The sequence below is a fragment of the Streptomyces sp. JLYT201 genome (assembly GCF_059448825.1).
Map to the genome: position 1 here is coordinate 1,361,883 of NZ_CM182551.1, position 55,767 is coordinate 1,417,649.

At 74.1% G+C, this 55,767-nt stretch carries 52 protein-coding genes and 1 pseudogene (1 of these 53 cut by a window edge); 23 read left to right on the forward strand and 30 right to left on the reverse strand.

What is annotated here, in order from left to right; translation table 11 throughout:
- Positions 1 to 38: 38 nt before the first annotated feature.
- Positions 39 to 302 carry a GlsB/YeaQ/YmgE family stress response membrane protein gene (locus AC5WAM_RS05760; RefSeq protein WP_495521825.1) on the reverse strand — a complete coding sequence of 88 codons (264 nt, stop codon included), beginning with the start codon at positions 300 to 302 and terminating at the stop codon, positions 39 to 41.
- A 365-nt stretch (positions 303 to 667) separates the two neighbouring features.
- Here AC5WAM_RS05760 and AC5WAM_RS05765 point away from each other — a divergent pair, with 365 nt between their 5' ends.
- The 4 genes from AC5WAM_RS05765 to AC5WAM_RS05780 all read left to right on the forward strand — a co-directional run bounded on the left by AC5WAM_RS05765 (position 668) and on the right by AC5WAM_RS05780 (position 3,333).
- On the forward strand, positions 668 to 1,042 hold the full coding sequence (locus tag AC5WAM_RS05765) for a VOC family protein (protein WP_495521826.1): 375 nt from the start codon (positions 668 to 670) through the stop codon (positions 1,040 to 1,042).
- A gap of 42 nt (positions 1,043 to 1,084) precedes the next feature.
- Positions 1,085 to 1,480: a DUF6479 family protein gene (locus AC5WAM_RS05770; protein ID WP_495521827.1), complete on the forward strand. Its 396-nt coding sequence runs from the start codon at positions 1,085 to 1,087 to the stop codon at positions 1,478 to 1,480.
- A 159-nt stretch (positions 1,481 to 1,639) separates the two neighbouring features.
- Positions 1,640 to 1,996, forward strand: coding sequence for a DUF779 domain-containing protein (locus AC5WAM_RS05775; protein ID WP_366789423.1), 357 nt, complete (start codon positions 1,640 to 1,642; stop codon positions 1,994 to 1,996).
- A 116-nt stretch (positions 1,997 to 2,112) separates the two neighbouring features.
- Complete coding sequence (locus AC5WAM_RS05780) at positions 2,113 to 3,333, forward strand: phosphodiester glycosidase family protein (RefSeq protein WP_495523508.1); 1,221 nt, start codon at positions 2,113 to 2,115, stop codon at positions 3,331 to 3,333.
- 24 nt (positions 3,334 to 3,357) lie between these two features.
- Here AC5WAM_RS05780 and AC5WAM_RS05785 read toward each other — a convergent pair whose 3' ends face one another.
- The 3 genes from AC5WAM_RS05785 to AC5WAM_RS05795 all read right to left on the reverse strand — a co-directional run bounded on the left by AC5WAM_RS05785 (position 3,358) and on the right by AC5WAM_RS05795 (position 6,262).
- The gene (locus AC5WAM_RS05785; protein WP_495521828.1) at positions 3,358 to 4,953 is read right to left on the reverse strand and encodes a hypothetical protein; all 1,596 of its coding nucleotides are present in this window, start codon (positions 4,951 to 4,953) and stop codon (positions 3,358 to 3,360) included.
- A gap of 96 nt (positions 4,954 to 5,049) precedes the next feature.
- Entirely contained in the window at positions 5,050 to 5,244 is a 195-nt protein-coding gene (locus tag AC5WAM_RS05790; RefSeq protein WP_366789419.1) for a hypothetical protein, read from the reverse strand.
- 127 nt (positions 5,245 to 5,371) lie between these two features.
- The gene (locus tag AC5WAM_RS05795; RefSeq protein ID WP_495521829.1) at positions 5,372 to 6,262 is read right to left on the reverse strand and encodes a phosphatidylinositol-specific phospholipase C/glycerophosphodiester phosphodiesterase family protein; all 891 of its coding nucleotides are present in this window, start codon (positions 6,260 to 6,262) and stop codon (positions 5,372 to 5,374) included.
- Between the two features lie 395 nt (positions 6,263 to 6,657).
- Here AC5WAM_RS05795 and AC5WAM_RS05800 point away from each other — a divergent pair.
- The 3 genes and pseudogenes from AC5WAM_RS05800 to AC5WAM_RS05810 all read left to right on the forward strand — a co-directional run.
- Positions 6,658 to 6,882, forward strand: a pseudogene (locus AC5WAM_RS05800) (MerR family DNA-binding transcriptional regulator); the annotation flags it as partial.
- A gap of 115 nt (positions 6,883 to 6,997) precedes the next feature.
- Entirely contained in the window at positions 6,998 to 7,798 is an 801-nt protein-coding gene (gene modA, locus AC5WAM_RS05805) for a molybdate ABC transporter substrate-binding protein (RefSeq protein ID WP_495521830.1), read from the forward strand.
- 28 nt (positions 7,799 to 7,826) lie between these two features.
- The gene (locus AC5WAM_RS05810; protein ID WP_495521831.1) at positions 7,827 to 9,767 is read left to right on the forward strand and encodes an ABC transporter permease; all 1,941 of its coding nucleotides are present in this window, start codon (positions 7,827 to 7,829) and stop codon (positions 9,765 to 9,767) included.
- A 154-nt stretch (positions 9,768 to 9,921) separates the two neighbouring features.
- On the opposite strand, the gene AC5WAM_RS05815 is transcribed toward AC5WAM_RS05810, so the two are convergent.
- From AC5WAM_RS05815 to AC5WAM_RS05875, 13 genes are all read right to left on the reverse strand, one after another.
- Positions 9,922 to 10,191, reverse strand: a complete 270-nt coding sequence (locus AC5WAM_RS05815; protein ID WP_366789572.1) for a DUF1905 domain-containing protein — start codon at positions 10,189 to 10,191, stop codon at positions 9,922 to 9,924.
- A 16-nt stretch (positions 10,192 to 10,207) separates the two neighbouring features.
- The gene (locus tag AC5WAM_RS05820) at positions 10,208 to 10,573 is read right to left on the reverse strand and encodes a VOC family protein (RefSeq protein WP_495521832.1); all 366 of its coding nucleotides are present in this window, start codon (positions 10,571 to 10,573) and stop codon (positions 10,208 to 10,210) included.
- A 123-nt stretch (positions 10,574 to 10,696) separates the two neighbouring features.
- Positions 10,697 to 11,365 (reverse strand): ABC transporter ATP-binding protein, encoded by a 669-nt coding sequence (locus AC5WAM_RS05825; RefSeq protein ID WP_495521833.1) that lies wholly within the window; start codon positions 11,363 to 11,365, stop codon positions 10,697 to 10,699.
- Positions 11,358 to 12,269, reverse strand: a complete 912-nt coding sequence (locus tag AC5WAM_RS05830; RefSeq protein WP_495523509.1) for an ABC transporter ATP-binding protein — start codon at positions 12,267 to 12,269, stop codon at positions 11,358 to 11,360. The genes AC5WAM_RS05825 and AC5WAM_RS05830 overlap by 8 nt, the downstream gene beginning before the upstream one ends.
- A gap of 89 nt (positions 12,270 to 12,358) precedes the next feature.
- Positions 12,359 to 13,240 carry an ABC transporter permease gene (locus AC5WAM_RS05835; RefSeq protein ID WP_366789412.1) on the reverse strand — a complete coding sequence of 294 codons (882 nt, stop codon included), beginning with the start codon at positions 13,238 to 13,240 and terminating at the stop codon, positions 12,359 to 12,361.
- Positions 13,233 to 14,198, reverse strand: a complete 966-nt coding sequence (locus AC5WAM_RS05840) for an ABC transporter permease (RefSeq protein ID WP_366789411.1) — start codon at positions 14,196 to 14,198, stop codon at positions 13,233 to 13,235. The genes AC5WAM_RS05835 and AC5WAM_RS05840 overlap by 8 nt, the downstream gene beginning before the upstream one ends.
- A gap of 62 nt (positions 14,199 to 14,260) precedes the next feature.
- Positions 14,261 to 15,856, reverse strand: a complete 1,596-nt coding sequence (locus AC5WAM_RS05845; RefSeq protein ID WP_495521834.1) for an ABC transporter substrate-binding protein — start codon at positions 15,854 to 15,856, stop codon at positions 14,261 to 14,263.
- A gap of 111 nt (positions 15,857 to 15,967) precedes the next feature.
- Positions 15,968 to 17,065, reverse strand: a complete 1,098-nt coding sequence (locus AC5WAM_RS05850; RefSeq protein WP_495521835.1) for an acyl-CoA dehydrogenase family protein — start codon at positions 17,063 to 17,065, stop codon at positions 15,968 to 15,970.
- Entirely contained in the window at positions 17,062 to 18,243 is a 1,182-nt protein-coding gene (locus tag AC5WAM_RS05855; protein WP_495523510.1) for an acyl-CoA dehydrogenase family protein, read from the reverse strand. The genes AC5WAM_RS05850 and AC5WAM_RS05855 overlap by 4 nt, the downstream gene beginning before the upstream one ends.
- A 14-nt stretch (positions 18,244 to 18,257) precedes the next feature.
- Positions 18,258 to 19,235, reverse strand: coding sequence for an NADPH:quinone oxidoreductase family protein (locus tag AC5WAM_RS05860; RefSeq protein WP_495521836.1), 978 nt, complete (start codon positions 19,233 to 19,235; stop codon positions 18,258 to 18,260).
- 75 nt (positions 19,236 to 19,310) lie between these two features.
- Positions 19,311 to 19,937 carry a helix-turn-helix domain-containing protein gene (locus tag AC5WAM_RS05865; protein WP_495521837.1) on the reverse strand — a complete coding sequence of 209 codons (627 nt, stop codon included), beginning with the start codon at positions 19,935 to 19,937 and terminating at the stop codon, positions 19,311 to 19,313.
- Positions 19,938 to 20,013: 76 nt separating this feature from the next.
- On the reverse strand, positions 20,014 to 20,775 hold the full coding sequence (locus AC5WAM_RS05870; protein WP_495521838.1) for a PIG-L deacetylase family protein: 762 nt from the start codon (positions 20,773 to 20,775) through the stop codon (positions 20,014 to 20,016).
- A gap of 77 nt (positions 20,776 to 20,852) precedes the next feature.
- Positions 20,853 to 22,154: an alpha/beta fold hydrolase gene (locus tag AC5WAM_RS05875; protein ID WP_366789405.1), complete on the reverse strand. Its 1,302-nt coding sequence runs from the start codon at positions 22,152 to 22,154 to the stop codon at positions 20,853 to 20,855.
- 127 nt (positions 22,155 to 22,281) lie between these two features.
- On the opposite strand from AC5WAM_RS05875, the gene AC5WAM_RS05880 reads away from it, so the two are divergent.
- The 4 genes from AC5WAM_RS05880 to AC5WAM_RS05895 are packed head-to-tail and all read left to right on the forward strand — an operon-like array spanning position 22,282 to position 26,351.
- On the forward strand, positions 22,282 to 23,037 hold the full coding sequence (locus AC5WAM_RS05880; protein WP_495521839.1) for a (Fe-S)-binding protein: 756 nt from the start codon (positions 22,282 to 22,284) through the stop codon (positions 23,035 to 23,037).
- The gene (locus tag AC5WAM_RS05885) at positions 23,034 to 24,509 is read left to right on the forward strand and encodes a lactate utilization protein B (protein WP_366789403.1); all 1,476 of its coding nucleotides are present in this window, start codon (positions 23,034 to 23,036) and stop codon (positions 24,507 to 24,509) included. The genes AC5WAM_RS05880 and AC5WAM_RS05885 overlap by 4 nt, the downstream gene beginning before the upstream one ends.
- Positions 24,506 to 25,165, forward strand: a complete 660-nt coding sequence (locus tag AC5WAM_RS05890) for a LutC/YkgG family protein (RefSeq protein WP_495521840.1) — start codon at positions 24,506 to 24,508, stop codon at positions 25,163 to 25,165. The genes AC5WAM_RS05885 and AC5WAM_RS05890 overlap by 4 nt, the downstream gene beginning before the upstream one ends.
- A gap of 22 nt (positions 25,166 to 25,187) precedes the next feature.
- Complete coding sequence (locus AC5WAM_RS05895; RefSeq protein WP_495521841.1) at positions 25,188 to 26,351, forward strand: ABC transporter ATP-binding protein; 1,164 nt, start codon at positions 25,188 to 25,190, stop codon at positions 26,349 to 26,351.
- Between the two features lie 126 nt (positions 26,352 to 26,477).
- Here the strand turns inward: AC5WAM_RS05895 and AC5WAM_RS05900 are convergent, their stop codons facing one another.
- Genes AC5WAM_RS05900 through AC5WAM_RS05915 form a run of 4 tightly spaced genes read right to left on the reverse strand, consistent with a single transcriptional unit; the run spans position 26,478 to position 29,514 of the window.
- The gene (locus tag AC5WAM_RS05900) at positions 26,478 to 27,119 is read right to left on the reverse strand and encodes a class I SAM-dependent DNA methyltransferase (RefSeq protein ID WP_366789400.1); all 642 of its coding nucleotides are present in this window, start codon (positions 27,117 to 27,119) and stop codon (positions 26,478 to 26,480) included.
- A gap of 33 nt (positions 27,120 to 27,152) precedes the next feature.
- Positions 27,153 to 28,157, reverse strand: a complete 1,005-nt coding sequence (locus AC5WAM_RS05905; protein ID WP_495521842.1) for an ABC transporter substrate-binding protein — start codon at positions 28,155 to 28,157, stop codon at positions 27,153 to 27,155.
- Entirely contained in the window at positions 28,154 to 28,840 is a 687-nt protein-coding gene (locus AC5WAM_RS05910; RefSeq protein WP_366789399.1) for an ABC transporter permease, read from the reverse strand. The genes AC5WAM_RS05905 and AC5WAM_RS05910 overlap by 4 nt, the downstream gene beginning before the upstream one ends.
- Complete coding sequence (locus tag AC5WAM_RS05915) at positions 28,837 to 29,514, reverse strand: ABC transporter permease (protein WP_495521843.1); 678 nt, start codon at positions 29,512 to 29,514, stop codon at positions 28,837 to 28,839. Before AC5WAM_RS05915 ends, AC5WAM_RS05910 begins: the two co-directional genes overlap by 4 nt.
- Before the next feature lie 123 nt (positions 29,515 to 29,637).
- Between AC5WAM_RS05915 and AC5WAM_RS05920 the strand changes: the two genes are divergently transcribed.
- From AC5WAM_RS05920 to AC5WAM_RS05955, 8 genes are all read left to right on the forward strand, one after another.
- Positions 29,638 to 30,654, forward strand: coding sequence for a peptidyl-alpha-hydroxyglycine alpha-amidating lyase family protein (locus tag AC5WAM_RS05920; RefSeq protein WP_495521844.1), 1,017 nt, complete (start codon positions 29,638 to 29,640; stop codon positions 30,652 to 30,654).
- A 261-nt stretch (positions 30,655 to 30,915) separates the two neighbouring features.
- Positions 30,916 to 32,424 carry a glycoside hydrolase family 3 protein gene (locus tag AC5WAM_RS05925; protein WP_366789396.1) on the forward strand — a complete coding sequence of 503 codons (1,509 nt, stop codon included), beginning with the start codon at positions 30,916 to 30,918 and terminating at the stop codon, positions 32,422 to 32,424.
- Between the two features lie 498 nt (positions 32,425 to 32,922).
- Positions 32,923 to 33,954, forward strand: a complete 1,032-nt coding sequence (locus tag AC5WAM_RS05930; RefSeq protein ID WP_495521845.1) for a phytanoyl-CoA dioxygenase family protein — start codon at positions 32,923 to 32,925, stop codon at positions 33,952 to 33,954.
- A 14-nt stretch (positions 33,955 to 33,968) separates the two neighbouring features.
- On the forward strand, positions 33,969 to 35,300 hold the full coding sequence (locus AC5WAM_RS05935) for a DUF6271 family protein (RefSeq protein WP_495521846.1): 1,332 nt from the start codon (positions 33,969 to 33,971) through the stop codon (positions 35,298 to 35,300).
- 19 nt (positions 35,301 to 35,319) lie between these two features.
- The gene (locus tag AC5WAM_RS05940; RefSeq protein ID WP_495521847.1) at positions 35,320 to 36,537 is read left to right on the forward strand and encodes a type III PLP-dependent enzyme; all 1,218 of its coding nucleotides are present in this window, start codon (positions 35,320 to 35,322) and stop codon (positions 36,535 to 36,537) included.
- On the forward strand, positions 36,538 to 37,104 hold the full coding sequence (locus tag AC5WAM_RS05945) for a GNAT family N-acetyltransferase (protein WP_495521848.1): 567 nt from the start codon (positions 36,538 to 36,540) through the stop codon (positions 37,102 to 37,104).
- Between the two features lie 5 nt (positions 37,105 to 37,109).
- Positions 37,110 to 38,363 (forward strand): MFS transporter, encoded by a 1,254-nt coding sequence (locus tag AC5WAM_RS05950; RefSeq protein ID WP_495521849.1) that lies wholly within the window; start codon positions 37,110 to 37,112, stop codon positions 38,361 to 38,363.
- A gap of 195 nt (positions 38,364 to 38,558) precedes the next feature.
- Positions 38,559 to 41,336 carry an alpha/beta hydrolase gene (locus AC5WAM_RS05955; protein ID WP_495521850.1) on the forward strand — a complete coding sequence of 926 codons (2,778 nt, stop codon included), beginning with the start codon at positions 38,559 to 38,561 and terminating at the stop codon, positions 41,334 to 41,336.
- A gap of 75 nt (positions 41,337 to 41,411) precedes the next feature.
- Here AC5WAM_RS05955 and AC5WAM_RS05960 read toward each other — a convergent pair whose 3' ends face one another.
- A complete protein-coding gene (locus AC5WAM_RS05960; RefSeq protein WP_495521851.1) occupies positions 41,412 to 41,954 on the reverse strand; it encodes a hypothetical protein in 543 nt (180 codons plus the stop codon).
- 315 nt (positions 41,955 to 42,269) lie between these two features.
- Here AC5WAM_RS05960 and AC5WAM_RS05965 point away from each other — a divergent pair, with 315 nt between their 5' ends.
- On the forward strand, positions 42,270 to 42,881 hold the full coding sequence (locus AC5WAM_RS05965; RefSeq protein WP_495521852.1) for a nucleotide triphosphate diphosphatase NUDT15: 612 nt from the start codon (positions 42,270 to 42,272) through the stop codon (positions 42,879 to 42,881).
- Between the two features lie 126 nt (positions 42,882 to 43,007).
- Here the strand turns inward: AC5WAM_RS05965 and AC5WAM_RS05970 are convergent, their stop codons facing one another.
- The 6 genes from AC5WAM_RS05970 to AC5WAM_RS05995 form a co-directional block, all read right to left on the reverse strand.
- Positions 43,008 to 44,453 carry a glyceraldehyde-3-phosphate dehydrogenase gene (locus AC5WAM_RS05970; RefSeq protein ID WP_366789387.1) on the reverse strand — a complete coding sequence of 482 codons (1,446 nt, stop codon included), beginning with the start codon at positions 44,451 to 44,453 and terminating at the stop codon, positions 43,008 to 43,010.
- Positions 44,454 to 44,608: 155 nt separating this feature from the next.
- Positions 44,609 to 45,184, reverse strand: coding sequence for a Pycsar system effector family protein (locus AC5WAM_RS05975; protein ID WP_495521853.1), 576 nt, complete (start codon positions 45,182 to 45,184; stop codon positions 44,609 to 44,611).
- On the reverse strand, positions 45,181 to 46,329 hold the full coding sequence (locus AC5WAM_RS05980; RefSeq protein ID WP_495521854.1) for a hypothetical protein: 1,149 nt from the start codon (positions 46,327 to 46,329) through the stop codon (positions 45,181 to 45,183). Before AC5WAM_RS05980 ends, AC5WAM_RS05975 begins: the two co-directional genes overlap by 4 nt.
- A 1-nt stretch (position 46,330) precedes the next feature.
- Positions 46,331 to 48,733, reverse strand: a complete 2,403-nt coding sequence (locus AC5WAM_RS05985) for a hypothetical protein (protein ID WP_495521855.1) — start codon at positions 48,731 to 48,733, stop codon at positions 46,331 to 46,333.
- Positions 48,730 to 49,524, reverse strand: a complete 795-nt coding sequence (locus AC5WAM_RS05990) for a hypothetical protein (protein WP_495521856.1) — start codon at positions 49,522 to 49,524, stop codon at positions 48,730 to 48,732. The genes AC5WAM_RS05985 and AC5WAM_RS05990 overlap by 4 nt, the downstream gene beginning before the upstream one ends.
- A gap of 68 nt (positions 49,525 to 49,592) precedes the next feature.
- Positions 49,593 to 50,300, reverse strand: coding sequence for a Crp/Fnr family transcriptional regulator (locus AC5WAM_RS05995; RefSeq protein ID WP_366789382.1), 708 nt, complete (start codon positions 50,298 to 50,300; stop codon positions 49,593 to 49,595).
- 362 nt (positions 50,301 to 50,662) lie between these two features.
- On the opposite strand from AC5WAM_RS05995, the gene AC5WAM_RS06000 reads away from it, so the two are divergent.
- Positions 50,663 to 52,543, forward strand: coding sequence for a reprolysin-like metallopeptidase (locus tag AC5WAM_RS06000; RefSeq protein WP_495521857.1), 1,881 nt, complete (start codon positions 50,663 to 50,665; stop codon positions 52,541 to 52,543).
- 56 nt (positions 52,544 to 52,599) lie between these two features.
- On the opposite strand, the gene AC5WAM_RS06005 is transcribed toward AC5WAM_RS06000, so the two are convergent.
- Positions 52,600 to 52,995, reverse strand: coding sequence for a VOC family protein (locus tag AC5WAM_RS06005; RefSeq protein WP_366789380.1), 396 nt, complete (start codon positions 52,993 to 52,995; stop codon positions 52,600 to 52,602).
- Between the two features lie 111 nt (positions 52,996 to 53,106).
- Positions 53,107 to 54,096: an EamA family transporter gene (locus tag AC5WAM_RS06010; RefSeq protein WP_495521858.1), complete on the reverse strand. Its 990-nt coding sequence runs from the start codon at positions 54,094 to 54,096 to the stop codon at positions 53,107 to 53,109.
- A gap of 69 nt (positions 54,097 to 54,165) precedes the next feature.
- On the opposite strand from AC5WAM_RS06010, the gene AC5WAM_RS06015 reads away from it, so the two are divergent.
- Together AC5WAM_RS06015 and AC5WAM_RS06020 are read left to right on the forward strand one after the other, a co-directional pair.
- Positions 54,166 to 55,074, forward strand: a complete 909-nt coding sequence (locus AC5WAM_RS06015; protein ID WP_495521859.1) for a LysR family transcriptional regulator — start codon at positions 54,166 to 54,168, stop codon at positions 55,072 to 55,074.
- Between the two features lie 171 nt (positions 55,075 to 55,245).
- Positions 55,246 to 55,767, forward strand: the 5' portion of a protein-coding gene (locus AC5WAM_RS06020; protein ID WP_495521860.1) for an NADP-dependent oxidoreductase. 450 nt of this gene lie beyond the right edge of the window; 522 of the gene's 972 nt are visible here — the first part of the coding sequence; its start codon is at positions 55,246 to 55,248; the stop codon falls past the right edge of the window.

Genomic DNA, 55,767 nt, shown 5'->3' on the forward strand with positions numbered 1-55,767 from the left:
GGCCCGGCCGCACAGGGGCCGCGGGCGTGCCGGGCCGGTCAGCGCCGCAGCTTGACCCGCGAGAGCGCCGCCACGCCGAGCGCGGCGAGGCCGATCTGGATGAGCCACTCCGTCCAGTCGACGCCCTTGGTGTCGGCGACGTCCAGGCCCGAGGCGATGGCGGTGCCGATGAGCGCCGCGATGATGCCGACGACGATGGTCCACAAAACGCCGATGCGCTGCCGCCCGGGGACGACGAGCCGCCCCAGGATCCCGATGACGGCGCCGATCACGATCGCACTGATGAGCCCTGAGATCTCCATAGCTCCGCTTTCCTTCGGCTGAAGTCCGTTCCGCGTCTCCGGGTTCCCTGGAACGGGCCCGGCAGTCGTGGCGGCGTTCGGCGGCCGGGCGCCGCCGTGGACGTTTCCGCCCCGGCCGTCAGGGCACCCGCGACCCTGCGGGTCCGGCTGTTCGCGGAGTGGGGCAGTGGTGCGGGCCGTGCGGCGGACGGCCTCCCGGCGGAAGCCCGCCGGGGCCTCGGGAGCCTTGGGCGGGGGCCCGTACCCCGCGCCCAAGGTTCCTCACTCCCCGTGGCTTCCCAGCCGGGGCTGCGAGTCCCCCGGCGGGCCACCGGCAAACCCGGATCCGCCGCCCACCGACCATCCACCGCGAAACGAGGGGCACCATGGCCACAGTGGAAACGGCGATCCTTGTGCTCGACAGCGGCGAACCGGAGCAACTGGCCGAGTTCTACGCCGGTCTCCTGGGCGAGGACGTGACGTACAACCCCCAGGCCGACCGGTTCGAGACCACCGGGGCGTCCGGTACGCGCATGGGCTTCCGGCGCGACACCGGCTTCACGCCGCCGAGCTGGCCTCGGCCGGACGACGCCCACCAGACCCATCTGGAACTGCTCGTCGCCGAGGGCGAGATGGACGCGGCCGAGCGCGCGGCCATCACGGGCGGCGCCCGGCCGGTGGACACCCAGCGCGACGGCGCGCGCGAGGTGCGGCTCTACTCCGACCCGGCCGGGCACACGTTCGCGCTGCGCACCCGCTGACGCGTTCCGGGTACGCGGCGCGTTCCCGGGTACCCGGCGCGCATGACGACGCAGAACGCACCGATCGCACTGGCCGCTCCGGGCGGCTCCCCGCTCGCGGCCTCGCCCTCCGCGAGCGCCTTCCTGGCCTTCGGGCTCGGCCTGCTCATCGTCGCCGCGCTGACGTGGGCGGTCTGGCTCGGCATCCGGGTGCGCAGGAGGGAGCCGGACCGGCCGCGCCCCGAGGAGCAGCCCCGCCTTCCGGACGACGGTCCGGTCCGCGAGGTCCGGGAGCGCCGCGAACCCGACGAGGTCCCGCAGGACGGCGGGAGCCTGACGCCCCACCAGCTCAAGGGCGGGGGCACGGTCGGCAGCAAGCCGAGCGACGACCAGGAACCCAGGCGCTGGACCCCCGGCTCCAGCGGCGCCTTCGGCAGCGGCGGCCCCGGCCGGACGTAGGGCCGGTGGGGCGGGCAGTGGAGCAGGGGGCGGGGCGGGGCCCCGGCTGCAACGGGCGGGGCCCCGGCTGCAACCTCCTCGCAACCTCCGGCGGTGTTGACTGGCCCGGCCGGGCCGCCGCGGCCCGGTGACCCGCGACCCGGAGGAGGCCGACCGGCCATGGCCGACACCCCGCGCGTGGAGCTGACCCCCGCGGCCGCCGATCTGCTGCGGCGGCTGCGGTCGGCCCACGGACCGCTGATGTTCCACCAGTCCGGCGGCTGCTGCGACGGCAGCGCGCCCATGTGCTACCCGGAGGGGGAGTTCCGCACGGGTGACTCCGACGTGCTGCTCGCGTCGCTGGCCGTGGACGGCGTGGCGGAGCCGGTACGGTTCTGGATGTCCAAGAGCCAGTACGAGGTGTGGAGTCACACCCGTCTCATCGTCGACGTCGTCGAGGGGCGCGGCAGCGGCTTCTCGCTGGAGGCCCCCGAGGGCGTCCGCTTCCTCATCCGTTCGCGGCTCGTGGGCGCCTAGACCTGCTCCGTCGCCGTCTGGTGGACTCCCCTCACTGCTGGGACAGTTGGACGGCCCAGCCGACCCGAGGGGGATCCGTGACACGACGCGGGCAAGGCAGCAGACGCTTCAGAGCGGTGCGCGGCGCGTTCGCCGCGCTCACGACCCTCGGCACCCTGGCCGGTGCCGCCCTCCTCGGGGCGGCACCGGCCAGTGGTGTTCCGGGGGCCGCGCCCGCGGTCACCGAGATCGCGCCGGGCGTGGAGTACCGGGACTACGACATCCCGACGCCGCGCGGCACCGCGCACGCGCACGTCCTCGACGTGGACCTGCGCCACCCGGACGTCCGCGTCGGGCTGCTGTACCCGGGCGCGGTCGGCGCCCGGCAGCCCGTGTCCGCGCTGGCCGACCGGGCGGGCGCGGTCGCCGGCGTCAACGGTGACTTCTTCAACATCACCGAGACGCAGCACCCCGGCGTCGAGGCGACCGGTGCGCCCGTCGGTCCCGCCGTCGCCGCCGGGCGCACCCTCAAGGCCGCCGTCCCGAACGGCCAGCGCTTCGGCCCGGCCCTGCCGCCCGGCACCACCACCGAGGACGTCATCGGCGTGGGCGTCGACCGCAGGGCCCGCCTGGACCGCCTGACGCTCGACGGCAGCGTGCGCACCGGCGAGGCGCGGCTTCCGCTCGGCGGGCTCAACCAGTACGCGCTGCCGGCGGGTTCGGTGGGCGCGTTCACCAGCGACTGGGGCGTCACCTCGCGCGTGCGGGCGACCTGCGGCACCGACGCCGACCGGGGCGCGCCGTGCAGCACGGACACCTACGAGGTGACGGTGCGCGGCGGGCGGGTCGCCGCCGTGGCCGACACACCGGGCCGGGGCGCCATCGCTCCGGGGACCACGGTGCTCGTGGGCCGGGAGGCGGGCGCGCAGCAGCTGCGCAAGCTGGCGATCGGCGATCCGGTGCACGTGCGTCACCGGCTCGTGCCGTCGGCGACGGAGACCCCGTACCGCTTCGCCATCGGCGGCTATCCGCTGCTGCGTGACGGGGCGCCGCTGCCGGGCCTCGACGACCGGACGTCCGCCGTGCGCACGGCCGCCGGGATCGACGAGGGGGGCCGCCGTCTGTTCCTGCTGGCGCTCGACGGCGCGCCCGAGTTCCGCGGCGGCCTGACGATCGCCGAAGTGGCCTCGTCCTTGCGGGAGTTGGGTGCCGAGGACGGCTTCAGCCTCGACGGCGGCGGCTCCAGCACGCTGGCCGCCCGGGAGCCGGGCGCACCCGCCGTCTCCGTGCGCAACCATCCGAGCGGCGGCGCGGAGCGCCCGGTGCCCAACGGCATCGGGGTCTTCTCCCGCCCCTAGTGGGCCACCCTCCCGGGAGCCTCCTCACTCCCCCGCGTCCCGCACGGCCACCAGGCCGTTGAAGACACCCACGTACGCGGTGCCGTCGGGCCCGAGCGTCACGGGTGCCCAGTTGTTGTCGTATCCGACGCCGGTCCCGGCGAGCCGCTTCCAACGGGTCTGGCCGGTGCGGAAGTCGACGGCCGTCAGGTACCAGGCGTCGACGCCCAGGGGGTGGGGGTCCTTGGTGTAGAGGTAGAGCAGTCCGTTGGTGGTGGACAGCTTCGGCACGGTGGACGGGGAGCGCTCCTGGCTCTGCCACACCGTGTCGCAGCCGCTGCCGTCAGCGCGGACGTCGACGCGGGTGACGCCGCCGACGACGCTGCGGCCGAGGGTGAGCGAGGTGATGTTCTCGTAGCCGTAGTTGTTCTCGACGACGAGGCTGTTGCCGTAGCTGATCAGCGAGTTGTCGGTGGTGGACGCGCCGGACCCGAAGACGGGGACCGCGCAGACCAGGCGGCGGTCCTCGGGGACGTCGGCGCCGCGCCGGTAGACGAGGACGTGCATGCGGTCGTCGGCGTTGTCGGTGATGGCGACGTACTTCTCCGCCGTGCCGAACAGGTCGGGGGTGGTGCCCGAACCCTGGTTCACGGAGCCGGGTTTGGTGCCCGTGCCGCGGTCGTAGGTACGGCGCCAGGTGACCTTCGGCGTGCCGTCGGCGGCGGCCTCGAAGCCGTACAGGGCGTGGTCGGAGACGATCGACACGCCGTCCTCGGCGACCGAGAACGAGTTCTGGATCTCCTCGCCGCGCAGCCTCGTCGATCGTATGGCGCCGATCTTCGGGTCGACGGTGCCGACGCGGCCCTGCCGGGTCACCCACCAGATGCGCCCGTCCCAGTCGGGCAGCACGGAGGTGACCGGGTCGCACTCGCCGGTGGGGTGGAGGTTCGTCCAGCTCACGCAGTCGTGCGGGACGTGCGCCGTGAGGTCCCAGTCCTTGTCGACGACGAAGCGCCACCCGCCGTCGGCGGTGCGTTCGTGCGCGAGCCGTACGACGTGCTGGCGCGAGTCGGCGAGCACGAGCCGGTCCTCGTCGTCGAGGTAGGAGTACGCGCCGCCGGAGGTGTCCTTGAAGATCCGGGAGAAGTCGAGGCGCGTGATCGCCTCGACGGTGGAGGGGCGCTGCGGCAGCTCGTACTCGGCGAGCGTCCGCAGCGTGCGCGGGTCGAGCAGCTTGACCAGGAAGCCGGAGAAGGTGCCGCACACGGTGACGATCCGGCCGTCGCGGTCGAAGGTGACGGTGGCGCACTCGCCGCCGAGCGCGGCCATCTTCTCGCTGCTGACCTCGGGCGCGCGGCCGAACGGGCCGTTCCACGGGTACGTTCCGCTGCCCGCCGCGTCGGCGTGCATGCCGCTGCGCCCGTTCGGGGCGAGGTGGGGGTGCTGGGGCGGCGGGTCGCCGGGGACGGGCGCGGCGGTGGCGGGCGCCCCGACGTACGGGGCGACGAGCCGGTGCCCCGGGGCCTTGGGGATCTCGTCCGCGTGCGCGGCGGGCACGGTCAGGGCCGTGGCCCCGAGGGCCAGGGCGAGGACGCGGCCCACGAGCACACGGGGTCGGAGCGTACGGGTCAGACGAGGCATGCGCCGACGCTAGGACCGGCCCCGTGAAGTGTCCATGCGCGTGCGGGAGTTGTTCACGGGGCCGCAACGATCACTCGGCCCCGGGCTCCGGCGCGGTCACGGCCGGATGCCGCTGACGATGTCGGCCGTGGCCGTCAGGCCGTCGTGGATGGTCGGCGCCACGCTCGTGCCCGCGAGGTAGAAGCCGAGCAGACCGCAGACCACGGCGTGCGAGGCCTTCATGCCCCCGCTGCGCAGCAGCACCACCGCGATGATCAGGAGCAGCAGCCCCACCGAGATCGAAAGGAACATCACGGACCTCCTCCGCCACGCCGGCACCGTGGCTTTCGGCGGCAAGTGTGGCGTAGCGGAGGGTTTGTCCGGGTGAGCGGCGTGTCCGCCGGACGAGTGGTGTGCGGGGGCCTGGCCGTGAGGGCCGTTACCCGCGGCGGGCGTCGAGGAACGTCTGGAGGCCCGCGAGGTCGTCGGTGTTGAGGTGGTCGACGCCGGCGTCGAGGAGTTCGGTCCAGACCGCGTCGCGGGCCGGGCCCGGCAGGTCGGGCGTGGCCCAGAAGCGGACGCGCTGCCCGCGCTTGTGGGCGGTGGCGACGATGCCCCGCAGCTTGGCGCGCTCGGCGGGCGGGATCGGGCCGACGCCGTTCCAGGTGAAGTTCAGGGACCAGTTGTCGCTGATGAGCGGCGCGAAGGAGGCGGGCGCCGGGCCGCCGAGGTCGGCGAGGCGGCCGTCGTAGAAGGCGCGGCGCACCGGCTGCGCCTCCATCACCGGGCGGGCCGCGCGGTCGCCGGAGACCACGGCGGTGACCGCGGAGCGGCGGACCTTGCCGTGCGCGTACGTGGTGAACAGGCGCCGGTAGCGCCGCAGATGGCGGTCCAGCTCCCGGTACGTCGACGCGCCCTCGGTCTTGATGTCGATCAGGAGCTGGAACTGGCCGTGCCAGTGGCGGTACACGGAGCCGTGGTGGGCGCGGACGCGGGCGGCGAGGGGCTCCAGGTACAGCGACTCCAGGGTGCGGCTCGGGTCGAGGTCCGCCGGGTCGTGGGCGACGAGGAGCTGGCCGCCGACGAGGAAGATGTCGGCCTCGACGCTGGTGAAGCGGTGGTCGAGGGCGTCCAGGAGGGGCCGGGCGTGCTCGTAGTCGTTGTGCGCGTGGGCCTGCGCGAGGGGGCGCGTGCGGGGGTGGTGGCCGCGCGCGAGCGGGCGGGTGCCCGGTGCGGGGTCGGCCGCGTGGGCGACTCCGGGCGCGGCGACGGCCGTCGCGACGGCCGCGCCGAGGGTGGTCAGGGCTCTGCGACGGGTGACGAGGGCCATGGGGTACCTCCCGAAAGGGCGGAGTGGGGACGGGAATCGGCCGGAGCCTCAGCGAGTGTGGCCTCCGGCCGCAGTGAGTATGGCCTCCGGCTGCCCCGAAGAACCCTTCTGGCCTGGGAGTTGGCGTGATCGACGCCTTCAGTTCACCGCGTGCGCGGCCCCACCCCGCACTCCTCGACCGGCGGCCGGGCGCCGCCTTCGGGTGCGCGCGGCGCGTCGGCGGTGCGCCGAGCCGACGGCGGCCCGCCCCGGCCGCGACGATCCGGCGCCTCAGGGGCCGGGGCGCGACGAGGCCGGACGGCCGCTTTGGGTCTTCCTCCAGCCGCCTGGCATCTGCCATGTGAAATCGCCCCAATGTCTGTAAATGCAAGATGAAGGCAGCTATCTTGTCGCACATGCAGTCCTACACCACCGGCCAGGCCGCGCGTCTGCCCGGCGTCGGCCCCGACACCGCGCACCGCTGGGCGGACGCCGGCCGGGTCGCGGCCCACCGCGACCGGAGCGGGCGCCGCCTCATCGAGGGCCGGGGCCCGGCCGCCTCCTCCCCCGAGGTCGCCCAAGGCGGCATCGGTGAGGAGCTCCGCATGCGGGCCACCGCCCGTGTGCAGTCGACCGGCGTGCACGTCGGCCGCGTCTGACCCTCCGTCCCCAGCGGCACCGCCCGTCCCCGGTCACCGCGTCGTTCCGTTCTCCCGGGCGGCCCCGCGCCGTCCGCAGCAAGAGGAGTTCCCCCGCATGAACACCGCGATCACCAAGCGGCGTGCCGCCGCCGCGCTCGTCACCGCCGCCCTGCTCCTGCCGCTGACGGCGTGCGGCAGCGACGACGACACGAAGGACGAGGGCGGCAAGAAGGACGGCGGCACCCGGCAGCAGGCCGACCTCACCGTCCTCGCCGCCGCCTCCCTCACCGACGTGTTCAAGACCGCGGGCGCCGCCTACGAGGACGCGCACCCGGGCACGAAGATCACCTTCTCCTTCGAGGGCTCCCAGGAGCTGGCCGCCAAGGTCCGCCAGGGCGCTCCGGCCGACGCGCTGGTCACCGCCGACACCAAGACGATGGACGCGCTCGGGTCCGACACCGGCAAGCCGACCGTGATCGCCAAGAACCGCCTGGTCATCGCCACCGGCAAGGGCAACCCGAAGAAGGTCGAGCAGCTCAAGGACCTCGCCGACAAGGATCTGAAGGTGGTCCTCGCCGCGCCCGAGGTCCCGGTCGGCCGCTACAGCGAGCAGATCCTGGACCGGCAGAAGGTCGACGTGAAGCCGGTCTCCCAGGAGCCCAACGTCCGCGCCGTCCTGTCCAAGGTCGAGCTCGGCGAGGCCGACGCCGGTCTCGTCTACAAGACGGACGTCCAGGCCGCGGACGGCAAGGCGGAGGGCGTCGACATCCCCGACGGCCAGAACGCGATCGCCGCGTACCCGGCCGCTACCCTCAAGACGTCCGAGCACTCCGCCGCCGCGGCCGCGTTCGTGAAGTGGCTGAACTCCGCCGAGGCACAGAAGATCCTGCGGGACGCGGGCTTCCAGAAGCCGTAGCCCCCGCGCACCGACCTGGGAATCCCCGATGAGACCACGCCGCGGAGCCGGTGCGCGCCCGCCGCTCACTCTGGCCGTGCCCGCGCTCCTCGCCGTCGCGTTCCTGCTGCTCCCGCTCGTCGGCATCCTCAGCAGGACCGCGTGGGGCGACCTCGGGACGCATCTGACGAGCCCCGGAGTGACCGAGGCGCTCAAGCTCTCGCTGTACGTGTCCTTCTGGGCGCTCGGCCTGTCCCTGGTCCTCGGGGTGCCGCTGGCCTGGCTGCTCGCCCGCGTGGCCTTCCCCGGCAAGGCGCTGGTGCGCTCGCTCGTGCTGCTGCCCATGGTGCTTCCGCCCACCGTCGGCGGGGTCGCGCTGCTGCTCGGCTTCGGGCGGCGCGGCCTGCTCGGGCCGTGGCTGGAGGACACCTTCGGGATCGTCCTGCCGTTCCACACGTCGGGGGCCGTCGTGGCCGCCACCTTCGTGGCCATGCCGTTCCTGATCATCAGCCTCGAAGGCACCCTCGCGGGCATGCGCCTGTCGTACGAAGAGACCGCGGGCTCCCTGGGCGCCTCGCCGGTGCGGGTGTTCTTCACCGTCACGCTGCCGATGGTCGCGCCCGGGCTCGCCGCCGGGGCCGCGCTCACCTGGGCGCGGGCGCTCGGCGAGTTCGGCGCGACCATCACCTTCGCGGGGAACCTGCCGGGCACCACGCAGACCCTGCCGCTCCAGGTGTATCTGCTCCTCCAGGACCAGCCCGAGGCCGCGACCTCCGTGTCGCTGCTGCTGCTCATGATCGCCATGGCCGTCCTCGTCGCGCTGCGCGGGCGCTGGACGGGCGGGACGACCGACCGCGCGGCGCGCCCCCGCGGCCACTCCGCGCCCCCGGCCGACGAGCCCACAAACGGGCCGGAAGCGACCGGGTCCGGCGTGGCCGAGGCGGCGCCGGAGCGCTGGCCCCTGCACGCGGACGTCACCGGCTTCACCGAGCTCACGCTGACGGCCGAGCCCGGCACCACCATCGCCGTCGTCGGGCCGAACGGGGCGGGCAAGACCACACTCCTGCGTGCCCTGCTCGGGCTCACCCCCCGCGCCCACGCCCGGCTGCGCCTCGGCGCGACGGACGTCACCGCGCTGGCGCCGCACCGGCGCGGCGTCGCCTGGGTGCCCCAGGACGGCGCGCTCTTCCCGCACCTGAGCGCCCTGTCCAACACCGCCTACGGCCTGCGCGCCCAAGGGGTGCCGCGCGCCGAGGCCCGCCGCAGGGCGCGGCTCTGGCTCGACCGGCTCGGCGTCGGGCACCTCGCGCACCGCAGGCCCGCGCAGCTCTCCGGCGGCCAGGCCCAGCGCGTCGCCCTCGCCCGGGCCCTGGCGCCGCACCCGCGGCTGCTGCTGCTCGACGAGCCGCTGGCCGCGCTGGACCAGACGACGCGGGCGCACGTCCGCCACACCTTGCGCACGCATCTGGCGGGCTTCGGCGGGGTCTGTCTGCTCGTCACCCACGATCCGGTCGAGGCCGTCTCGCTGGCCGACCGGGTCCTGGTCCTGGAGGACGGGCGGGCCCTCCAGGATGCCTCGCCCGCCGAGGTCACCCGGCGCCCCCGCTCCCCCTGGGTGGCCCGCATGCTGGGGAGCAACGCCCTGGCCGGGACGGGCACCGGGGACGGCACGCTGCTGCTCGCCGACGGCGGGCGCCTGGTGGCCGCCGATCCGCTCGGCGAAGGCGCGCGGGCCCTCGCGGTCATTCCGCCCGAGGCGGTGTCGTTGCACCTGGAGCACCCCGAGGGCAGCCCGCGCAACGTCTGGCACGGCACGGTCCGGGAGATCACCGCGGTCGGCAGCAGGCTGCGGGTCCTGGTCACCGCCGAGAAGGCACCGGACCTCGTCGCCGAGATCACCCCGCAGGCGGCGGCCGAGCTGGGCCTCGCCGACGGCACCCCGGTCTACACGAGCGTGAAGGCGACCGAGGTCACGCTGGTCACGGTCTGAGGCGCGGGATGGGGGCACGGGGTCCGGCTCGTCGGGAGGCTCGTGGGTGAGGTTGCCCGCGTCTCCGTGGTGGCCCGACGCGAACAACCGGCATCCGGATGGGCCCGCCTCGCAGCGTCGGGGAGGGCCCGGTACGGAGTGATCGTTCCTGATGTCAGGCGTTGAGTCGCTCTTGCAGGTGGACGGTCACGGTGTCCCCTTCCTCCTTGCCGATCGCCTTGCGCACCTCCGCCTTCACCGGCAGCTTGTGCGTCCCGTCCCCCAGGGCCATGAACGAACTCCGGAACGGATGGCCGTCGATCGTGCCCCGGACCTTCACCAGGCCGCGGGTGCCGAAGAACGCGGCCGACTCGGGCCACACGACGTAGGTCCAGCCGCCCTTGTCCGGACTCTTCCGCAGGGTTGCGGTGAACTGCTTGTCCATCACGGATACCACCTGTTCAGGAGCCTTCGACGAGGATGAGGTCGTTTCCGTCCGGGTCACGCACAGCGAACATGGGCGGCGCCGCGGGCCCCGTCCGCAGGACCTCCGCATCCGCATCGACGCCGCGTGCGCGCAGGTCCGCGTGATCGGCGTCGGCGTCCCGGGTCGTCAGACGGATCCCGGCCGGGATCCCTTCGGGAACGAGCGCGACAGTCGTCGCCGCCCCGGGCGGCGCCACCTCGATCCAGCGCCCGTCGCCGAAGGGGACGTCCCGGCGCACTTCGAAGCCGAGCTCATCGACGTAGAACTCGATTGCCTTCTGCTGGTCGGTGACGCGCATCCCGACCGTGGCCACCTGTGTGATGTGAGTGGTCCTGCTCATCCCATGCCTCCGCTTCCTTGGTATGCACAAGGTGAGACGGAGGCAAGCGGGGAAACTCATCGTCGGCCACGAGAGGAGACTGAACAGGGCTCGTCGGCAGCCCGAACGTCGCCTGATGCGGCACTAGGGCGCCGACCCGCCGGTCAGCTCGTCCCAGTGCACCGTCCGGTCGCACCACCGCTCCAGGAGCACCTTGTCGTGCCCCACGGCCAGCAGCCCGGCCCCGGCGTCGGCCCGGTACTCCTCCACGGCGGCGACCAGGGCGGCCGTCGTGGACGCGTCGAGCATCGCCGTCATCTCGTCGCAGATCAGCCAGCGGGGCCGCAGGACCAGGGCGCGGGCCAGACAGGCCCGCTGGAGCTGGCCGTCGCTGACCTCGTGCGGGCGGCGGCCGAGCAGGTCGGCGCCCAGGCCGACGGTGCGGGCGAGATCCGCCACGCGGTCGGCGGCCCCGGCGGCGCGGCCGGTGGCCCGGAGGGGCTCCGCGATCAGCTGGGTGAGGGTCAGGCGCGGATCGGCGGAGAGCCGGGGCTGCTGGAAGACCACGCCGAACGCGGTGCGCTGGGCGCGCGGGGCCCGGTGGCGCCAGCCGCGCGCCGCCTCGCCGTCGATGACGACCCGGCCCGCGTCCGGCCGGTGCAGCAGGGCCGCGACCCGGGCGAGCGTCGACTTGCCGCAGCCGCTGGGGCCGAGCAGGCCCACGGACTCGCCGGGCGCGAGAGTGAGGCTGACGTCCCGTACGACGGGGTCGCGGCGGTCGTATCCGGCGGTCAGGGAGCGCAGTTCAAGCACGGGGGGCCTCCAGCGCGGCGGTGACCGGGTGGTGGCAGGCGACGCCCGCCGTGAGCGCGGGCCGGGTCGCGCAGCTCTCGTCGGCCCGCGCGCAACGGGCCGCGAAGGCGCAGCCCTCCGGGAGCGCGGACAGCTCGGGCGGCATGCCGGGGATCGGGGTGAACTCCCGCTCGGGCAGGGCCTCCAGGAGGCCGCGCGCGTACGGGTGACGCGGTCCGGGCTCGCCGAAGAACGCCTCGGCGTCGGCGATCTCGACGACGCGGCTCGCGTACATGACGGCGACGCGGTCGGCGATGCGCCGGGCGGCGGCCAGGTCGTGGGTGATCAGGAGCAGCGCGCGGTCGTCGCCGACGTGGCGGCGCAGTTCGTCGACGGTGCGGTCGACGAGGTCGCGGTCCAGGCCCGTGGTGGGCTCGTCGGCCAGCAGCAGCGGCGCGTCGCCGATCAGGGCGAGCGCGGTGGCGGCGCGCTGGGCGAGGCCGCCGGAGAGCTGGTGCGGGTAGCGGTCGAGGTGGCCGACGGGGAAGGAGGCGCGCTCGGCCGCCGTCTCCGCGGCCGCGCGCAGCGCGGGGCGGCGCACCCCCGTGAGCTCCCGCAGGGTCTCCTCCAGCTGGGAGCGCACGGTGCGTACGGGCGTGAGGTGCGCGGCGGGGCTCTGCGGGACGAGGCCCACGCGCCGGCCGCGCACGGTGCGGGCCAGGGTGCGCTCGTCGGCGGTGAGCAGGTCGAGGCCGCCGAGCAGCGCGGACCCCGCGGTCTCGGCGTTGCCCGGCAGGAGGCCGAGCAGGGCGGAGGCGAGCACGGACTTGCCGCAGCCGCTCTCTCCGACCAGGGCGAGGCATTCGCCCGGCGCGAGGTCGAAGCGGGCGTCGGTGACGGCGGCCACGTGACCGCCGCCGCGCATGCGGAAGCGCACGGACAGGCCGCGGACGGACAGGACGGGACCCTGGGCGGGGCCGGACAGGACGGGACCCTGGGCGGGGCCGGGCGCGGTCACAGCATCAGCTCCGATCGGCGGCGCGGGTTGATCCGCTCGCGCCAGGCACCCGCGAGGCCCGCGATCGCCAGGGTGGGCACGATGATGAACAGGCCGGGGAAGAGCGTGGGCCACCAGTCGCCCGCGAGCAGCGAGCTGCGGGCGCCCTGCACGAGCGTGCCGAGGCTCGCCTGGTGCGTGGGCAGGCCGAGGCCGAGGAAGGAGAGCGCGGACTCGTGCCAGATGGCGTGCGGCACCATCAGGACGGCGGCGAGCCCGGCCTGCGGCAGGACCCCGGGCAGCAGGTGGCGCACGGTCACGCGCCACCGCGAGGCGCCGCCGGAGATCGCCGCGTCGACATAGGGGCGCGAGCGCAGCGACAGGACCTCGGCGCGCACGATGCGGGCGGTGGACAGCCAGTGCGTGAGCCCCACGGAGATCACCACGGGCCAGACGCCGGGACGGAACATCGCGACGACGAAAATGCCGAGCAGCAGGTGCGGGACCGAGGCGAAGACGTCGACGACGCGCATCACGATCCGGTCCACCCAGCCGCCGCAGGCGGCGGCGAGCGCGCCCACCGCGGTGCCGACGACGGTGGCCACCACGGCGGCGACGACGCCGACGAGCAGCGACACGCGCAGCCCGTACACACAGCGCACCAGCAGGTCGCGGCCCACGTCGTCGGTGCCGAAGGGGTGGGCGAGGGAGGGCGGCAGGAGCTTGTCCGCGAGGTGCACGGCCTGCTCGTCGAGGTCGACGACCGGCGGCACGATCAGGACGGCGAGCACGACGGCCGCGACGATCGCGGCGGAGCCCCACACCCGCCACGCGCGCGTGGCCGTGGCCGAGGTGCGCGCGGCGCGCGCGGAGGCCGGGCGCCAGGTGGTCTCAGCCATCGAATCCCACCCTGGGGTCGGCGAGCCCGTACAGCAGGTCCGCGAGGAGGTTGCCGAGCAGGACGGCGGCCGTCGCGAGCGCGGTGAGCGCGGCGAGCAGCGGGAAGTCCACGGAGGTGGCGGCGCCCACGGTGGCCGCGGCGATGCCGGGCCAGCTGAAGACGGTCTCCACGAGCAGGGCGCCGGTGATGAGTTCGGGCACGCGGGAGCCGACGAGGGTGAGCACCGGCAGCATGCCCGAGCGGAAGGCGTGCTTCAGCAGGACGGTGCGTTCGGCGAGGCCGCGGGCGCGGGCACCGCGCACGGGGTCGTCGGCGAGCGCGTCGCCGACGCTCTGCCGCACGTACAGGACGAACCACGGCAGCTGGGAGATCGCGAGGACGGCGGCGGGCAGGATCAGATGGCTGGTGACCTGGTCGAACGTCACCGTCGTACGGGCGGTGTCGGTGAGCCCGCCCGCGGGGAGCACGTCCAGCTTGAGGGCGAACAGCCACATCACGAGGAGGCCGAGCCAGAACGGCGGGGCGGCTTCCAGGGTGTAGGCGAGCGAGGTGATGCCCCGGTCGAGCCAGCCGCCGGGGCGGCGCGCGGCGAGGACGCCGAGGGCCGAGCCGAGCAGGATCGCGAGGAGGAAGGCGGTGGCGGCGAGCAGCACCGACCAGCCGATGCGCTCGCCGATGGCGTCGGCGACGGGCTGGCGCAGCGTGCTGGAGTCGCCGAGGTCGCCCGTCAGTGCCGAGGTGAGCCAGTCCCACCAGCGGCTCACCAGCGGCTTGTCGACGCCGAGGTTGGCGCGCAGCTGGTCGAGGTTCTCCTGGGACGCGGTGAGTCCGGCCGTGCCCGCGTACGCCTTGACGGGGTCGAAGGGCGAGGCCTCGGCGACGGCGAAGACGCCGAAGGTCACGACGAGCAGGACCGGGACGGCGAACACGGCTCGCCGGGCGGCGAGCCGTGCCATGGGCCCCCAGGGGACCCGGCGGGTCCGGGTCCCCCGGTCGCGCCGCTTGTCGGGCGCGGAGGTCACTTCTTCGGCTGCCAGTCCTCGACGTTCCACCACGGGCCGGAGGCCAGGCCGTGGTCGTGCGGCTCGACCTGGGTGGTGAGGTCGCCGAAGGACTTGTTCACCACGTACAGGTGGTCGATGTGCGTGAGGAAGGTGTAGCCGGGGTTCTTCACCAGCTCCCGCTGGATGGTGTCGTACGCGGCTGCGCGCTTGTCCCGGTCGCCGCTCTTGCGGGCGTCCTCCAGGGCCTTGTCGACGGTGGCGTTGTCGTAGTGCGCCATGTTGTTGAAGCCGTCACCGGCGAGCGAGGACTTCAGGAGCGTGTACTGGTCGAAGTCCGGGTCGGCCGGGGAGCCGCCGCCCGCGAGGACCGCGTCCTTGGCCATGCGGGGCTCGATGACCTCCCAGGTGCCGGACTGCACCTCGACCTTGATGCCGAGCTTCTTGGCGTCGGAGGCGTAGGCGAGGGCGTGGTCCTGGCGGAGCTTGTCGCCGGTGAGGTACCAGAGCGGGAACGACGCCTGGACGCCGTCCTTCTCGCGGATGCCGCCCTTGCCGGGCTTCCAGCCCGCCGCGTCGAGGATCTTCTTGGCCTTGGCGGCGTCGAACTTCCGCTCGGTGCCCTTGGTGAACCAGGGGCTGTCCGTCGGGACGGGGCCGTAGGCCTCCTTGCCCGCGCCTTCGAGGATGGAGTCGACCATGGCCTTGCGGTCCACGCCGATGTCGAGGGCGCGCCGCACGGCCGTGTCGCCCGCGACCTTGTTGCCGGTCGGCAGGGTCACGACGCGGTAGTCGAAGGTCTTGGCGGCGTACGTCTTCTTGGCGCCGTCGGAGGCGAAGGTCTCGGCGAGGTTCGGCGGCAGGATGGCGCCGTCGAGGTCGCCGGTGCGCAGCCGGGTGGCGCGCACGTCGTCGTCCTTGATGATCGCCATCGTGAAGTTCTTGATCTTCGGCGCGCCGCCCCAGTAGCCGGGGTTGGCCTTGAAGACGAGCTTCTCGCCCTTGGACCACTTCACCAGCTCGTAGGGGCCGGTACCGACGGGCTCGGTGGAGAAGTCGCCCTTGTTGACGTCCTGCTTGCCCGCGATGTGCTCGGGGGCGATGGGCAGGACCGTGCGCTCGGCGAACGGCGCGTAGGGGTACTTGAGGTGGAAGACGACGGCGTCGTCGCCCTTGGCCTCGACGCTCTTGAGGGCGTCGAGCTCGGTCTTGGAGGCGTTGTTCGTCTTCTTGTCGAGGATCGTCTCGTACGTGAAGACGACGTCCTTGGCCGAGAAGGGCTTGCCGTCGCTGAACTTGACGCCTTCGCGCAGCGTGAAGGTGTAGGTCTTGCCGTCGTCGCTGACCTTCGGGAGCTTCGCGGCGAGCGCGGGCCGCAGCTTCATGTCGGCGTCGTGCGTGAGCAGACCGTCGAAGATCTTGGAGTTGCCGTCCTTGCCGTAGCCGAGGAGCGGGCTGAGCGTCTCGGGCTCGTACGCGATGCCGACGACGGCGGAGTCCTTGGCGCCGCCCGAGCCCTTGCCGTCGTCCGGCGACGAACAGGCCGAGGCGGCGACCGCCAGTGCGGCGGTCGCCGCGACCGCGCCCGTGGTCCGTATGGATCGGGCCCTCATGCTCCACACCCCTACCGAAGATCAATCCTTATTGCGAACAGCTCGCAATTATGCCTCAAGTAATGGGTGTGTAAGGCACGGGTCCCCTACGGCTTTCGGACTACGCGCAGGTCAGGGCGGTGGCAGGGCGACAAGTCCGGCCAGGGCCTCCTTGTGCCGTCCCGCCGTGCCGAGGGCCAGGGAGTCGGCCTTGGCGCGCTTGAGGGCGAGGTGGACGGGGTGTTCCCAGGTCATGCCGATGCCGCCGTGCAGCTGTAGTGCCTCCTCGGCGGCGCGCACGGCGACGGGGGACGCGAAGGCCTGCGCGAGGGCCGTCGCGAGGTCCGGCTCGTCGCTGCCGGTGGCCAGGGCGTCGGCGGCGTTGCGGGCGGCGGCGCGCAGGTTCACCACGTCGAGCCAGACCTGGGCGAGGCGGTGCTTGAGGGCCTGGAAGGAGCCGACGGGGCGGTTGAACTGATGGCGCTCCTTCGCGTGCCGCACGGTCTGCGCCAGGCACCACTCGGCGAGGCCGAGCTGCTCCGAGGCGAGCAGCCCCGCCCCGGCGCGCAGACCGAGGGCCACCGGCGGCGCCGCGTCGGGGGCGAGCGGGCGCGCCGGGGCCGCGTCGAAGGTGACCGTGGCGAGCGGGCGGGTGCGGTCCAGCGAGGTCAGCGGGGTGACGGTGACGCCGCCCCGGTCGGTGTCGACGGCGCACAGGCCGCCGTCGGACGGAACGAGCAGCACGTCGGCGGCGCCCGCGTCCGCGACGCCGGTCACCTCGCCGCGCACGACGCCGTCCGCGTACCGCACGAGCGGGTACGCGTCCCCGGGGGCGGTGGCGAACGGCACGGCGAGCGCGCCCACCGTACGGCCCGAAGCGAGCGCGGCGAGCAGGTCGGCGGCCGCCCCGCCGCAGACGAGCAGCGCCTCGGTGGCGATGACGGCGCTCGTCAGATACGGCACCGGGGCCACCGCGCGGCCGAGCTCCTCCAGGACCACGGCGGCCTCACGGTGCGTGGCGCCCTGGCCGCCCCGGTCCTCGGGCACCAGGAGTCCGGCCAGGCCCATGCCCTCGGTGAGGGCCTTCCACAGCTCGCGGTCGTACGGGGCGTCCGCATCGGTGCGGGCGAGGACGGTGGCCGGGTCGCAGCGGTCGGTGAGGAGGGCGCGCACGGCGGCGCGGACCGCCTCCTCTTCCTCCGTGTGGAGCAGATGGCTCGGCGGGGTCATCGGGTCAGGTCCTTCCAGGCGACGTCCTTGTCGGTGCGCGGTTCCGGCGGCAGGCCGAGGACGCGCTCGGCGACGATGTTCAGCAGGACCTCGCTCGTGCCGCCCTCGATGCTGTTGCCCTTGGCGCGCAGATAGCGGTAGCCCGCCCCGCGCCCGAAGAAGTCGACCCCCTCGGGCCGCCGCATCGTCCAGTCGTCGTACAGCAGCCCTTCCTGGCCGAGGAGTTCGACCTCCAGGCCGCTGATGGCCTGGTTGAGGCGGGCGAAGCCGAGCTTGGCGGCGGAGCCCTCGGGGCCCGGCTGGCCCGCCGCGAGCTGCTGGCGCAGGCGTTCGCCGGTGAGCCGGGCGACCTCGGCCTCCACCCAGAGGGTGAGCAGGCGCTGGTGCAGGTCGTGGGTGCGCAGCTCGGGGCGCTCGCGCCAGGTCCGGGCGAGGGGCTCGATCATGCCGCCCTCGCGCGGCAGGCGCGTGCCGCCGATGGACACGCGCTCGTTCATGAGCGTGGTCTGCGCGACCCGCCAGCCGTCGCCGACCGCGCCGAGCCGGTGGCCGTCGGGGATGCGGACGTCGGTGAGGAAGACCTCGTTGAACTCGGCCTCGCCGGTGATCTGCCGCAGCGGCCGCACCTCGACGCCCGGGTCGGTCATGTCGCACACGAAGTACGTGATGCCGCGGTGCTTGGGCACGTCCGGGTCGGTGCGGGCGATGAGGATGGCCCAGCGGGCGAGGTGCGCGCTGGAGGTCCACACCTTCTGCCCGTTCACCACCCAGGTGTCGCCCTCGCGCACCGCGCGGGTGCCGAGCGCCGCGAGGTCGGAGCCCGCGCCGGGCTCGCTGAACAGCTGGCACCACACCTCGTCGCCGACCCACAGGGGCCTGAGGAAGCGGCGCTTCTGCTCCTCGGTGCCGAAGCCGAGGATCGTCGGCGCCGCCATGCCGAGGCCGATGCCGATGCGGCGCGGGTCGTTGTCGGGGGCGCCCGCGGCCTCCAGCTCGGCGTCCACGACGCTCTGCAGCGGGCGGGGCGCGCCGAGGCCGCCGAGGCCCTCGGGGTAGTGCACCCAGGCGAGCCCGGCGTCGAAGCGGGCCTTCAGGAACGCGGCGCGCTCCGTCGTGCCCGGCGGGTGGGCGGCGAGGAACTCCCGCGTGCGGTGCCGCAGTTCGACGGCGCCGGGCACGTCCGTCGCGGCGGTCACGCGGCCGCTCCGTCCGCGAGCCCGGGCAGCACGACGACGCGCCCGGTGGTGGCCCCGTCGGCGACGCGCTGCACGGCCGCCGCCGCGCCGGCCAGCGGCACCCGCTCGCTCACCAGCGGTTTGACCGCGCCCTTGGCGGCGAGCGCGGTCAGCTGTTCGTGGCAGTCGAGGACGGCCCGCGGGTCCTTCGTGGCGTAAAGACCCCAGTGCAGGCCGACGATCGAGTAGTTCTTCACCAGGGCGTGGTTCAGGGCGGGCGCCGGGATGGTGCCGCTGGCGAAGCCGACGACCAGGAGGCGGCCCTCGAAGGCCAGGCACTTGGCGGACTGGGTGTACGCGGCGCCGCCCACGGGGTCGTAGGCCACGTCGGCGCCGCGCCCGCCGGTGGCGTCCTTCACGGCCGCGACGACGTCGTCCGCGTGCCGGTCCACGACCACGTCGCAGCCGAGTTCACGGGCGACCCGGGCCTTCTCGGCGCCGCCGACGACACCGATGACGCGCGCGCCCGCCGCCTTGCCGAGCTGCACGGCCGCGCTGCCGACGCCGCCCGCGGCCGCGTGCACCAGGAGCGTCTCGCCCGCCTGGAGCCGGGCCCGCCGGTGCAGCCCGAACCAGCCCGTCTGGTAGCCGATGTGCAGGGCCGCGGCCTCGGCGTCGTCGAGGGCGTCCGGGGCGGGCAGCAGCGCCGCGGCGTCCGCGACGGCGTACTGGGCGAAGCCGCCGTGCGGCAGCGCGGGGTTGGCGATGACGCGCCGCCCGTCCGGCGTCGTGCCGCAGACCTCCACGCCGGGCGTGAACGGCAGCGGCGGGGTGATCTGGTACTCGCCGCGGCAGAGCAGCGCGTCCGGGAAGTTGACGTTCGCGGCGCGGACCTCGATCAGCACCTGACCGTCGCCGGGCACCGGCGTGGCCGTCTCTTCGAGCCGCATCACCTCGCCCGGCTCGCCGTTGCGGGGTACGTGCCATGCGTGCATGCGAGGCCTCCACGGGGCGTCGGTGGACCGTGCTCCCGCGCATACTAAGCGGTCGCTTGCCCCAAGGGAACAGGGTCAGCCCGCCGCCGCGGACCGCTTCTTGGGCTGGGCCCGCACGTGCATGCGCTCGCCCTGCGGCCCGAACAGGCTCAGGAACTCGGCGGGTCCCTCACCGGTGGAGCCGAACCAGTGCGGCACCCGGGTGTCGAACTCGGCGGCCTCCCCCGCGGTCAGCACCACGTCGTGCTCGCCGAGGACCAGGCGCAGCCGCCCGGACAGGACGTACAGCCACTCGTAGCCCTCGTGCGTCCGCGGCTCGGGCTCGGCCGCGCGCTGGGGCTCGATGACCTTGTACGCCTGGAGTCCGCCGGGCTGGCGGGTCAGCGGCACCATCGTGCGGCCGTGGCGGACGATCGGCTTGGCGCGCACCCGGGGGTCGCCGACGGGCGGGGCGCCGACCAGCTCGTCCAGGGGCACCTGGTGGGCGCGGGCGATGGGCAGGAGCAGTTCCAGGCTCGGCTTGCGCCCGCCCGACTCGAGGCGGGAGAGGGTGCTGACGGAGATGCCGGTGGCGGCGGAGAGCCCGGCGAGCGTGGCGCCGCGCTCCTTGCGGATCTTGCGGAGGCGGGGGCCGACGGCGGTGAGGACCGGGTCGGTCGCGCCGTCGTCCCCCTCGGGGGTGTGACTCTCTTCGCGTGCCATGCGCCCATTGCAGAATCGGCAACGCGTGCTGTCAAACCCGCATCATCCCCGCGTCATCGGCCCCCGCCCGAAGGCGTCAGCGGCCGAAGACCTGGAACGCCACCGCGGGGATCCCGCCGAAGCGCGGCGCGAGCTGTTCGGCGATGCCGCCGAGGAACGACCGGCAGTACTTCTCCGGGTCCTCGTCGGTAAGGGCCTCCAGATAGGCGCGGTGTTCGAGCAGGGAGCGGACGGAGCGCTCCAGGCCCGGCCGCGCGTCGACCGCGTGCGTGGGCCGGTCCGTCCCGGCCACGGCGACCCAGCGCACCCCGTTCCACGGCTCCAGGCCCTGCTCGGTCAGCTCCGGGAAGATCCAGCGGTTGCCCGCGTCGGCCACCGCGTCCAGGGTGGCGCGGCCGACGGCGACGTGGTCCGGGGTGTTCCAGGCGACGCCGCCCCACGTGTCCTGGTAGTTGAGCGTGACGACCAGCTCGGGCCGGTGCCTGCGGATCGCGGCGGCGATGTCGCGGCGCAGCGCCGTGCCGTACTCGATCACGCCGTCCTTGTGGTCGAGGAACTCGACGGTGTCCACGCCGACGACGGCCGCGCTCGCGCGCTGCTCCCGCTCGCGCACCGGGCCGGCCTCCGCGGGCGCCAGGGTGTCGATGCCCGCCTCGCCGCGGGTCGCGAGGAGGTACGCCACCTCGCGGCCCGCGTCGGTCCAGGAGGCCACGGCGCCCGCGCAGCCGTACTCCAGGTCGTCCGGGTGGGCGACGACGGCGAGGGCCCGCTGCCAGTCCTCGGGCAGGGGGGCCAGTTGTTCGGGCGCTGTCGTGCTGGTGTTCTGCGGCTCGGTCATGCGCGCAGCCTAAGCGCTGTGCCGTGCCGTCGTTCGCCCGCGGGTACGCGGACTTCGTCGTGCCCGCTCAGTCGGTGTCAGATCTCGCCCCGCACCAGGTCGAGGAGCCGGCCGAGGACCCGGTCGCCGCTCGCGCGCAGGCCGTCGTGCTCGTACTCGTCGGTGACCCAGGTGCGCAGGCCCCCGATCGTGCGGGCGGTGCGCAGCGCGTCGGCGGTGTCGACGTACAGGTCGTCGTGGTAGACGGCCGCGGCGACCGGCACCTCGTTCGCGGCCAGGCGCTCGGCGTCGTACAGCGGGGCCCAGTCGGCGCGTTCGGCGAGCAGGTCCGCGGTCTCGCGCAGCGGGCGCAGCGCCGGGTCGCAGTCGAACATCCAGCGCTGCACGGCCTCCCCGGTGAACAGGACCGGTTCGCCGCCCGCGAGGCTCTTGCCCGCGTCGAACGCGGGGAACTCGCCGCGCACCCGCTCGGCCGACCACGCGGTGGGCCGCCCGCCTTGGGCGTAACAGGCCTCGTGCAGCAGGGCGTACAGCGGGTGTCCCGCGTACGACAGGAGCGCCTGGGCCTTCTCCTGGAAGGCGTCCGACAGCGCGTGCCCGCCGGGGGTGCGCACGAAGGCGTCCTCCAGGAGGTAGTGCAGGCGGTGGCTGCCGTCGCCGGTGCCGAGGAGGATGCCAAGCGCCTGGAAGGCCTCGACGGTGAAGCGGTAGCCGCCGTTCAGGACCGGCTCGTGCTCGGCGGCGTACTCGGCGACGCGCCGGGCCCGCTCGACGTCCTGCGGGTAACGCGCGTAGTGGGCGAGGGACTTGCGCTCCATCCGCGGATACGCGGCGCGGTACACGTCGTCCGCGTGTCCGTCGAGCGTCGGGAGCCCTCCGGTGATCAGCGCGGCCGCCAGGCCCTCGGGGGCGGCGCAGAGGTAGTGCGTGGCGCAGAAGCCGCCGAAGCTCTGGCCGAGGACCGTCCAGGGGGCGCCGCCGGTGACCTCGTGCCGGATCGCCTCGCAGTCGCGCACGATCGCGTCGGCGCGGAAGTGGCCCAGGTAGTCGGCCTGTTCGCGGGGGCCGCCGCGCAGCGGCAGGGTCTGGCGGTTGGCGGGCGTCGACGCGGCGGTGCCGCGCTGGTCGAGCAGCAGCACGCGGTGGTCGCGCAGGGCGCGGCCGAGCCAGGCCTGCTTGCCGACGAAGCGGTCGGACCCGAAGCCGGGGCCGCCCTGGAGGTACACCAGCCAGGGCAGCTCCGCGCCCTGCCGCGCCGCCGCCACGCACTCCCGCGCGAACAGCTCTATCCGCTCCCCCGCCGGGTCCGCGTGGTCGAGCGGGACGCTGAACCGGCGGTCGGTGAGCACGACTCCGGGCTGACGGTAGGTGGGGCTCAAGGCATCTCCTCAGCAGTGCGCGGAAGCGGAACCGTCCTAGTGGAGCACACCGCCCACCGGGGCTCGTGCGCCGCCGTCCGCGCCAGTACGCTCGGGCCATCCGATGATCGACGAGGAGGAACGCACCATGCGTGTCGCACTCTTCCTGACGTGTGTCAACGACACGCTCTATCCGCGCACCGGCCGCGCCACCGTGAAACTCCTGACCAGGCTGGGCGTCGAGGTGGACTTCCCGGAGGCCCAGACCTGCTGCGGACAGGCGCACTACAACACCGGCTACCGCCACCAGGCGGAGCCGCTCGCCCGGCACTTCTCCGATGTCTTCGCGGGGTACGAGGCGATCGTGACGCCGTCCGGCTCGTGCGGGGCGATGGTGCGCGAGCTGTATCCGCGCCTCGGCGAGCGGGCCAGGACCGAGGGCCGCGGCGGACAGCTCGCGGCGGCCGTGGCGCCGGTGGTGCCCCGGACGTTCGAGCTCACCGAGTTCCTGGTGGACGTCCTGGGCGTCACGGACGTCGGCGCGTACTACCCGCACACGGTGACGTACCACCCGACGTGTCACGGCCTGCGCTCGCTCGGGCTCGGCGGCCGGCCGACGAGGCTGCTCGGCGCGGTGCGGGGGCTGGACCTCGTGGAGCTGCCGGGCGCCGAGGAGTGCTGCGGCTTCGGCGGCACCTTCGCCGTGAAGAACCCCGACGTGTCGGCCGCGATGGGCGCCGACAAGGTGCGCAACGCGGAGTCGACCGGCGCCGGGGTGCTGTGCGCGGCGGACAACTCCTGTCTGATGCACATCGGCGGCACGATGTCCCGGCTGCGGACCGGCATGCGGCCCGTCCACATCGCCGAGATCCTGGCGAGCACGGAAGAGGAGCCCCTGGCATGAGCGGCACCTTCGTGGGCATGCCCGCGTTCCCCGAGGCGGCGCGCGCCGCCGTCGGCGACGCCACGCTGCGCGCCAATCTGCGGCACGCCACCCGCACCATCCGCGACAAGCGGGCCCGCGCCGTCGCCGAACTCGACGACTGGGCGCACCTGCGCGAGGCGGGCAAACGCATCAAGGACCACACGCTGCGCCACCTCGACCACTATCTGCTGCGCCTGGAGGAGGCGGTGACGGCGGCGGGCGGCACCGTGCACTGGGCCGCCGACGCGGCCGAGGCCAACCGCATCGTGACCCGGCTCGTCGTGGCGACCGGTGAGCGCGAGGTCGTCAAGGTCAAGTCGATGGCCACCCAGGAGATCGGCCTCAACGAAGCCCTGGAGGCGGCGGGCGTCCGTGCCTACGAGACCGACCTGGCCGAGCTGATCGTGCAGCTCGGCCGGGACCGCCCCTCGCACATCCTGGTGCCCGCCATCCACCGCAACCGCGGCGAGATCCGCGACATCTTCCGCGCGGAGATGGGGCGTTGGGGCCGCCCCGCCCCGGACGGGCTCAGCGACGCGCCCGCCGAGCTCGCCGAGGCGGCGCGGCTGCACCTGCGGGAGAAGTTCCTGCGCGCCAAGGTCGCCGTCTCCGGCGCCAACTTCATGGTCGCCGAGACCGGCACGCTGGTCGTCGTCGAGTCCGAGGGCAACGGCCGCATGTGCCTGACGCTCCCGGAGACCCTGATCTCCGTCGTCGGCATCGAGAAGGTCGTGCCGACGTGGCGGGACCTGGAGGTGTTCCTGCAGACCCTGCCGCGCTCCTCGACGGCCGAGCGCATGAACCCGTACACGTCGACGTGGACGGGCACCACGGACTCCGACGGCCCCCGGGCCTTCCACCTGGTCCTGCTCGACAACGGCCGCACCGACGCCCTCGCCGACGAGGTCGGCCGCCAGGCGCTGCGCTGCATCCGCTGTTCGGCCTGCCTCAACGTGTGCCCGGTGTACGAGCGTGCGGGCGGGCACGCCTACGGCTCGGTGTACCCGGGGCCGATCGGCGCGATCCTCAGCCCGCAGCTGCGGGGCACGGCGAGCGAGGTCGACGCGTCGCTGCCGTACGCGTCGTCGCTGTGCGGCGCCTGCTACGAGGTGTGCCCGGTGGCCATCGACATCCCCGAGGTCCTGGTGCACCTGCGGGAGCGGGTCGTCGAGGGCGGCGAGGTGACCCGCCGCGGGGTGCGGGTGCGGCTGCGGCCCGCCAAGGGGCACGCGGCGGAGCGGGCGGCGATGCGGGCCGCGCGGTGGGTCTTCCGCCACCCCGGCGCCCTGCGCGCGGGCCAGCGCCTGGCCTCGCGCACCCGGGCCGCGCACCCCCGGACGCTGCCGGGGCCCGGCCGGGCGTGGAGCGCCACGCGGGACCTGCCGCCGGTGCCCGCCGAGCCGTTCCGCGACTGGTGGCGGCGTACGCACGGCGAAGGGAGCGGGACGTGAGCGGCAGGGACGTGGTCCTCGGCCGGATCAGGCGCGCCCTCGGCCCGGCGCCGGACGACGCCCACGACCCGCACGCCGTCTACGACGCGGCCGTGCCGCGTGACTATCCGCGCGAGCACGGGACGCGCACCGGGGCCGCCACCGTCGACCTGCTCGCCGAGAACCTCGCCGACTACCGGGCGGTCGTGCACCGCGTCGACGCGGACGGCCTCCCGGAGCTCCTCGCGCGGCTGCTCGCCGCGCGGGGCGCGCGGACGGTGCTCGTCCCGCCCGGCCTGCCGCCGGGGTGGCTGACGGCCGCCGGCCCCGTCCGCGTCCACGACCGGGCGGCGCACACGCCGCAGGAGCTTGACCGCGTCGACAGCGTCGTGACGGGCTGCGCGGTCGCCGTCGCCGAGACCGGCACGATCGTCCTCGACGGCTCCCCCGACCAGGGCCGCCGCCGGATCACGCTGGTCCCCGACCACCACGTCTGCGTCGTCCGCGTTCCCGAACAGGTCGTCGCGTCGGTGCCGCTCGCCCTCGAACGGCTCGATCCGCGCCGCCCGCTCACCTGGATCTCCGGCCCCTCCGCGACCAGCGACATCGAGCTGGACCGGGTCGAGGGCGTGCACGGGCCGCGCACCCTTGAGGTGGTGCTGGTGAGCGGGGCGTGACCGGCGCGGCTAGCGTGAGGGGATGATCCGGTTCGAGCAGGTGACCAAGCGCTACCCGGACGGCACGACGGCCGTGGACGACCTCTCCTTCGAGGTCGCCGAGGGCGAGCTGGTCACGCTCGTCGGCCCGTCCGGCTGCGGCAAGACGACCACGATGATGATGGTGAACCGGCTGATCGAGCCGACGTCGGGACGCATCTTCGTGGACGGCGCGGACATCGCGGGCGTCGACCCCGTGCGGCTGCGCCGCCGCATCGGCTACGTCATCCAGCAGGTCGGCCTCTTCCCGCACCGCACGGTCCTCGACAACACGGCGACCGTGCCCGCGCTCGTCGGCTGGAAACGGGCCAGGGCGCGGGCCCGCGCCGCCGAACTCCTCGACCTGGTGGGCCTCGACCCGAAGACGTACGGGTCGCGCTACCCGGAGCAGCTCTCGGGCGGGCAGCGCCAGCGCGTCGGCGTGGCCCGCGCGCTGGCCGCCGATCCGCCGGTGCTCCTGATGGACGAGCCGTTCGGCGCCGTGGACCCGGTGGTGCGCGAACGCCTGCAGAACGAGTTCCTGAGCCTCCAGCGCACCGTGCGCAAGACCGTCCTGATGGTCACGCACGACATCGAGGAGGCGGTGCGGCTCGGCGACCGGGTCGCCGTGTACGGGCAGGGCCGCATCGAGCAGTTCGACACGCCGGGCGCGGTGCTCGGCACGCCCGCCACCCCGTACGTCGCCGAGTTCGTGGGCGCCGACCGGGGCCTCAAGCGGCTCTCGGTGACCGTGATCGAGGCGGACGACCTGGAGCAGCCGCCGGTCGCCCGCCTGGAGGAGCCGGCGGCGCAGGCCGCGGCCCGGCTGCGGGCCGACGGCGCGCGCTGGGCGATGGTCCTGAACGCCTCAGGCGATCTGCACGGCTGGGTCGGCGTCGACGAGGTCGCGCTCGCCGGGGACGGCGCCGCGGTCGGCGACCTGGCCCACCGCATGAACGCCTGGCTGCCCGTGGGGGCCTCCCTGAAGCAGGCCTTCGGGGTGATGCTCCAGCACGACGCCGGGTGGGTCGCCGTGGTGGACGGCGCCCGCTTCGTGGGGGTCCTCACCCCGGCGAAGCTGCACGAGGCGCTGCGGCGGTCGGTGGACGCCGATGCCCAGGGGGTGGGCAGGGACGAGGTGGAGTTCGACTCGGTCGCCGACGCGTGACGCTGCGCTGTGCGGTGCTCGGGCGGGGCCGGTGTGGGTGCGGCCGCATTTCGGCTGCGGGCCGTGTGTGGTTGCTCGCGCAGTTCCCCGCGCCCCTTTGGGGGCGGTCCCCCGTCAGGGCGGTCTTCAGGCGCGGCGGGCCAGTATGTATGCCCTGTGTGTCTGTGCTTCGTCGGGGACCGGGGCGCGTTCCATGCGCATGTCGATGGTGAAGCCCGCCTGCTCCAGGAGCGCGGTCACGTCGTCGGTCGCAAGGAAGCGGAAGTCCAGGTTCACGTCGTGGCCCCACCACTCGTCCAGGTGGCGGACCTCCGTGCCGATGTGGAAGGACACCAGCAGGAGGCCGGAGGGGCGCAGCACCCGGTGAGCCTCCACGAAGGCGGGCAGGAGTTCGTCCGGGGTCAGGTGGATGACCGTGTAGAGGGCGGCGGCCGAGCCGAACTCGCCGTTCCCGGCGGGCAGCGACAGCAGGTCGCCCTCGCGGAACTCCACGCCGGGGTGGCGCCGGCGGGCCTCGGCGACCATCCCCGGGGACAGGTCGATGCCGACGGCACGGGCGCCGAGGCCGACGAGGTGGGATGCCACGTGGCCGGGGCCGCAGCCGAGGTCGGCGATCGGGGCGCCGGGCTCCGTCCGCTCCACGAGACAGGCCAGGAGCGCCCGGTCGAGCGGCTTGGCGTCGAGTTCGTCGTCCAGCCTGGTCGCGTACTCCTCGGCGACCGTGTCGTAGCTGCGCCGGACTGCTGCGTGGTCCCCGTGATCAGACATGCGGGCCAGCATGGCAGGTGCGGTGTCGCGGCCCTACAGCAGGCCCTTGTCCTTGAGGTACTTCTTCGCGACGTCCTCGGGCAGTCTGCGCCAGCTGTCGACCTGGCGGTTCATGTCGGCCAGGTCGTCCGTGGTCAGGACGGTGTTGAGGCGGCCCAGGGCGCGGGCGACGCCCTCGCTGCCCGCGCGGGAGCGGTTGACGACGGGGACGACGTAGTCGGCGTTCTGGAGGTGCTTGTCGTCGGCGAGCAGGACGAGGCCGAACTCGTCGAGGGTGGCGTCGGTGGACGTGGTGAGCACCATCTGGTCCTGGCCGCTCTGCACCGCCTTCTTGGCCTGGGTGGTGCCGACGCCCTTGGGGTCGACGGCGGTGACGTCGATGCCGTACACCTTCTTCAGGCCGGGTTCGCAGTACGGGCGCCGGACGCACTCGTCGCCCGCGGCGAGGCGCACCTTGAGACCCGATGCCCCCAGATCGGTGAGGGTCTTGAGGCGGTGCTCGCGGGCGTAGGCGGCCGCGACCGCGAAGGCGTTCTGGTCGACGGCCCTGCCGGGGTCGAGGACGGTCAGGCCGCGCGGGGCCGCGAGGGCGCGCAGGGCCTTCATGGTGGTGTCGAGGTCGGGTGAGCCGACGGGCTCGGCGTCCGCGCCGTTGACCTTGGCGTTCAGCCAGTCCGCGAAGGTCGCCGCGTACTCGGGCACGACGTCGATCTGGCCGGACTCCAGGGCGGGTTCGTACAGCTCGCGGTTGGCGACGGACAGGAACTCGGTGCCGTATCCGGCCTTCTTCAGGAGCTGCGCGTACATGTGCGCGAGCAGATCGCTCTCGGTGAAGCCCGCGGAGCCGACGACCAGGTGCTTGCTGTCGCCCGGCGGCAGGCCGGCCTCGCCCCGGTCCTCCAGGGCCGGGCCCGAGTCGCAGCCGGAGGCGAGGACGGCGGCCGCGAGGAGCACGCCGCCCAGCAGGCGGGTGCGCCATGAGGTCGCGGCGGGCCGCCCGCGGCGGGGGCCTCGGGCGGAGCGGACGCGCCGTGTCATGGGACTCTCCTTCCGCGCGCCGGGCGGGACCGGCCGGGCGCGAGCCGCTCCGCCGCCTCGAAGCACGCCTCGACGGCCAGGGCGAAGACGGCCACGAGGACCGCGCCCGCCACGACCTGCGGAGTGCTGGCGAGGTTGAAGCCCGCGGTGATGATCCGGCCGAGCCCGCCGCCGCCCGCGAGCGCCGCGATGGTGGCCGTGGCGACGAGCTGCACGGCGGCGATGCGCACCCCGCTCATGATCAGCGGGAGCGCGAGCGGTGCCTCGACCCGCCACAGCATCTGCCACCCCGTCATGCCCATGCCGCGCGCGGCCTGGACGACGCCCCGGTCGACCTCGCGCATCCCGACGTACGCGTTGGTGAGCAGCGGCGGCACGGCGAACAGCACGAGCGCGACCACGGTGGGCCCCTCGCCCCACTTGCCGACCGGGGTGAGCAGCAGCAGGACGAGGACCGCGAAGGTCGGCACGGCCCGGCCGACGTTGGAGATGTTGACGGCGAGCGCCCCGCCCCTGCCGAGGTGGCCGAGCACGAGCGCGACGGGCAGCGCGATGAGACAGCTGATCAGCAGGCACACCACCGTCAGGACCAGGTGCTGGACGAGGCGGTGCCAGATGCCGCCGTCGCCCGTCCAGTGCGCGGAGGTGCTGAGCCAGTCCCAGGCGTCGCCGAGGGTCTTCACGCGCGCCCCGCCCTCGTCCAGGGGGTGAGCAGGCGCTGGACGCCGAGCAGCGCCACGTCGGCGGCGACGGCGATGACCACGCACAGGACCGAGGCGGTGAGGACCTGCGCCTTGAAGTAGGTGTTCATGCCCGCGTAGATCAGGTTGCCGAGGCCCCCGAAGCCGACGATGGCGCCGACGGTGACGAGCGAGACGGCGGAGACGGTGGCGATGCGCAGGCCCGCCATGGCGGCGGGCAGCGCGAGCGGCAGCTCCACGGTCAGCAGCAGCCGGATCGGTCCGTAGCCCATGCCGCGGGCGGCCTGCCGGGTGTCCTCGGGCACGGCGCGGAGCCCGGCGAGGATGTTCCGGACAAGGAGCGTCAGCGAGTACAGGACGAGCCCGGCCACGACGAGCGAGGCGGACAGGCCGTACACGGGCAGCAGCAGCGAGAACATCGCGAGCGACGGGATCGTGTACAGCACGGTGGTGACAGCGAGGACGGGTCCGGCGGCGAGGCCCCAGCGGCGGGCGAGCACGGCCAGGGGCAGCGCGACGGCGAGCCCGATGAGGACGGAGACGGCGGTCAGCTCCAGGTGCTGGAGGACGGCGTCGAGGAGGATCCGGCGGCGGGTGCTCAGATACTCGCCGCAGATCCACTCGTTGCGGGCCAGGCAGTCGTCCGGGGGCGTCACCCGTCCATTCCACCGGCGGCGGCGCGCCGCGGCGCGTCTTGCTGGACCGTACGGGGGCCGCCCCCTGTCGGCAGGGCGGCCGTGGGCCCTATGCTTCCGGGCCGGTGCGTCCAGGGAGGACTGTTGACTGTCGGACCCGCGACCAGCGAGACCGTCTACGAACCGGTGCCCTATTGGGCCAGGATCCCGCACGGGATCTGGCTCCAGGAAGCCACGTCCGTCGCCGTCGACTCGGACGACCGGGTCTACGTCTTCAACCGCGGCAACATGCCGGTCCTGGTCCTCGACCGGGAGGGCGACGTCGTCGACATGTGGGGCAACGACACGCCGTTCACCGGCACGGAGCTGATCGAGAACCCGTACGGTGCGCTGACCCCGCGCTGGAAGGGCTGCCGCTTCCTGCATCCGCACGCCGTCACCGTCGACCACGAGGACCACCTCTGGCTCGTCGACGACATCGGCAACAAGATCACCAAGACGGACCGCGCGGGAAACACCCTGCTCGTGCTCGGCACCGGAAGCCCGAGCGGCTTCCAGAGCGGCGAGCCCTTCAACCGCCCTACCGACGTGGCGATTTCCCCGCTGACGGGCGACGTCTTCGTGACGGACGGGTACGGCAACTCCCGCGTGCACCGCTTCGACGCGCGCGGCCGCCATCTGCTGTCCTGGGGCGCGCCCGGAAGCGACGACGGGCAGTTCAGCCTCCCGCACAACATCGCCCTGCTCGGCGACGACGCGGTGATCGTGTGCGACCGCGAGAACCACCGCGTGCAGGTGTTCTCCCTGGACGGCGATTTCCGCGCCTCCTGGCACGCCCACAAGGCGGTCGCCGTCTGCGCGGGCAAAGGCGCGGACACCCATGTGTACGTCGCCGAGCAGGGGCCGCCGCCGGTCCAGTACGGCGTGCCCGGGCTCGGCCACAAGGTGCGGGTGTACGACCGGGACGGCCGCCGCGTCACCTCGTTCGGCGCCGACCTGCCCGGGGAGGCCCCGGAGCAGTTCAACTGGCCGCACAGCGTGGCCGTGGACTCCGAGGGCAGCGTGTACGTGGCGGAGGTGTCCTACGTCGAGGTGGGCAGCGGGCTCACGCCGCCGCGCGAGCTGGTGAGCCTGCGCAAGTGGCGGCGCGCCCGGGGGTGAGGGCGCGCGGGGCGGCGCGGGCCGCCGGGGCCCGTGCCCGGTCCCCCGCGTACGCCTTTGCGAATCCCCGCCCGACGGGGTGAACCACGCCAGGTGGCACGAACTCGCCCTGCACCCAGGACATTTAAGGCTGTACCGCCGCAACGGGACTCCTTGACACCCCGGATTGGTATAGGCCAACATCCGGCACGGTCGCCCGCTTCGCCGCGGTCAACCGATTCCGACCGCACTGCCCGTCGCGCGCCCCTGTGGAGGTCTCCCATGGCAAGCACCAGCCACCCGCACCTCACCCGCCTTGCCAACTCCGTCCTCCAGCCGGGGTTCGTGGGCACGACCGCGCCGGACTGGGTGCGGCGCAGGATCGCCGACGGGCTCGCCTCCGTGGTGCTGTTCGGGCGCAACATCGAGAGCCCGGAGCAGGTCGCCGCGCTCACCGCCGAGCTGCGCGCCGAGAACCCCGATCTGATCGTGGCCATCGACGAGGAGGCGGGCGACGTCACCCGCATCGCCGCGCGTACCGGCGCCTCCTGGCCCGGCAACCTCGCCCTCGGCGCCATCGACGACCCCGACCTCACCGAGCGCGTCGCGCGGGACATCGGCCGCCAGCTCCGCGAGATCGGCGTGTCCCTCGACTTCGCGCCGAGCGCCGACGTCAATTCCAACCCGATGAACCCCGTCATCGGCGTGCGCTCCTTCGGCGCCCGCACCGACGTCGTCTCGCGCCACACCGCCGCCTGGATCCGGGGCCTGCAGTCCGCCGGGGTCGCCGCCTGCGCCAAGCACTTCCCCGGCCACGGCGACACAGCCGTCGACTCCCACCACGGCCTGCCGCGGTTCACCGCCGACGCCGAGGAGATCGCCCGCACCGCGCTCCCGCCGTTCACCGCCGCGATGGAGTCGGGCGTACGCGCCGTCATGACCGCGCACATGCTCGTGCCCGCGTACGACGCGGAGCTGCCCGCGACGCTCAGCCCCGCGATCCTCGGTGACGTGCTCCGCGGCCAGTTGGGCTTCACCGGCCTCGTCGTCACCGACGGCATCGAGATGAGCGCCGTGTCCGGGCCCTACGGCATCGCCGGTGCCACCGTCCGCGCGGTCACCGCGGGCGTGGACGCGGTGTGCGTCGGCGGCGAGAGCGCCGAGCAGTCCACCGCCGACGAGCTGCGCGACGCCCTGGTGCGGGCGGTGCTCGACGGCACGCTGCCCGAGGAGCGCCTGGCCGAGGCGGCGGGCCGGGTCGGGGAGTTCGCCGCCTGGTCGGCCGGTCTGGGCCGACAGGCCGCCCCGGCGGCGGACGCCTCCGACATCGGCCTGGTCGCCGCGCGGCGGGCGGTGCGCGTGCACGGCGAATCCGGCGCCAAGCTCCCCCTGACCGCCGATCCGCACGTCGTCGAGCTGTCCCCGACGATGAGCCTCGCCGTCGACGGCGCGACCCCCTGGGGCGTCGCCGAGCCGCTGCGCGCGCTGCGCCCCGGCACCACGTCCGTGCGCGTCGGCGAGGCCGAACTCACCCGCGACGCCGAACTCCTCGACCGCGTCGCCCTCGCCCCCGCCAGCGGCCGCGAGCTGGTCGTGGTGGTCCGGGACGCGGCCCGCCACCCCTGGATGTCGAAGGCGCTCACGGGCCTGGTGAACAGCCGCCCCGACGCCCTCGTCGTCGAGATGGGCGTGCCCGCGGGCGACCGGGTCGGCGCCGTCCACCTGACCACGTACGGCGCCACGCGCGTGTCCGGGATCGCCGTCGCGGAGGTGCTCGCCGGAGCCGCGTGAGCGTAGTTCCGCCGCTTCGACGGCGTACTCACCCCTGGCGATACGACCCACTCAACGGCGTCCGCGCAGCGGCGCCCGCGCAGTTCGACAGCGGCGTGCGGGACCTCTCCCGCACGCCGCTGACCAGTACAGACGCCGCCAATGCGGGCGTCAGGTGAGCAGCCGGACACACCAACACAGCTCGTCAGGACGGGGCTTGACTCCACCGATGGCCTAGTCCATCTTTGGAGCACCCAAGAGCTGGTCTAGTCCTTTGCGGCCCCGTCGGGCCGCCGTCCCGCACTCGCCACCACCGTCGCTCGAACCGACCCGCCGGGGCGCGCCGCGCCCGGCCCTCACCTTCCGGCCGGGGGAACACCGCTGTTCCCCCGGCCGCGTCGGCGACAGCGCTTCCACCGCTTCCGTCCGCCTCCGCCCGAGGCTCCCCCACGCCCGGAACCACGAAGCCGCGGTCGCTCCTGCCCGCTCGACACCCCTCACCACGCCAGGAGTACGTGCATGCCCGCACCCGCCGCCCCTCTGCACCGAGCCGCGTCCCCGACCCCGTACTTCAGCGCCGACGGCGAGACCTACCTCGCGCAGACGCCCCTGAAGGACATCCGCAAGTCCCGCCCGCTGCGCGTCCTGACCGAGGAGGAGTACGCCTTCTGGCAGACGTACGGCTACGTCGTGGTCGAGGAGGCGATATCCGCCCGGGCGGCGCGCCGGCTCCTCGACTTCACCTGGGAGTTCCAGGGCCTCGACCCGGACCGGCCCGAGACCTGGTACGAGGAGCGGGAGTTCCGCACCGACCTCGACCGGGACCTGTACGTCTACGGCTTCGTCGAGGCCTACCACCACCAGCTGCTCTGGGACAGCCGCCAGACCCGGCGCGTCTACGACGCGTTCGTCGACGTGTGGGACTGCGAGGAGCTCTGGGTCACCCTCGACCGGCTGAACCTCAATCCGCCCAACGTCAAGAACCGCTCCCGCTCGCTGATCGCGCCCACGGACGAGGGCTTCGACATCGAGCTGCACTGGGACGTCGACTCCACGCTGAGCGTGCTGCCGCAGCGCGTCCAGGGCATCATCGCGCTCCACGACACCGAGGCCGAGCTCGGCGGCTTCCAGTGCTCGCCCGAGCTGTTCCGCCACTTCGACCGCTGGCGGCTCGACCAGCCCGCGGACCGCGACCCGGTGCGGCCGAACGCCGACCCCGCCCGGTTCCCCGTGGTCCGGCCCGAGCTCAAGGCGGGCGACCTGCTGATCTGGAACGGCATGCTGGCCCACGGCGTGGCGCCCAACACCTCCGCCGACGGGGTCCGGGCGGTGCAGTACCTGTCGATGATGCCCGCCCTGGAGGAACACCACGCCCTGCGCACGTCCCGGGTCGAGTCCTGGCGGCACCTGAGCACCCCGGACTGGAACACGACCCTGCTCGGCGACGCCCGGCTGCCCGAGGCCGAGCGCTACGGCACCGCCACCCTCACCGGCCTGGGCGAGAGGCTCCTGGGGCTCACGCCCTGGCACTCCGCCGACGCCGACCGGTGAGGCGGGGAGCCGACATGCGCAAGATCTGCCTCGCCCTGCCCACCGACCGGGCCTGCGTGCCCATGGTGACGGCGCTCGGCCAAGAGGCCGCCCACGCCGTCGCGCACTTCGACGTCGAGGTGCACCTGCTGATCCTCGACTCCGCCGAACCGACCGCCTTCGCGGAGCACGCCCGGGCCGCGCGCGCCGCCATCGGCACCCCGCGCGTCGTCGTCCACCACCTCGGCGAGGCCGCCCAGCGCGTCTTCCTGCGGCAGGTGATCCAGCGCTCCGGCCTGCCGAAGCCCGAGCTGCTGCTCGACCTCATGCTGCCCGCCGAACCGTCCTACGGGGCCTGCACCAACCGGGCCTTCCTGATCGCGAGCGCCCTGGGCTGCACGTCGGTGCACCGCAGGGACTCCGACAGCCGCTACCAAGTGCGCGACGGCACGACCGTGTTCCCCATCCACCAGGAACTCACCTCGCTCGGCAAGCGCGCGGGGGACGCCGTCTCCGGCGTCACGGAGACGACCCTCGGCCCGGCGCACGCGGACAAGCCGGTGGTCCTCGTGGGCAGCTCCTTCATCGGCGAACTGTCCGTCGACATCAGCGAGATCCGCGACCTCGACCCCGACGCCTACCACGACGTCGTCAGTCTCTGGGCCCCCGCCGACTGGTCCCAGGACGACAAGCGCGCTCTCGTCGAGGAGTCCTTCACGGGCGCGGGCACCGCGCCGTTCACCGAGGACCACGCGGTCCTCGCCCTCGTCGACCCCATGCGCGTCGACATGTGCAACGTCAGCTTCCACCAGGTGCACGAGCGCGTGCCGCTGCCGCCCGCCACCAACACCATCGGCAGCGACTACTTCCTCCTGCACGTCGTGTACAACGGCACGCTGCCCGGCGTCCTGCACAACCGCAACATCGTGAACTTCCACACCGGCGAGCGGCGCACCGACCGCGGCTTCGCCGCGTACCAGACGCGGTTCACGAAGTTCTTCCTGTCCATGCTCCACCTCCACCACGTCTACGCGGGCCTTGCCCGGGAAGGGGCCGCGCTCCTCGACCGCCGCCACGGCGTCCGGGCCCGGCGCGTCGCCGAACTCGTGCGGGCCAGCACCCTTCTGGACCCGGCCGAGAACGAGGCCCGCCTCGACGTCATCGAGCACGCGTACCGCGGGCTCGGCGGCCGGTACGCCGAGTTCGCCGCCACGCTGCCCCCGCGCCGCGCGCGGCTGATCGACGAGGCGCGCCAGGACATGGAGGACTTCGCCCTGCTCATCGAGAACTGGGCCGCCCTGGTGCGGGCGAGCGCGTCGACGGGCGTCCCCCGCCTCGACGGGCACGCCCCCGAGCTGGACCGCTAGCGAGGGACTGAGCATCCACATGAACGCCACGTACGTCACCCCACGGCTGCGCGCCGCCCTGGAGGCCGCGACCGAGGACCGGCTCGTCTTCGACCTGCCGGGCATCGAGGAGCGGTACGACGCGCTGCTGCGCGCACTCCCGGGCGTGGCCGTCCGGTTCGCGATGAAGGCCTGCCCGCTGGACGAGGTCCTCACCGGCCTGGCCCGGCGCGGCGCGGGCTTCGACGCGGCCAGCCCGCACGAGATCGCGCAGGCCCTCGCGACCGGCGTGCCCGCCGAGCGGGTCCACTACGGCAACACCGTCAAGTCCGACCGGAACATCGCCGAGGCCCACCGCCTGGGCATCAGGGACTTCGCCACCGACAGCGTGGAGGACGTCCTCGCGATAGCGGCGCTCGCCCCCGGCGCCCGCGTCTTCTGCCGCCTGGCCACCGACGGCGGGGGCGCGCTGTGGGGCCTGAGCCACAAGTTCGGCTGCTCGCCCGCCGACGCGCTGCGCGTCCTGGAGACGGCGCGGGAGACGGGCCTGACCCCGGCGGGCCTGTCCGTGCACGTCGGCTCCCAGCAGATGACGGCCGGGGCCTGGCGCGACGCCCTGGAGCGCATGGCCGGCGTGATCGCGGCCCTGCGGCCGCGGGGCATCCACCTGGACCACGTCAACCTGGGCGGCGGCCTGCCCGCGCTCGGCTACCGCGACCGGCACGGCACGCCCCTCCGACCGCCCCTCGACAAGATCTTCGCCGTGATCCGGGAGGGCATGCGGCGGCTGCGGGCCGTGTCGCCCACGCCCCTGGACTTCGTCATCGAGCCGGGCCGCCATCTGGTCGCCGACCACGGCGCGGTGCGGGCCCACGTGTCCCGGCTCTCCACCCGGCAGCAGGCCACGGGGGAACGCCGGCACTGGCTGTATCTCAGCTGCGGCAAGTTCAACGGCCTGTACGAGATGGACGCGCTCCAGTACGCCCTCGTCTTCCCCACGCACCGGGGCGCGGACCGCGTGCCCGCCGTGATCGCGGGACCCACCTGCGACAGCGACGACGCGTACGGCCACGAGCGCGGGCTGGTCCAGGTGCCGCGCCGGGCCGCGTCGGGCGACCCCGTCTGGGTGCTCTCCACCGGCGCGTACGCCACCAGTTACACCACGCAGGGCTTCAACGGGTTCCGGCCGCTGCCGCACACCTGGATCCGCGGCGAGCGCGACGCCCTGGCGGGCGCCGCTCCGGGAGGGACGCGCTAGATGACCGACGGCACCGCTGTGGCGGCCGGGGCACCCCCCGGCATCCGGATCCGCCCCCTCGCCCGGGGCGACTGGGACGCCGTCGCGGCCCTGGAGGCCGAGGCGTACACCCGCCTCGGCCTCAGCGAGGGCCGGGCCGCCCTGGAGTCGCGGGCGCGGGCCTCGCCCGACACCTGCTTCGTCCTGGACGGGGGGCGGATCGCGGTGGGCTACGTACTGGCCCTGCCCTACCCGCTGTTCCAGTGTCCCGACCTCTCCCACGGGGAGGACACCGCGTTCCCCTCCGGCAATCTCCACCTGCACGACCTGGTCGTCGCCGAGGCGTTCCGCGGCCGGGGGCTCGCGCGACGGCTGCTGCGCCATCTCTGCGCGACCGCGCGCTCGCGGGGGCACGAGCGGATCTCCCTGGTCGCCGTCGGCGGCAGCGACACCTTCTGGTCGGCGCGGGGCTTCGCCGCCCACCCGGAGGTCCCGCTCCCGGACAGCTACGGCGACGGCGCCCTCTACATGTCGACGGCGCTGCCGGTCACCGCTCCCCAGGCCCCATCGGAAAGACAAAGAGGCTGATGCACATGTTGCGTGTTCGCGATGGTTTTCGCCGGACACAGATCGCCATCGCGGCGCTGTTCTGCGCCCTCGGCTTCCAGTACGCCACGTGGGCCGCGCGGCTGCCCGCGCTCAAGTCCCGGCTCGAACTGAGCGAGGCCGAACTCGGCCTGCTCCTGATGGCCTGCGGGGTCGGCGCCGCGGCCTCCTTCCCGCTGGTCGCCGTGCTCACCCGGCGGTGGGGGTCGCGGCGCCTGGCGTTCGTCTCCGCCGTCTTCCTCGGCCTGCTCCTGCTCGCGCTCGCCGTGGCGCCGAACTATCCGGTGGCCCTGCTGATCATGTGCGCCGACGGCGTGGGCGTGGGCTGTCTCAACGTCGCCATGAACGCGCAGGGCGCCGCGCTCGAATCCCGCTACCGGCGCACCGCCATGGCCAAGCTGCACGCCACGTTCAGCGCCGGTTCGCTCGGCGCGGCCCTGCTCGCGTCCGGCATGAGCGCGCTGACGTCGTCCGTGGCCGCGCACTTCGGGGTGGCCGCGCTCCTCGTCATCCTGCTCGCGATGTACGCCGACCCGGCGCTCCTGACGGACGATCAGCCCGCCGCCGCGCCCGCGGAGAAGCGGCGCCGCGGCTTCGCCCTGCCCGCCGCCCTCACGCTCTGGCTGGGGTTCGCCATGGTCTTCGGCACCGTCGCGGAAGGCGCGATGAACGATTGGTCGGCGCTCTACCTCAAGGACGTCGCCGACGCCTCGTCGCGGGTGGCGCCGCTCGGCATCGCCGTGGTGTCCGTGATGATGGTGCTCGCGCGCCTCTTCGCCGACGGCTGGCGCACCCGCTGGGGCGACGGCCGCGTCGTGCGCGCGGGCAGCGTCCTCGCCGCCGCCGGACTCGCCGCCGCCCTGCTCCTGGGCGGCGTCGTCCCGGCCCTGCTCGGCTTCGCCTGCATGGGACTGGGGCTCGCGGCCGTCACCCCGTGCGTGTACGTCGCCGCCGCCCGGCAGGGCGCGCGGGCCCTCGCCCTGGTCGCCGCGATGGGCACGACGGGGCTGCTCGCCGGTCCCCCGGTCATCGGCTTCGTCGCCAGCGGCAGCAGCCTGGTCTGGGGCATGGCGGCGGTCGCGGCCTCGGCCCTGCTCGTGTCGTGCTGCGCGCTGCGGATCGACTGGACTCCGGCGGCGTCGGCGGCGGACGGGGCGGCGGCCGAGTCGGCGCCCGGAGGCGAGTCGGCGCCCGCGGACGAGCCGAGGCTGCTGGATGAGCCGACGGGTTCCACAACTTGACCATCTTTGTCCACTCTCTGACCGATATCTACCCGCAATTCACTCCCCGTTGAGGGAATTGCCGAGCGAATCGCGGCACTGACGAAGCAACCCGACGGCCTCCGCAGCCCTCTCCAGGTCCGGAGGAGCCCTGTGACATGAGGGCTCTCGGGGGAGCAAGTGACTAGGAGGACTGTCTTGATCCGTGTCCCGCGCTTGGCGACTGCCGCAGTCACGGCACTCGCACTGGCGGTGGGCTTGCCGGAGCTCGCGCACGCGTCGCCGGACCAGCCGCGTGCGCAGCGCTCCGACGACCTCATATCGCCCGGCCAGGCGGACCGATCCGGGGACCGGCTCCCGCCGGGCTGGGAGCTCACCGGCGACGGCGCCGACCAGCATCTGGTGTGGCGCGCGCCGAAGCCGGTGCCCATGGGGAACGCCCGTGTCGAGTTCTACGCGGGCGACCGGCTGCTCGGCCGCCCCACGGCCACCGACGACCAGCGGACGTTCCGGCTGAAGCTCGACGACGACGGCGTCGGCGCGAAGGACGCCCTGGGCGACCTCCAGGCGCTCGCGGGCGGCCGTCGTCTCGACAAGCCCGAGCAGGCCGCGCCGCACAGCGCCCCGGCGCCCGCCCCGGCCCCGCTGCCCGCGGGCGAGGTCGACCCCGGCAAGCCGGGCAAGTACCGCACCGTGAAGGGCGAGTACGACCTGAAGTCGGTCAAGCTGCCGGACTTCCCCGAGAAGGTGGAGATGCGGGCCACGGTGGTGGGCCCCGTCGACGCGCCGGGCAAGCGGCCCCTGGCCCTGTTCCTGCACGGCCGCCACGGCACCTGCTACAAGAGCCAGGACACCGACGGCGGCTGGCCCTGCAAGGCCGGCTGGAAGCCGATCCCCAGCTACCAGGGCTATCTGCACGACCAGAAGCTCCTGGCCTCCCAGGGCTATGTGACGGTCTCGATCTCCGCCAACGGCATCAACGGCCAGGACGACCGCGCCCCCGACGGCGGCGCGCAGGCCCGCTCGTCCCTGGTGCGCCAGCACCTGGGCCGCTTCGCCGACTGGGCCGCCGACCCGACGAAGGCGCCCGACGCCGTCCGCGGGACCGCGCCGGTCGACCTGTCCCGCGTCCTGCTCGTGGGGCACTCGCGCGGCGGCGAGGGCGTCAACCGCGCGGCCTTCGACAGCCGTTACCAGCCGCCCGCCGACGAGGACGGCTATCCCCAGAAGGCGCGCTGGCAGATCCGCGGCACGGTCCTCATCGGCCCCACGATCTTCGGGCACAACCCGGACCCGGACGTGCCCTCGATGACGGTCCTGCCGGGCTGCGACGGCGACGTCTCCGACCTCCAGGGTCAGCTCTACCTGGACAACACCCGGGGCGTGGGCAACGGTTCCGCGCTGCACAGCTCGGTGTACGTGGTCGGCGCCAACCACAACTTCTTCAACACGGAGTGGACGCCGGGCCAGGCGCAGGCGCCCGCCGACGACGACTTCTCCTCCGGGCCGCGCCCCGACCCGGTGTGCTCGCCGGGCCACGGCCCCCGGCTGAAGGCCAAGCAGCAGCAGAAGGCGGGCTCCACCTACATCGCGGCCGCCGCCCGGCTCTTCGTCGACGGTGACGACGAGGTGCGTCCGCTCCTCGACGGCTCCGGCAAGGGCGCGCCCTCGGCGAACCCGGCCCGTGTGCTCACCCACGCCGTCGGCGGACAGCGCACGCCCGCCGTCGTCCCGGGCCGCTCGCTCGCGGTGACCGGCGGCAAGCTGTGCGACCAGACCGCGTCCAGCGGGGCCAACACCTGCTTCAAGCGCGGCACCAAGGGCCAGTCCCCGCACTTCGCGAGCTTCGAGGTGTCCCCCGACCCCGGTCGGTACGCCCTCGCCATGGGCTGGTCCCGCACGGGCTCCACGATGTCCCTCAAGAACGCCCGCCCGGTCTCCCTGGAAGGCTCCGATGCGCTCGCCCTGCGGGTGATCGTGCCGCCGAACACCAAGGGCACCAAGCTGGACGTGACGGCCGTCGACGCCTCGGGCCACCGGGCGAAGCTCGGCCAGGTCCGCGCCGACGGGCTGCCGGGCAGCGCGTACATGGCCTCGTACTGGGGCCAGGAGCTGCGGGTTCCGCTCGCGGCCGCCGGGCGCGCCGGACTCGACCTGAAGAAGATCCAGTCCCTGGAGCTGACCTCGCGCACCGCCTCCGGGCAGGCGTGGCTGATGGACGCCTGGGGCTGGCGCCCCGGCACCGCCGAGGCGCGCCCCTCGAAGCTCGCGCGCGTCGACGTCGGACGGCTCCAGGTCGACGAGGGCGACTCCGGCGTCCGTACGTACCGCGCCCCGGTCCGCGTGACCGGTGACGGCACCGGCAAGGTGCGGCTGTTCGTCCCGAAGACGGGCACGGACGAGTTCGCCACCAAGACGGTCACCGTACGCCCCGGCGACACCTCCATCGGCGTGCCCTTCAAGGTCAAGGGCAACAAGCGCTACGGCGGTTCGAGCACGCACCCCGTCCTCGCCAAGGCGGTCAGCGGCGCGGTCGTCGGCTCCCACCACGGCGGGGTCTTCGTCCGTGAGGACGACCCGATGCCCAAGGTCAGCGTGAAGCCGGTCGCGGCCAAGGTCACCGAGGGCAAGCCGCTGAAGTGGCGCGTCCAGCTGTCCGAGGCCGCCGACGTCGAGACGTACGTCGCGTTCCGCGTCGAGCGCGTCAGCGGCGGCAAGGAGCTGTCCACCAAGGACGTCGACAAGGCCTGGCTGAAGCGGCAGTTCGACGCCAAGCCGAACCCGGCCCGCCCGCTGTCCAAGGCGACGCGGGAGCCGTATCTGTCGGTCCTGGTCAAGGCGGGCAAGCGCAGCGCCGACCTGAGCGTCCCCACCGTGAAGGACCGGGTCCGCGAGGGCCAGGAGTCGGTGCGGCTGCGGCTCTACACGTACGACGAGAACTGGGACGAGCACCGGGGTCCGGTGTTCACCGGCCGGGTGCGTGACGCCGGCTAGGCACACGCACCGCGACGGTCAGGGCGGGCGGCTCCCCGGTGGGGGGGCCGCCCGCTCCGTCGTGCGCGGGGCCGCTCAGCTCCAGGGGTTGGCGGGCTGGTCGTTGATGTACGTCCAGAAGCGGGTGCCGATGGGGACGTCGCCGTACGCCCAGAAGCTCCAACCGCCCGAACTGTCGAGGTTCGGGCCGTACTTGCCGTCGTGGAACTCGGCCATGCGCCAGCCCGCGCCGAAGGTGTTGGCGCACAGGCCGTCGGCGGCCGCGAGGCTGGTCAGACGGGTGCCGCGGATGGGGTTGCTGGCCGCGACGGTGCCCTTGGCCCAGCCCGCGTAGAAGTCGGGGGTGATCCCCGCGGGCACGGGGCTGCCGGCGACCTTGATACAGAGCACGGGCAGCGCCGTGCTGGTGGCGGTGTCGCCCTGGTACGGGTTGCTCAGCGGGCCCCCGCCCACGCGCACGGTGCCGTCAGGCCCGTCGCCGAGGAAGGTCCAGGTCATGGCCTTGGTGTTCCGGGTGTCGGACGGCGCGGCGGCCGCCGGGGTCACGGTGCCCGCCGCGATCGCGACGGCGGCCGCGGCGAGGCAGAGGGAGCGTACGGACGTCTTGATCGAACGCAAGGCTTCTCCTCATGGCTGGTGTGGCGCACGGCTCCTGGGGAGCAGGACCCTTGAGATGCCGGTCGATCGAGGATTCTTCACTTCCTTCACAGCTTCTCCTAGAGCCATAACCGGACATCCACGGCCCCTTGGTCACGGCGGCCCCGGCCGGGATGATCGACTCAAGGGAACCGGCACAAGAACTGACACAAGAACCGGCTCAGGAACCGGCTCAGGAACCGGCTCAGGAACCGGCTCCAAGGTCAGCGCACGGTCCCGGCGCGCGGAACCGGCTCAAGCAACCGGCCGGGAACAGAGAAACCGGAAGGAACACAGGTGGGACACACACAGCGGCACGAGCCGGGCGACGGCCACGCCCCCGGGCATCCGCCGCTCACCTTCGCCGACAACCGCCGCCCCACCGCGCACGCGCTCGTCGGCGCGGGCGTCGTCGTCACCGACGAGCGGGGGCGGGTGCTGCTCGGCCACTCGCGCCGCGGCGCCTGGGAGCTGCCCGGCGGCAAGCCCGACGCGGGCGAGTCGTTCGAGGAGGCCGCCGTCCGCGAACTCCTGGAGGAGACGGGCCTGAGGGCGGAACCGTCCGACGCGCGGGTGCTCGCGGTCCTCATGGACGCCGCCCACGGCATGCCGCGTCTGACGGCGGCCGTCCAGGTCACCCGCGCCACCGGCGTGCCCACCGTGACCGAGCCCCAGCTCATGCGCCGCTGGGAGTGGCACGAGGTGACCGCGCTGCCGCGGCTCGGCGCGGCCCTGTTCACCCCGAGCGCGCACGTCCTGGACACGGTGTGGCCGGGCCTCCTGCCCGGCCTGCCCCCGGTGCACCGGCATGCCGTGGCACGGCACGCGGGCGAGCCGTGGGCGGCCGGATCCCGCGCGGCGGCGGGCGGAGCGGCTCACTCCAGATGCGGATCAGCCCACTCCGGATAAGGAGGAGTGGAACCTGTTCCAGGAAGGGCGCAATCCGTTTGCATGGCCCCGTCGCCACCGGGTACCAGACGTGTGGGCCCCGCCGCGCTCCCCCGTCGCGGCGGGGCCTTCTCGTGCTCCGCCCGGTCAGGCCGCCGGAGCCGGGTAGGTCGGGTACTCCACTCCGGAGACGTGCTGGACGACGCGGATGACCTGGCAGGAGTAGCCGAACTCGTTGTCGTACCAGAGGTAGAGGATCGCGTTGTCGCCGTCGACCTTGGTGGCGCCGGCGTCGACGATCGAGGCGTGCCGGGAGCCGATGAAGTCGTTGGAGACCGCGTCGGGGGCGCTCGTGAAGTCGATCTGGCGGCGCAGCGGCGAGGTCAGCGACACCTCGCGGAGGTGGTCGAGGACCTCCTCGCGGGTGGTCTCGCGGCCGAGCCGCAGGCTGAGGATCGCGATCGAGACGTCCGGCACGGGGACGCGGATCGAGCTGCCGGTGATGGGCGCCTTGAGGTCGGGCAGCGCCTTGGCGACGGCCGAGGCGGCGCCGGTCTCGGTGATGACCATGTTGAGCGGCGCGGAGCGGCCGCGGCGGTCGGCCTTGTGGTAGTTGTCCAGGAGGTTCTGGTCGTTGGTGAACGAGTGGACGGTCTCCACGTGGCCGCGCAGCACGCCGTACTCGTCGGCCATCGCCTTCAGCGGCGGCACGATCGCGTTGGTGGTGCAGGAGGCGCAGGACAGGACCCGCTCATCCGGCTTGATCGTGTCGTGGTTGACGCCGTGCACGATGTTCGGCACGTCGCCCTTGCCGGGCGCCGTCAGGACGACCTTGTCGATACCCGGCCGCAGGTGCTGCGACAGGCCCTCGCGGTCGCGCCACTTGCCGGTGTTGTCGATGAGGATGGCGTCCTTGATGCCGTACGCCGTGTAGTCCACCTCCGACGGGTCGCCCGCGTAGATCACCTTGATCTCGTTGCCGTTGGCGATGATCGTGCTGTTCGCCTCGTCGACGGTGATCGTGCCCTGGAACTGGCCGTGGATGGAGTCGCGCCGCAGCAGCGAGGCGCGCTTGACGATGTCCTGCTCGCCGCCGCGGCGGACGACGATGGCGCGCAGCCGCAGGCCGTTGCCGGACCCCGCCTTCTCGATGAGGAGCCGGGCCACGAGGCGGCCGATGCGGCCGAAGCCGTACAGGACGACGTCGCGGCCCTGGCGGCACTCGATCTTGTTGGCGCCCGTGGCACCGGCGACGGCCTCGGCGGTGAACTCCTCCACCGACAGACCGCGCTCGTCGGCCTTGTACGTCGCGGCGAGCATGCCGATGTCGATCTGGGAGGGGCCGAGGTCGAGCGTGGTGAGGGCCCGCAGGAACGGCAGCGTCTCGGTGACCGAGAGCTCGTCGCCGGCTATCTGGCGGGCGAATCGGTGGGTCTTGAGGATGCTGACCACCGACTTGTTCACCAGGGAGCGGCTGTGCAGCAGGACCGTGACGTCCCGCTCGCGGTGCAGCTTCCCGATGAGCGGGATCATCGACTCCGCGGTTTCCTCGCGGTGCTTCCAATTGGTGAACGAGTCGTCATTGACAGTCACAGGAATATCTTTCGAGCTAGGCGGCGCTCATATGCTAACCCCACGTTCATTCGAGCCTCCATGGGGTGTTGCGCACACCACGCCCCGGATTCACTGAAGCGTCTCCGACCTGGGCTTATGCCGGACGCCCCGCGGGTTCGGGCGCGGGCGGCCGCTCAGCCGAGCGCGGCCGCCGCCACGGCCGTTCCCCCCACCACCAGACAGCCCACGGCCCACCGCAGCCACCGGTACTTGACCGCCAGGATGGCTCCCAGCGCGCACGACTGCTCCAGGAGCCAGTGGCCGGGGTCGCGGCCCGCGGTGAGCACCTCCGCCGCCACCTCGCCCGGATCGGCCCCCCGGTGGAGCGACACCACCGAAGGGCCCCGTCCCTGGGCGGCCGTACCGGGCCTGCCGTCCGGACCGGTCCGCGGCATGATCACCAGGGTCAGCAGCACGATCCCGACCAGCCACAGCACGGCCCCCGCCCGGCCCAGCGGGTCCGGGCCGAGCCCGCCGCCGTCGGCCGACACGACGAGCGCGGGCAGGGCCACCGCGCCCGAGAGCAGGATCGAGGCCTTGGTGTCGGCCCGCGTGACCTCCTCGCGCACGGTGGTGAGGAGCCGCTCCGCGACGTACCGGCAGCCCGGCTCCGACAGCGGCGACACCGGGGTGCCGCGCCGGGGCGTGGTGCCCGTGCCGGAGCGGGTGCCGGTGCCCCTGCCCGGCGGTGTCCGCGCCCCCTCGGTCACCGGGGTGCCCGCCCGTCGGAGCCGTCGCCGCGCGCGTCCGCGGAGTCGACGCCCCCGGTGTCGTCCGCCCGCTTCCAGAAGGGGGTGCGCCGCGCCTCGCCACCGCCCGCCGCCTGATCGGTCAGGACGTGGCGCGCGCTGGACCTCAGGAATTCCACGACCACCATGGCCTGGTCGCCGAGTTCCCAGCGCTCCAGGAGGCCGCCCTCGATCAGGCGGGACATCAGCTCCATGCCGTCCTGGCGCTCCTCGCGCTGCTCCTTGCGGAACAGCTGCCGGATCTCGCCCAGGTCCTGGGGGTTGCGCGCCATCATCTGCGCCATCACGGCGTGGTCGCCGCGCTCGATGGCGCGCTGGAAGTCGGCGGCCCACTGCCGGATGAGCTCCCGCTTGTTGTCGTCCCTGAGCTGGCGCAGCTCCTGGTTGAGCCGCTCCAGGTCGGTCTGGTGCAGCACCCGGCCCAGGCTCCTGCCGTGGTCCTGGATGAGCGTGTCCCAGGAGATGGTCACGAAGACGTCCGTCTCCAGGCCGAACTGGCCGCCCAGGTGCTGCCCGGCCAGCGCCTCGTGCACCGCGTCGCGGACCTCCTCCGCCCGGTTGATGGAGTAGCCACGGGACACGTCGCGCAGCCGCTGCTCCAGCTCCGGGACCAGCAGCGCGGCGACGTCGGTGACCTGGCTCCTGGCCACGAGGCAGGGGTCGCCCACCCGCCAGCGCACCCGCACCTCGGCGGGGAAGGACCTGCCGTGCTCCGCCGCGGGCAGCTCGACCTTGAACGAGACCGTGTGCCAGCCCAGTTGCAGCTCGAACGCGGTGTAGGGGCGGGCGAACCAGCGCAGCAGGAACCCCTCCTCGCCCTCGGGCCCCACCGCCCGGGGAGGCCGCCCGCGGTAGTAGAGCACGACCGCGACCTGTGCGCTGCGGTGCCGATAGGGCCAGTCCGGGCGGTACTCGCGCAGGAAGGGGCCGGCCAACTCCTGGGTGGCCGCCGGGCGTTCGGCGGGTGAGCGCCACGTGCCCGGGTCCGGGGAGCGCGGCAGGGGCGTCGACGCCACCGGTGTCGGGGCGCCACCGACGCGCGACGGCGCCTCGGGCCGCGCCAGAGGGGCGGGCGGACGGGCGTGCGGCGGGTTCTGGGTGTTCATCTCACTCCGTCTCCTCGGCTTGCGGGCTGGGCGTGGCCACCTGCACGACCACGTGCGGCTGTCCGTCGATGGCGGCGCGCAGCCTGCGTACGGTGGCGGGTGCCACGGATTCGTCGGGGTCCCGCTCCAGGCCCCGGACCAGGTTCCGCAGCCGCTCGGCGTCGGCCTCGCCGCTCACGAGGGCGGGCAGGAAGTCGCACAGGACGTCGAGGAGCGGGGGGTCCTCCTCGCCGCGCCGTATCCACTCGCACAGGGACCACTGCACGTCGGGTCGCCAGCGGGCGGTGTCCAGACCCGACCAGACCAGGTCCGCCAGCATCCCGGCGTACCGGGGGCAGGCGGTCAGGAGGGCAGCGGCGAGCGGCCAGTTCGTGTTCTCCCTGAGCGCGGGCGTCTCCTCCAGGCCCCACAGGTGCGCCGCGCGCTGCCAGATGAGGCGGTCCACGGTGAGCAGCGCCAGGTCCCTGCGGTTGGTGCGCCGGTCGCCCATCCAGGCGCCGAGCCGCCGCAGCACCGTCTCCGGTTCTGCGCCGGCGAGCAGTCGGCCCACGCTGAAGGAGGCGTGCACCAGCAGGTCCCAGTCCTCCCGGCTCGCCAGGCGGCCCAGTTCGTCAAGGGCGGCCGGGACGGACCGCTCCACGGTGCCGAAACCGTGCACCAGGGCCGCCGTGCTGAGCCGCGCCTCGTCGTCGGCGCGCGCCCACCCGCGCACGGTGTCCCGTACGACCGGGCGCACCGACTCGCTGAGGGCCGCCGCCTGGGCGAGCGCGGTGGCGGCCGCGAGGCGCTGCTGGACGGAGTCGCTGGAGGCCATCGGGAAGACGATCTCCTCCAGCGCGTAGAAGTACTCCAGCGCGCACAGTGCCCCGGCGGTGATGGCCGCGGGCACCCACACGGCCGGTCTGGCGTCGTCGCACTGGGTGCGCAGCCACAGGCACAGCGGCCTGCGCGCGTTGTGGTGGTCCTCCCACACGTGGGCCAGGACCGCCCGCGCGAGCGCGCTGCCCTGGAGTCGCACCTTGCGGGTCTCCAGGCTCCGGCCGTCGTACGTGACACGGCCGGTGAAGAGTTCGGCCCGCGCGGCCGCGAGCCGGGCCGGGCGGTGGTCGCCGAACAGGGGCCGGCCCGGCTCCCCCTCGGGGTCCATGGACTGTGCCCACTCCCAGGCCAGTTGCTCCGCCGCCTCGGCGGCCACGCTGTGGGGCGAGCCGTTGTAGACGGCCACCGCCGTGCGGAAGGCCGCTTGCCGCAGCGCCGCGGACACCGCGCCCCGGTGGCGCGGCGCGGCCCGGCCGGTGGCGGCGAACCACGCCCCGGCCTGCCGGTGGGCGAAGGCCCGCAGCTCGCCGAGGAGCTCGTCCTCGTCGGTCTCCTCCTTGAGCCGGCCGACCAGGAGCCGGGCGAGGGACTCCACTTCGTGGGGGCGCAGCGGGTCGAGCCCCACGGCCCGCACCACGCGGGGTTCGCGCGCGAGGGCGAGGGCCTGCTCGACGCGGTCGCTCTCGGTGTGGCCGAGGAGGGCCACGAGGTGCTTGCGGAGCATGCCGTCGGCCGCCGGGGGGCGGAACAGGCGTCCGTAGCGGCCGCGCAGCAGCTCGTCGGCGAAGCCGCCCGCCCCGACGACGAGGACGGCGTACGCCCCGCGCCGGTCGAGGAGGGTGCTGAGCCGGTCCAGGTGCAGTTCGGCGGGGTGTTCGGGCTCCCGCCCGCGCCGCCGCCCGGGTGCGTCCCGCGCGGCGCGCCCGGGGCGCCGCGGGGCGGTGACCGCCTCCTCCCCGGTGAGCTCCACGACGTAGCCGCAGCCCTCCTCCAGGTCCGCCTCGCCGATCCGGTCCAGTTCCGTACGCGGGTCCAGGCGCGCGACGCGCCCGTGCGTGACCTCGTCGAGCAGGGAGAGGGCCGTGTAGCCGCGCCCGCTGCCCGGGTCGCCGCACAGGGCGATCAGCCGCTGCCGCTTCAGGAGTCCGCCCAGGTCCGCGTAGCCGGGCGGCTCCTCGAAGACGCGGCGCAGGCGCCGCAGTTCGTCGCGGGGCACGGGGCCGGACACCAGGCGGGGCGCCCCGGCCCGGGCGTCGTGGTAGTGGTGGTGGTCGCCCAGGTGCACATCGCCCTGGGTGCCGTCGAGGATCGCGCTGCGCCCGTTGACGTCGACGAAGTTGGCGCGCGCCTGACGCACGGCGTCGCCCGCGCCCGCCGCGGGCAGGTCCCCGAGGAGCCCGGAGCGGGCCGCGCCGTGCCTGCGGCCTTCGTCGGCTCCCGCCGCACCGGTACCGGCCCCGCGCCCCGGCCCGCCGCCCGCCTTGTCACCACCGCCACCGCCGGGCGCCGGTCCGCCGCCGCCCGCCTTGCCTCCGCCGCCTTGCGGCCCGGCGCCTCCCCCGGCTCCTCCCCCGTTGTCGCTCACGTCGGCCCGGCTCCTTCCGCGCTGTCGTCCTCCGGCGTGACGCGCACGCCGACGATGTCGCCGTGGACCTCCGCGCCGTCCACGATCTGGTTGTGTCCGTTGACGTTGATCCAGTACTTCGTCGGCCACCGCGCCCCGTCGGCTCCGGCCCGGTCGGCCCGCGGCGAGCCGGTCTCGGGGGCGGGTGGCGCCGCGGGCCCGGCCGCGGGCAGGGGCGGCTGGGTCCTGCGGGGCACGTGGAACCAGGCGACCTCGTCGGTCTCCTTGGCCCGCACCGGCAGCGGGCGGTAGTGCTCGGGCTCCACGAATCTGCCGCCCTCGGCGACCACCGAGCGGTAGAGGACGTCGGACACGACGAAGACCACGTCGACGCCGTCGTCCGCGGCCAGGATCGCCCTGGCCGGTTCGCTGTCGCACAGCCGGCACGTCAGGTCGACCGCCCGGCCCACCAGGCCCCGGCCGTCGTGGCTGACGGGGCCGCCGTGCATCGCGATCCGCAGCCGCAGCGGCTCGCTCGCGCCCCGGTTGTGCTCGCGCAGCCCCTGGTGGACCTCTTCGAGCCACAGCCCCACCATGGCCGTGGGCGGCACCTGCGGGGCGAGGGCGGCGAGCACGCCGTCGCCCCGGTCCTCCACATGGACCTGACCGCCCACGCCCACGGCGGCGAAGGCGGCCTCGAAGACCTCGTACATCGCCCGGCGCGACCGGAGTTTGGCCTGGTGGCCGAGGCGCCCGGACCCCTTGACGTCCGCGCTCACCACCAGCCGGTGGACGGCCTCGTGACTGCTCACTGCATCCCCCTCGACGACGGTCCGGCACCACCAGAATGAGCGCGGCCGACCGCGGTGTATGTAGCCGTTTACACAACCGGCCCCGCTCCTGACGGCCCCTCGCCCGCGAGCAGCCGCAGCAGTTCGACGTCGGTGACGACCAGGCGCCTGGTGGCGGTGCGGACGACGCCCTGCTCGCGCAGCAGCCGCAGCGCCTTGGCGACGGCCTCCCGGGTGGAGCCCACCGAGGCGGCGAGGTCGTGCTGCGGCAGCGGCAGATCGATGGTGACGCTGCCGTCGGGGTGGTGGCGCCCGGCGCGTCGGGCCAGCTCGACCAGGCGCGCCGCGAGCCGCTGGAGCACGTTCTCCGAGGCCAGCGAGCGGCGTTCGCCGTCGGAGCTGCGCAGCCGGGAGCTGAGCTGCCGGAGCACGAGGGCGCTGACCGCGGGGCTGGCGCCGAGGAAGCCGCGGAACCGGTCCCCGGGGATCACGACGGCGTCGACGCGGCCGAGCGCCGTCACCGTGGCGCTGCGCGGCCGCCGGTCCACGGCCGCGAGCTCGCCGACCAGTTCCCCGGCGCCGCGCAGCGCGAGGATGAGCCGCTGACCGCGCTCGGTCGCCACGGAGACCACCGCCCAGCCGCCGAGGATCGCGACGACGTAGGAGGTGGTGGCGCGCTCGGGCACGAGCACCTCGCCGGACGCGTAGCCGCGCGGGGTGCCCAGGGCGAGCAGGGCCGCCCGGTCCCGCGGCCGCAACGCGTCGAGCAGGGGCTGTTCCTGTTCGATGAGACTCAAGCTGACCGCTCCTGGACCGGCGCCTACGCGGAATCGACCTGCGATCGACCCCTCATCGACCGGGCCCGGCCCGGATCGCCCTGGAATCGACAGCACGCTAGGCAGCTGACAAGCGCACGTCAATGAGATCGACGCGGTCCACTTCCCCCGAGCGCGGTCAGCCTCCCCCGAGCCCGGTCAACCTCCCCCGTCATCCCCCGACCGTGGCCCGCGCGCCGTTCGCCTCGCCCCGGCCGCGCCCGGCGCGCTCCGCGCTCACCCCTCCCGGGCGGCCATTCGGCCCCGCTCCCGCCGCGCCCGTCCGCGCGCCGAGTGATCGTTCTCGTGTCCGAGCCGTTCGTCCGCGCATACGAAGGAGCCCCATGATCCCCGTCAGGTTCGCCGTCGTCGGAGCCGCCGCCGCGCTCGCCACCGCCCTGCCCGCGACCCCGAGCCCCGCCGCCGCGCCGCCCGCCCCCGGCCTCCCGGGCCTGCTGCGCACGGGCGAGGTCGAGTGGCCCGGGGGCACCTTCCGCGCCCTGTGCCGGCGCGGGCCCGTCACGGCGCCCGACCTGCGCGTCCTGCCGCTCCCCGGGGGCAGGTCCGTCACCGCCCGGGCCCTGAAGGTCTCGCGTGACCGCACGGGCACCCTGCTGTGGAGCGGGCACCTGGCCGGGCACCCGGACCGGCCGGTCACCCTCGCGGTCGAGGGCGCCTGCGGCAAGGGCAGGCCCCGGGTCGCCGGGGAGATCCACGAGGGGCGGGTGCGGCACGCCCTGGACGCCGTACGGCCCGGGATGTCGCGCGTCCGCTCGTTCGACACCGTGCGCCAGACCCCGCTCGTGCGCGACGCGCTGCGCCTGGCCGCACCCGCACGGCCCGCCGCGCCACCCAGTCGGCGCGCCGAGCCCCAGGACCCGGTCATCGACGTGCTGATCGGCTACACCCCGGAGACGGCCACGGACACCGAGGGCGGAGCGGACGCCCTCGCGCTCCAGGCCAAGGCCGCCGTCGAGGGCACCAACCAGGCGTACGCCGACAGCCAGGTCAAGACGCGGCTCCGGCTGCTCGGCACATTCGAGACCCCGAGGTGGAGCGGCGCCGCCAGCGACATGGACGGCATGACCAACGCCCTGGCCAACCCGGAGGACCCGCGCTACTCCGACGACTGGGCCACCGGCGTCCGCGCCACCCGGGACGCCAAGGGCGCCGACCTCGTCCACGTCCTGTCGAAGTTCACGCCCCCCGAGGGCCTCTACACGGCAGGCACCGGGATGACCCCCTCCCTGCCGCGCCTCATGCCGGGCGACAACGCCACGTACAGCACCGACGACACCGGGTTCGGCGCACAGCAGGCCGACACCTTCGGCACCCACCACCTCGCCCACGAGATCGGCCACAACTTCGGCCTCAACCACGACTACGTCACCGACCCCGTCGACCCGGACGAGGACAACTACCGGCCGGGCAACTTCAACCCCTACTACCCGGACAACCACGGCTTCCTGCCCAAGGACCGCACCTGGGTCGACATCATGGGCTACAACATGAGCTGCGCCGACGAGGACAAGTGCGAGAACAAGATGTGGTTCTCCAACCCCCGTCAGGAGTACGACGGCGCGCCGCGCGGCGTGGCGCTCGGGTCGAAGGAGCCCGCCGACTCCACCCGTGTCATGAACCTCACGGGCCCGGTGCTCGCCAACTACCGCGCGGCCGCCGACCGTACCGAGGCAAGGCGCCACGCCCTCACCGCGGTGCCCCAGGACGGTACGGGCGGCACGGTCAGCACGCCCTCCACGGGCCTGTTCGCCACCGGTGACCAGGTCACGGTCACCGCGACCCCGGACTCCGGCCACAAGGTCGACCGCTGGACCGTCGACGGGAAGGTCCAGCCGACCCGCGCGGCCTCCCTGAGCGTCACCATGGACAGCGACCACTTCGTGACCGTGAAGTTCGTCAAGGCCGGCGCGCCGCTCAGCCCCGTCCCGGCCGCGCTCACCGCCGTCAGCCCCGCCACGGGATCCGTCAAGGGCGGCTTCACCGTCACCCTCACCGGCGGCGGGCTCACCGGCACCACCCAGGTCCTCGCGGGCACGCCGACGGCGGGCGGCTTCCGCGGGGTCGCGGCCACGAACGTGCGCGTCGTCGACGACACCAAGGTCACCTTCACCGCGCCCGCCTACCCCCAGGCGGGCCCCGTCCAGTTCGCCACGGCTCGCGGCAACTCCCTGACCGCGTCGATCGGCTTCACGTACACCGGCTGACCACGCGACGGCGCGGAGGGCCGGGGGTTCCCGGCCCTCCGCGGCACGCGGCACGCTCAGGCCGCGGTGGCGACCTTCCACAGATGGCCGTCGGGGTCGCTGAAGTAGCCGTCGTAGCCGCCCCACTCGGCCGCGGTCGCCTCCTTGACCGCGGTGCCGCCCGCGGCCACCGCGGCACGCATGACCTCGTCCACCTCCTCGCGCGAGCCGGTGACGAAGTGGAACGAGCAGCCGCGGAACCCGGATCCCCCGGCCGGGACCCCGGCGTCCCGCGCCGCCGCCTCCCGCGGGTAGAGCACGAGGGACGCGGAGCCCTCGCCCAGGCCGCACCTGACGAACCCGGGGTGGTCCTGCTCGACCTCGCAGCCGAGCCCCTCGGCGTAGAACTTCTTGGCGCGTGCGACGTCCTCGACGCCCAGCATGATGGCGTTCACCTGCAATTTGATGTCCATGACGACCACGGTAGGCAGCCGTCGGCGCGCGTCGCTTCTCGAAAACTGACCACCTTCGACCGACCGCCTTCGAGGGGGGCCGGCCCGGGTGTCGACGGCGTCCGCCCGGACTCAGCGCCCGCCCGTGCGGACCGCGCCCACGCTCGCCGCCACCACCAGCGCGATCGCCGCGCACTGGACCGGCGAGAGGCCCTGGCCGAGGACCAGGTATCCGGCGAGCGCGGCCAGGGCGGGTGACAGGCTCGTCAGGACCGCGAAGGTCGCCGCGGGCAGTCGGCGCAGGGCCAGGAGCTCCAGGGCGTACGGGATGCCCGAGGACATCACCGCGATCACCAGGCCGAGCGCGAGCACACCAGGTTCGAGCAGCGTCGCGCCCGCGGCCCCGATGCCGAGCGGCAGGCTGACCAGCATCGCGACGGCCATCGCGAGCGCCAGCGCGTCCAGGCGCGGGAAGCGGGCCCCCGTGCGGGCGCTGAAGACGATGTACGCCGCCCACATCGCCCCGGCCCCCAGCGCGAACGCCACGCCCACCGCGTCGAGACGGCCGAACCCGCCCTGGCCCAGCAGGAACACCCCGGTCAGTGCGAGACCCGCCCACAGCAGGCTGGCGGCGCGGCGCGCGGCGACGACCGAGAGCAGCAGCGGGCCGAGCACTTCGAGGGTGACCGCCGCGCCCAGCGGGATCCGGTCGATCGCCTGGTAGAAGAGGACGTTCATGCCGCCGAGCGCGAGGCCGTAGCCGCCCGCCACCGCCCAGTCGGTACGCGTGTGACCGCGCAGCCGGGGCCGCGTGACGACCAGCAGCAGCACCGCGGCGAACGTCACCCGCAGCGCGACCGTGCCGAGCGCCCCCGCCCGGGGGAAGAGGAGCGCCGCAACGGCCGACCCGAACTGCACGGTCACCGCCCCGGCGAGCACCAGGCCGACCCCGCCGAGGGGGCCGCGGCCAGCGGCTCGCCGGAGGACGGCGGGGGCGGGGGGCCCGGCGGACGTGGCCGTCGCCGTCGCCGCGGCCGGGGGCGGGGGGTGCGCGGCCGTCGCCCCGGTCGTAGGCGTAGTCGTCGTCGCTGTCGTAGGCGTCGTCGCTGTCGTAGGTGTCATGCGCTTCACGCTAGGGAGCCGTACGCGCCGCGTGAAATGCCTATTTCACCGTGGTTATGCTCTGGAAGCATGACCATTGAGCTGCGGCATCTGCGTGCCTTCCTCGTCATCGCCGAGGAAGGCAACGTCACCCGCGCCGCCGCCCGCCTCCACGTGGGCCAGCCCGCGCTCTCCCGCACCCTGCGCCAGCTGGAGGACCACCTCGGTGCCCGCCTCGCCGACCGCTCCACGCACCACCTGGAGCTGACCGCCGAGGGCCGTACGTTCCGCGACAAGGCCACCGCCGCGCTCGCCGCCGTCGAGACCGCCCTCGATCCGGCGGGGCTCACGAGCCGGCCGCTGCGCCTGGGCCACACCTGGGCGGCGCTCGGGGACCACACCGTCGCGCTGCTGCGCCGCTGGGACGAGACGCGCCCCGGCGTCCCCCTGGAGCTGCTGCGCGTCGACGACCGCACCGCGGGCCTCACCCGGGGCACGGTCGACGCGGCCCTGCTGCGCGGCGCGGTCACCGCGCCCGGGCTGCGCACCGAACTCCTGCGGATGGAGGAGCGGGTGGTGGTCATGCCCGAGGACAGCCCTCTGGCGGCCCTCCCCCGGCTCACCCTGGCGGATCTGACGGACCGCCCGATCGCCCTCAACACCGTCTCCGGCACCACCACGGCGGAGCTGTGGCCGTCGGCCGCCCGGCCCGCCGCGACCCTGGAGGTGACGAACACCGACGAGTGGCTCATCGCCATCGCCGCGGGCCGCGCCGTGGGCGTCACCACGTCGGCCACGCCGAGCAACTACGCGCATCCCGCGCTGGTCTACCGCCCGCTCGCGGACGCCCCGCCCGTCCCGCTCGTCCTCGCCTGGCGCGAGGGCCTCGGCCACCCGGCCGTCCCGGACCTGGTGACGCTCGTCCACGAGATCCTCGCGACCGAAGGGACCGAAACGACCGGAGCCACTGGGACGACCGGGGCAGCCGGGACGACGTGACCCGGGTCCGCGCGGCCCCCGTACCGCGTGACCCGATCCTGTCGCTCCCTGACCAGCAGGCCCCTACTGGAGCCCCCTTCGCCCCGGCACGCTGAGGACGCGCCCCGGGCAGCACCCGGCGCGCGCCACCGGACCATCCGCAGGAACGACCGCCGAAGAGGGCACGACACCATGCACCGCACCACCACCCCCACCACCATGCGCGCCGTCTCCCAGGACGCCGCCGGAGCGCCGGACGTCCTCAAGGTCGTCACGGTGCGGCGACCGGAGCCGGGGCGGGGCGAGATCCTGGTCCGGGTGCACGCGGCGGGCGTGAACCCCGCCGACTGGAAGACCCGCGCGCGGGGCGTGTTCGCCGACGGTACGACGCCGCCCTTCACCCTCGGCTTCGACGTGTCCGGCGTGGTGGAGGCGGTCGGCGACGGCGTGGCGCTCTTCCGTCCTGGCGACGCGGTGTTCGGCATGCCGCGCTTCCCGCACCCGGCGGGCGCCTACGCCGAGTACGTCACCGCCCCGGCCCGGCACTTCGCGCCGCGTCCCGCGGGCCTGACCCACGTCCAGGCGGGCGCCCTGCCGCTGGCCGCGCTGACCGCGTGGCAGGCGCTCGTGGACACCGCGGACGTCCGTCCGGGGCAGCGCGTCCTGGTCCACGCCGCCGCGGGCGGGGTCGGCCACCTGGCCGTGCAGATCGCC

Bases quoted from the DNA above. Each gene is read 5' to 3' on its own strand.
- AC5WAM_RS05760 (WP_495521825.1), bottom strand. From the start codon at position 302: ATGGAGATCTCAGGGCTCATCAGTGCGATCGTGATCGGCGCCGTCATC.
- AC5WAM_RS05765 (WP_495521826.1), top strand. From the start codon at position 668: ATGGCCACAGTGGAAACGGCGATCCTTGTGCTCGACAGCGGCGAACCG.
- AC5WAM_RS05770 (WP_495521827.1), top strand. From the start codon at position 1,085: ATGACGACGCAGAACGCACCGATCGCACTGGCCGCTCCGGGCGGCTCC.
- AC5WAM_RS05775 (WP_366789423.1), top strand. From the start codon at position 1,640: ATGGCCGACACCCCGCGCGTGGAGCTGACCCCCGCGGCCGCCGATCTG.
- AC5WAM_RS05785 (WP_495521828.1), bottom strand. From the start codon at position 4,953: ATGCCTCGTCTGACCCGTACGCTCCGACCCCGTGTGCTCGTGGGCCGC.
- AC5WAM_RS05790 (WP_366789419.1), bottom strand. From the start codon at position 5,244: ATGTTCCTTTCGATCTCGGTGGGGCTGCTGCTCCTGATCATCGCGGTG.
- AC5WAM_RS05795 (WP_495521829.1), bottom strand. From the start codon at position 6,262: ATGGCCCTCGTCACCCGTCGCAGAGCCCTGACCACCCTCGGCGCGGCC.
- modA (WP_495521830.1), top strand. From the start codon at position 6,998: ATGAACACCGCGATCACCAAGCGGCGTGCCGCCGCCGCGCTCGTCACC.
- AC5WAM_RS05810 (WP_495521831.1), top strand. From the start codon at position 7,827: ATGAGACCACGCCGCGGAGCCGGTGCGCGCCCGCCGCTCACTCTGGCC.
- AC5WAM_RS05815 (WP_366789572.1), bottom strand. From the start codon at position 10,191: ATGGACAAGCAGTTCACCGCAACCCTGCGGAAGAGTCCGGACAAGGGC.
- AC5WAM_RS05820 (WP_495521832.1), bottom strand. From the start codon at position 10,573: ATGAGCAGGACCACTCACATCACACAGGTGGCCACGGTCGGGATGCGC.
- AC5WAM_RS05830 (WP_495523509.1), bottom strand. From the start codon at position 12,269: ATGCGCGGCGGCGGTCACGTGGCCGCCGTCACCGACGCCCGCTTCGAC.
- AC5WAM_RS05835 (WP_366789412.1), bottom strand. From the start codon at position 13,240: ATGGCTGAGACCACCTGGCGCCCGGCCTCCGCGCGCGCCGCGCGCACC.
- AC5WAM_RS05840 (WP_366789411.1), bottom strand. From the start codon at position 14,198: ATGGCACGGCTCGCCGCCCGGCGAGCCGTGTTCGCCGTCCCGGTCCTG.
- AC5WAM_RS05845 (WP_495521834.1), bottom strand. From the start codon at position 15,856: ATGAGGGCCCGATCCATACGGACCACGGGCGCGGTCGCGGCGACCGCC.
- AC5WAM_RS05850 (WP_495521835.1), bottom strand. From the start codon at position 17,065: ATGACCCCGCCGAGCCATCTGCTCCACACGGAGGAAGAGGAGGCGGTC.
- AC5WAM_RS05860 (WP_495521836.1), bottom strand. From the start codon at position 19,235: ATGCACGCATGGCACGTACCCCGCAACGGCGAGCCGGGCGAGGTGATG.
- AC5WAM_RS05865 (WP_495521837.1), bottom strand. From the start codon at position 19,937: ATGGCACGCGAAGAGAGTCACACCCCCGAGGGGGACGACGGCGCGACC.
- AC5WAM_RS05870 (WP_495521838.1), bottom strand. From the start codon at position 20,775: ATGACCGAGCCGCAGAACACCAGCACGACAGCGCCCGAACAACTGGCC.
- AC5WAM_RS05880 (WP_495521839.1), top strand. From the start codon at position 22,282: ATGCGTGTCGCACTCTTCCTGACGTGTGTCAACGACACGCTCTATCCG.
- AC5WAM_RS05885 (WP_366789403.1), top strand. From the start codon at position 23,034: ATGAGCGGCACCTTCGTGGGCATGCCCGCGTTCCCCGAGGCGGCGCGC.
- AC5WAM_RS05895 (WP_495521841.1), top strand. From the start codon at position 25,188: ATGATCCGGTTCGAGCAGGTGACCAAGCGCTACCCGGACGGCACGACG.
- AC5WAM_RS05900 (WP_366789400.1), bottom strand. From the start codon at position 27,119: ATGTCTGATCACGGGGACCACGCAGCAGTCCGGCGCAGCTACGACACG.
- AC5WAM_RS05905 (WP_495521842.1), bottom strand. From the start codon at position 28,157: ATGACACGGCGCGTCCGCTCCGCCCGAGGCCCCCGCCGCGGGCGGCCC.
- AC5WAM_RS05925 (WP_366789396.1), top strand. From the start codon at position 30,916: ATGGCAAGCACCAGCCACCCGCACCTCACCCGCCTTGCCAACTCCGTC.
- AC5WAM_RS05930 (WP_495521845.1), top strand. From the start codon at position 32,923: ATGCCCGCACCCGCCGCCCCTCTGCACCGAGCCGCGTCCCCGACCCCG.
- AC5WAM_RS05935 (WP_495521846.1), top strand. From the start codon at position 33,969: ATGCGCAAGATCTGCCTCGCCCTGCCCACCGACCGGGCCTGCGTGCCC.
- AC5WAM_RS05940 (WP_495521847.1), top strand. From the start codon at position 35,320: ATGAACGCCACGTACGTCACCCCACGGCTGCGCGCCGCCCTGGAGGCC.
- AC5WAM_RS05945 (WP_495521848.1), top strand. From the start codon at position 36,538: ATGACCGACGGCACCGCTGTGGCGGCCGGGGCACCCCCCGGCATCCGG.
- AC5WAM_RS05950 (WP_495521849.1), top strand. From the start codon at position 37,110: ATGTTGCGTGTTCGCGATGGTTTTCGCCGGACACAGATCGCCATCGCG.
- AC5WAM_RS05980 (WP_495521854.1), bottom strand. From the start codon at position 46,329: ATGAACACCCAGAACCCGCCGCACGCCCGTCCGCCCGCCCCTCTGGCG.
- AC5WAM_RS06000 (WP_495521857.1), top strand. From the start codon at position 50,663: ATGATCCCCGTCAGGTTCGCCGTCGTCGGAGCCGCCGCCGCGCTCGCC.
- AC5WAM_RS06005 (WP_366789380.1), bottom strand. From the start codon at position 52,995: ATGGACATCAAATTGCAGGTGAACGCCATCATGCTGGGCGTCGAGGAC.
- AC5WAM_RS06010 (WP_495521858.1), bottom strand. From the start codon at position 54,096: ATGACACCTACGACAGCGACGACGCCTACGACAGCGACGACGACTACG.
- AC5WAM_RS06015 (WP_495521859.1), top strand. From the start codon at position 54,166: ATGACCATTGAGCTGCGGCATCTGCGTGCCTTCCTCGTCATCGCCGAG.